This window comes from Azospirillum himalayense, from assembly GCF_042657465.1.
GTDB classification, from domain to species: Bacteria; Pseudomonadota; Alphaproteobacteria; order Azospirillales; family Azospirillaceae; genus Azospirillum; species Azospirillum himalayense.
The window spans coordinates 1-56,167 of record NZ_JBHSLC010000010.1 but is presented as its reverse complement, the minus strand read 5'-3'; the positions used below and the strand labels follow the sequence as shown (position 1 = coordinate 56,167).

The 56,167-nt window shown below is 68.1% G+C and carries 50 protein-coding genes and 3 pseudogenes (1 of these 53 cut by a window edge); 20 read left to right on the top strand and 33 right to left on the bottom strand.

The window, feature by feature from the left end; genetic code table 11:
- From ACFPMG_RS07530 to ACFPMG_RS07515, 4 genes are all read right to left on the bottom strand, one after another.
- Positions 1-695 carry the 5' portion of a sugar phosphate nucleotidyltransferase gene (locus ACFPMG_RS07530; protein WP_376994568.1) on the bottom strand. Its footprint begins 13 nt before the window's first position, so the window shows 695 of its 708 coding nt (coding positions 1-695); its start codon is at positions 693-695; the stop codon falls past the left edge of the window.
- A gap of 164 nt (positions 696-859) precedes the next feature.
- Complete coding sequence (locus ACFPMG_RS07525; protein WP_376994567.1) at positions 860-1,411, bottom strand: GNAT family N-acetyltransferase; 552 nt, start codon at positions 1,409-1,411, stop codon at positions 860-862.
- A gap of 29 nt (positions 1,412-1,440) precedes the next feature.
- A complete protein-coding gene (locus ACFPMG_RS07520) occupies positions 1,441-2,211 on the bottom strand; it encodes an SDR family NAD(P)-dependent oxidoreductase (RefSeq protein WP_376994566.1) in 771 nt (256 codons plus the stop codon).
- Positions 2,212-2,219: 8 nt separating this feature from the next.
- Positions 2,220-3,347 carry an aromatic ring-hydroxylating oxygenase subunit alpha gene (locus ACFPMG_RS07515; protein ID WP_376994565.1) on the bottom strand — a complete coding sequence of 376 codons (1,128 nt, stop codon included), beginning with the start codon at positions 3,345-3,347 and terminating at the stop codon, positions 2,220-2,222.
- A 118-nt stretch (positions 3,348-3,465) separates the two neighbouring features.
- Here ACFPMG_RS07515 and ACFPMG_RS07510 point away from each other — a divergent pair, with 118 nt between their 5' ends.
- Entirely contained in the window at positions 3,466-4,548 is a 1,083-nt protein-coding gene (locus ACFPMG_RS07510; protein ID WP_376994563.1) for a 3-oxoacyl-ACP synthase III family protein, read from the top strand.
- 11 nt (positions 4,549-4,559) lie between these two features.
- Positions 4,560-5,330 (top strand): SDR family NAD(P)-dependent oxidoreductase, encoded by a 771-nt coding sequence (locus ACFPMG_RS07505; protein ID WP_376994562.1) that lies wholly within the window; start codon positions 4,560-4,562, stop codon positions 5,328-5,330.
- 102 nt (positions 5,331-5,432) lie between these two features.
- On the opposite strand, the gene pseG is transcribed toward ACFPMG_RS07505, so the two are convergent.
- The 4 genes from pseG to ACFPMG_RS07485 form a co-directional block, all read right to left on the bottom strand.
- On the bottom strand, positions 5,433-6,536 hold the full coding sequence (pseG, locus tag ACFPMG_RS07500; RefSeq protein WP_376994561.1) for a UDP-2,4-diacetamido-2,4,6-trideoxy-beta-L-altropyranose hydrolase: 1,104 nt from the start codon (positions 6,534-6,536) through the stop codon (positions 5,433-5,435).
- A 17-nt stretch (positions 6,537-6,553) separates the two neighbouring features.
- Positions 6,554-7,228, bottom strand: a complete 675-nt coding sequence (locus ACFPMG_RS07495; RefSeq protein WP_376994560.1) for a hypothetical protein — start codon at positions 7,226-7,228, stop codon at positions 6,554-6,556.
- Between the two features lie 71 nt (positions 7,229-7,299).
- Positions 7,300-8,307 carry a cytochrome d ubiquinol oxidase subunit II gene (cydB, locus tag ACFPMG_RS07490; protein ID WP_376994559.1) on the bottom strand — a complete coding sequence of 336 codons (1,008 nt, stop codon included), beginning with the start codon at positions 8,305-8,307 and terminating at the stop codon, positions 7,300-7,302.
- Positions 8,308-8,312: 5 nt separating this feature from the next.
- The gene (locus ACFPMG_RS07485; RefSeq protein WP_376994558.1) at positions 8,313-9,722 is read right to left on the bottom strand and encodes a cytochrome ubiquinol oxidase subunit I; all 1,410 of its coding nucleotides are present in this window, start codon (positions 9,720-9,722) and stop codon (positions 8,313-8,315) included.
- A gap of 299 nt (positions 9,723-10,021) precedes the next feature.
- Here ACFPMG_RS07485 and rpoH point away from each other — a divergent pair, with 299 nt between their 5' ends.
- A complete protein-coding gene (rpoH, locus tag ACFPMG_RS07480) occupies positions 10,022-10,921 on the top strand; it encodes an RNA polymerase sigma factor RpoH (protein WP_137105302.1) in 900 nt (299 codons plus the stop codon).
- 38 nt (positions 10,922-10,959) lie between these two features.
- Here the strand turns inward: rpoH and ACFPMG_RS07475 are convergent, their stop codons facing one another.
- The 5 genes from ACFPMG_RS07475 to ACFPMG_RS07455 form a co-directional block, all read right to left on the bottom strand.
- On the bottom strand, positions 10,960-11,721 hold the full coding sequence (locus tag ACFPMG_RS07475; protein WP_376994557.1) for a DUF6969 family protein: 762 nt from the start codon (positions 11,719-11,721) through the stop codon (positions 10,960-10,962).
- 81 nt (positions 11,722-11,802) lie between these two features.
- The gene (locus ACFPMG_RS07470) at positions 11,803-12,468 is read right to left on the bottom strand and encodes an ABC-type transport auxiliary lipoprotein family protein (RefSeq protein WP_376994556.1); all 666 of its coding nucleotides are present in this window, start codon (positions 12,466-12,468) and stop codon (positions 11,803-11,805) included.
- On the bottom strand, positions 12,465-13,424 hold the full coding sequence (locus ACFPMG_RS07465; RefSeq protein ID WP_376994555.1) for an MlaD family protein: 960 nt from the start codon (positions 13,422-13,424) through the stop codon (positions 12,465-12,467). The genes ACFPMG_RS07470 and ACFPMG_RS07465 overlap by 4 nt, the downstream gene beginning before the upstream one ends.
- A gap of 9 nt (positions 13,425-13,433) precedes the next feature.
- Positions 13,434-14,228, bottom strand: a complete 795-nt coding sequence (locus tag ACFPMG_RS07460; protein WP_376994554.1) for an ABC transporter ATP-binding protein — start codon at positions 14,226-14,228, stop codon at positions 13,434-13,436.
- 6 nt (positions 14,229-14,234) lie between these two features.
- A complete protein-coding gene (locus ACFPMG_RS07455) occupies positions 14,235-15,371 on the bottom strand; it encodes an ABC transporter permease (RefSeq protein ID WP_376994553.1) in 1,137 nt (378 codons plus the stop codon).
- A 199-nt stretch (positions 15,372-15,570) separates the two neighbouring features.
- On the opposite strand from ACFPMG_RS07455, the gene ACFPMG_RS07450 reads away from it, so the two are divergent.
- Entirely contained in the window at positions 15,571-16,086 is a 516-nt protein-coding gene (locus ACFPMG_RS07450; protein ID WP_035678983.1) for an adenine phosphoribosyltransferase, read from the top strand.
- A 332-nt stretch (positions 16,087-16,418) separates the two neighbouring features.
- Positions 16,419-18,023, top strand: coding sequence for a CocE/NonD family hydrolase (locus ACFPMG_RS07445; RefSeq protein WP_376994552.1), 1,605 nt, complete (start codon positions 16,419-16,421; stop codon positions 18,021-18,023).
- Between the two features lie 13 nt (positions 18,024-18,036).
- Here the strand turns inward: ACFPMG_RS07445 and ACFPMG_RS07440 are convergent, their stop codons facing one another.
- The gene (locus ACFPMG_RS07440; RefSeq protein ID WP_376994551.1) at positions 18,037-18,849 is read right to left on the bottom strand and encodes a Fic family protein; all 813 of its coding nucleotides are present in this window, start codon (positions 18,847-18,849) and stop codon (positions 18,037-18,039) included.
- A gap of 220 nt (positions 18,850-19,069) precedes the next feature.
- Between ACFPMG_RS07440 and ACFPMG_RS07435 the strand changes: the two genes are divergently transcribed.
- Positions 19,070-19,492, top strand: coding sequence for a bacteriohemerythrin (locus ACFPMG_RS07435; RefSeq protein WP_376994550.1), 423 nt, complete (start codon positions 19,070-19,072; stop codon positions 19,490-19,492).
- An 84-nt stretch (positions 19,493-19,576) separates the two neighbouring features.
- Here ACFPMG_RS07435 and ACFPMG_RS07430 read toward each other — a convergent pair whose 3' ends face one another.
- Together ACFPMG_RS07430 and ACFPMG_RS07425 are read right to left on the bottom strand one after the other, a co-directional pair.
- Complete coding sequence (locus ACFPMG_RS07430; protein WP_376994549.1) at positions 19,577-20,206, bottom strand: BON domain-containing protein; 630 nt, start codon at positions 20,204-20,206, stop codon at positions 19,577-19,579.
- Between the two features lie 211 nt (positions 20,207-20,417).
- Positions 20,418-20,894, bottom strand: a complete 477-nt coding sequence (locus ACFPMG_RS07425) for a CYTH domain-containing protein (protein ID WP_376994548.1) — start codon at positions 20,892-20,894, stop codon at positions 20,418-20,420.
- A 199-nt stretch (positions 20,895-21,093) separates the two neighbouring features.
- Here ACFPMG_RS07425 and ACFPMG_RS07420 point away from each other — a divergent pair, with 199 nt between their 5' ends.
- The gene (locus ACFPMG_RS07420; protein WP_014198603.1) at positions 21,094-21,330 is read left to right on the top strand and encodes a hypothetical protein; all 237 of its coding nucleotides are present in this window, start codon (positions 21,094-21,096) and stop codon (positions 21,328-21,330) included.
- A gap of 66 nt (positions 21,331-21,396) precedes the next feature.
- Here the strand turns inward: ACFPMG_RS07420 and ACFPMG_RS07415 are convergent, their stop codons facing one another.
- Together ACFPMG_RS07415 and ACFPMG_RS07410 are read right to left on the bottom strand one after the other, a co-directional pair.
- The gene (locus ACFPMG_RS07415; protein ID WP_014198602.1) at positions 21,397-21,555 is read right to left on the bottom strand and encodes a DUF3309 family protein; all 159 of its coding nucleotides are present in this window, start codon (positions 21,553-21,555) and stop codon (positions 21,397-21,399) included.
- Positions 21,556-21,708: 153 nt separating this feature from the next.
- Entirely contained in the window at positions 21,709-23,370 is a 1,662-nt protein-coding gene (locus tag ACFPMG_RS07410) for a CorA family divalent cation transporter (RefSeq protein WP_376994546.1), read from the bottom strand.
- Positions 23,371-23,559: 189 nt separating this feature from the next.
- Here ACFPMG_RS07410 and ACFPMG_RS07405 point away from each other — a divergent pair, with 189 nt between their 5' ends.
- Both ACFPMG_RS07405 and ACFPMG_RS07400 read left to right on the top strand, forming a co-directional pair.
- A complete protein-coding gene (locus ACFPMG_RS07405; protein WP_376994545.1) occupies positions 23,560-24,249 on the top strand; it encodes a hypothetical protein in 690 nt (229 codons plus the stop codon).
- 186 nt (positions 24,250-24,435) lie between these two features.
- The gene (locus tag ACFPMG_RS07400) at positions 24,436-25,200 is read left to right on the top strand and encodes a metallophosphoesterase family protein (protein ID WP_376994544.1); all 765 of its coding nucleotides are present in this window, start codon (positions 24,436-24,438) and stop codon (positions 25,198-25,200) included.
- A gap of 25 nt (positions 25,201-25,225) precedes the next feature.
- Here ACFPMG_RS07400 and ACFPMG_RS07395 read toward each other — a convergent pair whose 3' ends face one another.
- Positions 25,226-26,134: a LysR family transcriptional regulator gene (locus tag ACFPMG_RS07395; RefSeq protein WP_376994543.1), complete on the bottom strand. Its 909-nt coding sequence runs from the start codon at positions 26,132-26,134 to the stop codon at positions 25,226-25,228.
- 136 nt (positions 26,135-26,270) lie between these two features.
- On the opposite strand from ACFPMG_RS07395, the gene ACFPMG_RS07390 reads away from it, so the two are divergent.
- The gene (locus ACFPMG_RS07390; RefSeq protein ID WP_376994542.1) at positions 26,271-27,272 is read left to right on the top strand and encodes an aldo/keto reductase; all 1,002 of its coding nucleotides are present in this window, start codon (positions 26,271-26,273) and stop codon (positions 27,270-27,272) included.
- A gap of 107 nt (positions 27,273-27,379) precedes the next feature.
- On the opposite strand, the gene pyk is transcribed toward ACFPMG_RS07390, so the two are convergent.
- The 3 genes from pyk to ACFPMG_RS07375 form a co-directional block, all read right to left on the bottom strand.
- Positions 27,380-28,798 (bottom strand): pyruvate kinase, encoded by a 1,419-nt coding sequence (gene pyk / locus ACFPMG_RS07385; RefSeq protein WP_174438207.1) that lies wholly within the window; start codon positions 28,796-28,798, stop codon positions 27,380-27,382.
- A 284-nt stretch (positions 28,799-29,082) separates the two neighbouring features.
- Positions 29,083-29,325 carry an alpha/beta hydrolase fold domain-containing protein gene (locus ACFPMG_RS07380; protein ID WP_376994541.1) on the bottom strand — a complete coding sequence of 81 codons (243 nt, stop codon included), beginning with the start codon at positions 29,323-29,325 and terminating at the stop codon, positions 29,083-29,085.
- Between the two features lie 397 nt (positions 29,326-29,722).
- Complete coding sequence (locus ACFPMG_RS07375) at positions 29,723-31,135, bottom strand: FAD/NAD(P)-binding protein (protein WP_376994540.1); 1,413 nt, start codon at positions 31,133-31,135, stop codon at positions 29,723-29,725.
- Between the two features lie 188 nt (positions 31,136-31,323).
- On the opposite strand from ACFPMG_RS07375, the gene ACFPMG_RS07370 reads away from it, so the two are divergent.
- Positions 31,324-32,334: a C-terminal binding protein gene (locus ACFPMG_RS07370; protein WP_376994539.1), complete on the top strand. Its 1,011-nt coding sequence runs from the start codon at positions 31,324-31,326 to the stop codon at positions 32,332-32,334.
- A 10-nt stretch (positions 32,335-32,344) separates the two neighbouring features.
- Here the strand turns inward: ACFPMG_RS07370 and ACFPMG_RS07365 are convergent, their stop codons facing one another.
- From ACFPMG_RS07365 to ACFPMG_RS07330, 8 genes are all read right to left on the bottom strand, one after another.
- Positions 32,345-33,427: a malate/lactate/ureidoglycolate dehydrogenase gene (locus tag ACFPMG_RS07365; protein WP_376994538.1), complete on the bottom strand. Its 1,083-nt coding sequence runs from the start codon at positions 33,425-33,427 to the stop codon at positions 32,345-32,347.
- A gap of 2 nt (positions 33,428-33,429) precedes the next feature.
- Entirely contained in the window at positions 33,430-34,671 is a 1,242-nt protein-coding gene (locus ACFPMG_RS07360) for a threonine synthase (RefSeq protein WP_376994537.1), read from the bottom strand.
- A 175-nt stretch (positions 34,672-34,846) separates the two neighbouring features.
- Entirely contained in the window at positions 34,847-35,743 is an 897-nt protein-coding gene (locus tag ACFPMG_RS07355) for an ABC transporter permease (RefSeq protein WP_376994536.1), read from the bottom strand.
- Positions 35,740-36,588, bottom strand: coding sequence for an ABC transporter ATP-binding protein (locus ACFPMG_RS07350; RefSeq protein WP_376994535.1), 849 nt, complete (start codon positions 36,586-36,588; stop codon positions 35,740-35,742). Before ACFPMG_RS07350 ends, ACFPMG_RS07355 begins: the two co-directional genes overlap by 4 nt.
- Positions 36,589-36,592: 4 nt before the next feature.
- Positions 36,593-37,615, bottom strand: coding sequence for an ABC transporter substrate-binding protein (locus ACFPMG_RS07345; RefSeq protein WP_376994534.1), 1,023 nt, complete (start codon positions 37,613-37,615; stop codon positions 36,593-36,595).
- 212 nt (positions 37,616-37,827) lie between these two features.
- Entirely contained in the window at positions 37,828-38,730 is a 903-nt protein-coding gene (locus ACFPMG_RS07340; protein ID WP_376994533.1) for a TauD/TfdA dioxygenase family protein, read from the bottom strand.
- A 90-nt stretch (positions 38,731-38,820) separates the two neighbouring features.
- A complete protein-coding gene (locus ACFPMG_RS07335) occupies positions 38,821-39,933 on the bottom strand; it encodes an ABC transporter substrate-binding protein (protein WP_376994532.1) in 1,113 nt (370 codons plus the stop codon).
- A gap of 613 nt (positions 39,934-40,546) precedes the next feature.
- Positions 40,547-42,838: a 2OG-Fe(II) oxygenase gene (locus ACFPMG_RS07330; protein ID WP_376994531.1), complete on the bottom strand. Its 2,292-nt coding sequence runs from the start codon at positions 42,836-42,838 to the stop codon at positions 40,547-40,549.
- 449 nt (positions 42,839-43,287) lie between these two features.
- Here ACFPMG_RS07330 and cas5 point away from each other — a divergent pair, with 449 nt between their 5' ends.
- The 6 genes from cas5 to ACFPMG_RS07300 all read left to right on the top strand — a co-directional run bounded on the left by cas5 (position 43,288) and on the right by ACFPMG_RS07300 (position 51,942).
- Positions 43,288-43,923 carry a CRISPR-associated protein Cas5 gene (gene cas5 / locus ACFPMG_RS07325; RefSeq protein ID WP_376994530.1) on the top strand — a complete coding sequence of 212 codons (636 nt, stop codon included), beginning with the start codon at positions 43,288-43,290 and terminating at the stop codon, positions 43,921-43,923.
- Positions 43,913-46,147: a hypothetical protein gene (locus ACFPMG_RS07320; protein WP_376994529.1), complete on the top strand. Its 2,235-nt coding sequence runs from the start codon at positions 43,913-43,915 to the stop codon at positions 46,145-46,147. Before cas5 ends, ACFPMG_RS07320 begins: the two co-directional genes overlap by 11 nt.
- The gene (locus tag ACFPMG_RS07315) at positions 46,144-47,052 is read left to right on the top strand and encodes a type I CRISPR-associated protein Cas7 (RefSeq protein WP_376994528.1); all 909 of its coding nucleotides are present in this window, start codon (positions 46,144-46,146) and stop codon (positions 47,050-47,052) included. The genes ACFPMG_RS07320 and ACFPMG_RS07315 overlap by 4 nt, the downstream gene beginning before the upstream one ends.
- Before the next feature lie 154 nt (positions 47,053-47,206).
- Positions 47,207-49,327 carry a CRISPR-associated helicase/endonuclease Cas3 gene (locus ACFPMG_RS07310; RefSeq protein WP_376994527.1) on the top strand — a complete coding sequence of 707 codons (2,121 nt, stop codon included), beginning with the start codon at positions 47,207-47,209 and terminating at the stop codon, positions 49,325-49,327.
- 89 nt (positions 49,328-49,416) lie between these two features.
- Positions 49,417-50,337, top strand: coding sequence for an IS701 family transposase (locus tag ACFPMG_RS07305; RefSeq protein WP_376994525.1), 921 nt, complete (start codon positions 49,417-49,419; stop codon positions 50,335-50,337).
- 183 nt (positions 50,338-50,520) lie between these two features.
- Positions 50,521-51,942: an IS4 family transposase gene (locus tag ACFPMG_RS07300; RefSeq protein WP_376994524.1), complete on the top strand. Its 1,422-nt coding sequence runs from the start codon at positions 50,521-50,523 to the stop codon at positions 51,940-51,942.
- Between the two features lie 11 nt (positions 51,943-51,953).
- Here the strand turns inward: ACFPMG_RS07300 and ACFPMG_RS07295 are convergent.
- A pseudogene (locus tag ACFPMG_RS07295) lies at positions 51,954-52,193 on the bottom strand (transposase domain-containing protein); the annotation flags it as partial.
- Positions 52,194-52,254: 61 nt separating this feature from the next.
- On the opposite strand from ACFPMG_RS07295, the pseudogene ACFPMG_RS07290 reads away from it, so the two are divergent.
- Positions 52,255-52,620 (top strand): annotated as a pseudogene (locus ACFPMG_RS07290) (ISL3 family transposase); the annotation flags it as partial.
- 61 nt (positions 52,621-52,681) lie between these two features.
- Complete coding sequence (locus tag ACFPMG_RS07285) at positions 52,682-52,981, top strand: hypothetical protein (protein WP_376994523.1); 300 nt, start codon at positions 52,682-52,684, stop codon at positions 52,979-52,981.
- Positions 52,982-53,599: 618 nt separating this feature from the next.
- On the opposite strand, the gene ACFPMG_RS07280 is transcribed toward ACFPMG_RS07285, so the two are convergent.
- Positions 53,600-53,728: a hypothetical protein gene (locus ACFPMG_RS07280; protein ID WP_376994522.1), complete on the bottom strand. Its 129-nt coding sequence runs from the start codon at positions 53,726-53,728 to the stop codon at positions 53,600-53,602.
- 713 nt (positions 53,729-54,441) lie between these two features.
- Here ACFPMG_RS07280 and ACFPMG_RS07275 point away from each other — a divergent pair.
- A pseudogene (locus tag ACFPMG_RS07275) lies at positions 54,442-55,444 on the top strand (IS481 family transposase); the annotation flags it as partial.
- Between the two features lie 115 nt (positions 55,445-55,559).
- Here the strand turns inward: ACFPMG_RS07275 and ACFPMG_RS07270 are convergent.
- On the bottom strand, positions 55,560-56,006 hold the full coding sequence (locus ACFPMG_RS07270) for a hypothetical protein (protein ID WP_376994807.1): 447 nt from the start codon (positions 56,004-56,006) through the stop codon (positions 55,560-55,562).
- Between the last annotated feature and the right edge of the window lie 161 nt (positions 56,007-56,167).

Genomic DNA, 56,167 nt, shown 5'->3' with positions numbered 1-56,167 from the left:
CCGCCGATCACGCTGGCGGCGACCGCCAGACTCTCCGGCGTGCCCATGTCGATGAAGCGGGCCTTGGCGATGTGGCCGTGCAGCGTTCCCGGCGGCATCTTGTGCAGCACGTCGCGGGTCAGCGAACTGGCCCCGGAGGCCGCGATGCGGTCGAGGAAGGCCGCGGAAAAGAGATAGACCCCGGCGTTGATCACCCCGCGCCCCGGCGCCTTGTCGAGGAACCGGCGGACCCGGCTGTCCGGCCCGACCTCGACCCGGCCGAAGCGGGCGGCGTCCTCGACCTCCACGCACAGGACCGACGCCTCCGCCCCCGACAGGCGGTGCGAGGCGACGAAGGCGCGCAGGTCGGCGTCCAGAAAGGTGTCGCCGCTCATCACCAGGACGGTGCCGGCCTTCAGGTCCTTGCGGATGTAGGCGAGCGCCGCGGCGGAGCCCATCTGGCTCGGCTCGATCTGGCAGACGACGTCCAGCGACCGGTTGGTGTCGCCCTGGGCAAGCCACGCCGTCACCCGATCGGCCAGATGGCCCAGGCACAGCACCACCCGGCGCGCGCCGTAGGCCGCCAGATGATCCAGCAGATGTCCGAGAAAGGCGCGGCCCGCGATGGGCGCAAGCACCTTGGGCGTGTCGCCCGAGACGCCCCGCATGCGCGAGCCGAGACCGCCGGCAAGCAGCGTGACGTCGATATCCGTCAAGGCTTCCTCAGGCCGCACCGTGCTTCCCCTCATGCTCCCGGCGCCGCGGCGCCGCCCCCACCCCCGCCGCATACCGCGTCGGCGGTGGATTGGTCAAACATTCGGTTGGGGTGACGGCGAACTTTCCCGGCCGACCGCCCAACGTAAGCCCCCCGCCGCCCGGCCTATTCCGCGAAGGCGGCCAGCGTGGTTTCGCGCGAGAAGATATGGGGATGCCCTTCCCAATCGCTGCGCAGCGTCTCGAACACATGGACGTCGTGGAAACGGCCATATTTCTGGACATGTTGACGCAGCACCCCGACCTCGCGCGCCTTCACAACCCTCTGGATGCGGATGACCGCGTCGTTGCCCTCCATGAAATAGTTGAAGAGCTTGTTCATCCCCAATCCGTAGAAGCAATAATCCATGATGAAGCAGTGCAGGAAGCCGGCGAGCCGCCGCCTGTCCTTCTCCTCGACGATGTACGAGCCGGAGGAGCAGCGCAGATGCACCCGGTCGATGTCATAGTAGGAAAGATAGCCGACCGGGCGGCCCTCATGCTCGATGATGAAATGGCGGAAGTCCGCGCGGGCGTCCATCGCGGCCAGCCACGCGCGCTGCCGCTCGACGTCCGGGTTCTCCAGATCGGTGAACATGAAGCGGGTGATCGACGGCTCGGTTCGCCAGCGCAGCAGCATCTCGGCATCGTCGGCCGTCGGTCGGCGGAAGCGGAACATGGACCCTTACCCTTCGAACACGTACGGCGTCACGTCGCCAAATAGCCGCCGTCCACCGGCAGCATCACACCGTTGATCCAGCCGCTGGCCGGCGACAGCAGGAAGGCGATGGCCGAGGCCACGTCCTCCGGCTTGCCGAAGCCCATGGGGTGGGCGGCACGGATCGCCTCGAACTGTTCCGCCGTGGTGGTGCGGCGGAAGCGCTCCATCATCTCCGTCTCGACCATCGCCGGGGCGACGCAGTTGACGCGGATGCCGTCGCGCAGGAACTCCATGGCGAGCCCACGGGTGGCCGAGACCAGCCCGCCCTTGGCCGCCGAATAGACCACGTTGCCCGGCTGCCCGATCTCCGCGGCGACGGAGGACACCAGCACCAGCGCCGCCGGTTCGGCGTGGCAGCCCTTCTGCCGCAGGCCGCGGGCCAGCGCCAGAGCGCTCAGCAGGTTGGCGTGCAGGATGCCGTCGAAGAAGGCGCGGTCGACGCCACGCACCGGCTTGCCGACCTGCACCCCGGCACAATGGGCCAGACCGGCGATGGGACCGCCAGTGTCCGCCTGCGCCTTGACCCAGCCGGGAATGGCGTCGCTGTCCGACAGGTCGAAGGCCGCCGTCCGGTGCCCCTCCCCCGGCAGAAGCGCCAGCGTCTCGGCCAACCGCCCGGCGTCGCGCCCGTTGAGCGTGACCCGCGCGCCGAGCCTGGCGGCCAGCAGAGCGGTCGCCCGCCCGATGCCGGCCGACGCGCCGGTGACCAGAACATGCCGTCCGGTGAGATCGACGAGCGGGCTCATGTCCCTGGTCATGTCCCGGCTCATTCGGCGGCCATGCGGGCGAGCCACGCGCGGTGGAAGGCGGCGATCCGCTCCTCGCAGGCGCCGAGGACGGCCGGGGCCTGGACCTGCTTCAGCCCCTTGTGGGTGGACTCGGCCACGCGCTGGTCCTCGCCCAGGATGGTGCGGTTGAAGCCGGCGACGTTGGCCTCCACCGCCTTGCGGGCGGCCCCGCCCTTGGTCTGCGGCTTGGTGGTCTCGCCCAGGAACAGGCGGAAATGCAGCTCGCAGCGGTCCGGCCCGACGGGGTCGTAGGTTTGGACGCTCATCAGCGCGCCGTGGGAGACGCCGATTGCGAGGTTGGGGAAGATTAGATAGTGGTCGTAGCTTTCCAGACGGTCGCTGCGCGGCAGCCCCATCTTCTGGGCCACCCCGTCCCACCAGCGCGCCGAGCCGTCGGACAGCTGGCTGACGCCCCGCGAATGCTCGCCCTCGTAGGAGCAGATCCACACCTTCTTCACGTAGCCCTTGAAGGTCTCCGGGTGGGTGGCGTCGACGTGGTAGACCTCCAGGGCGCTTTCCAGCGCCGCCTTCCAGTTGGCGTTCCAGGGCAGCACGCCCTCGTCGATGCGGTCGGTGAACAGGTCCGACAGATGGTCGAGAACGGCGCCGTAGGCGCCCAGTTGCTCGTCCAGCCCCGGTCCGGCCGGCTCCAGCCGGACGAAGACGAAGCGGCCCCGCACTGCCACCTCGAAGCCCCGCAGGGCGAGGCGTTTCTTCGCGGCGTCGTCCAGGCCGAAATGCTCGCGGTTGCCGGGGATACCGACCGGAACGCCGTCGCGGTTGAAGACCCAGCCGTGATAGGGGCAGACCGGCTTGCCGTTGCCGCAGGGCCGCAGATGGATCAGCGAATAACGGTGCGTGCAGACATTGTGATAGGCCCGCAGCTCCCCGTCGAAGTTCTGGACCAGAACCGAGGTGCCGGCGATCTCGGCGGTGATGAAGTCGTTGTCGTTGCGCAGGTCGTCCGTAAATCCAACGAACATCCAGCAACGGCGGAAGATTCGCACCGCTTCTTCGGCGTGATTGGCCTCGCCGGAATAACGCTGGGGCGGGATCACCATGTCGGGCGGGAACGAAAGCCGGCTTTGCTGAACCCGGTCATCCATGGCTGATTCCATTTATCGGTTCGTTAATCATTCGACCCTAGCGTTCTTTCGGTTAATAGTCTCCGAATTCGCCCAAGTCCAGGACGGACGGAAGGGCGGCGGAGGGAGGGAGCAGCCGGTGAAGGCCATCATCGAGGGCGTGCGCATCGCGGGATTCCGGGCCGCCGTGCCGCCGCACCGCCATTCCTTCCTGGAGGACCACTCCCTCTTCACGGCGGAGGAGGCGGAGAAGCTGTTCGCCACCACCGGCGTCTACGAGCGCCGCATCGCCCCGCCGCACATCTGCGCCTCGGACATGTGCGTGGCGGCGGCGGAAGGGCTGCTCGCCCAGCTCGGCTGGGACCCGGCCAGTGTGGACGTGCTGGTCTTCGTGTCGCAGGACCCCGACTACAACGTGCCCGCGACCTCCTGCGTCATGCAGAAGCGGCTGGGGCTGGGGACGGGGGCGGCCTGCTTCGACGTCAATCTGGGATGCTCCGGCTTCGTCTACGGGCTGTGGATGGCCGGGCGGCTGCTCGGCGGCTCGACGGGCCGGCGGGCCATCGTGCTGTGCGGCGACACCAGTTCGCGCCACCTCGTGCCGGGCGACCGCTCCACCCTGCCGCTGTTCGGTGACGCGGGCGGGGCCGTGGCGCTGGAGGTCAGCCAGGGGGCCGCGCCGATCCACGTCGTCGTCGGCACCGACGGCGGTGGGGCCAGGAACATCTGGGTCAAGGCCGGCGGCCGCCGCAACTCGCTGGTGCCGGGACGCGAGCCCTGGCCGGCGGACAAGCAGGAACAGATGTTCACCGACTCGCGTCTGTCGCTGAACGGGGCGGAGGTCTTCGCCTTCACGCTGCGCGCCGTGCCGCCGCTGATCCGCGAGACGCTGGAGTTCGCCGGCGTGGGGGTGGAGGACATCGACCTGTGCGTGATGCACCAAGCCAACGCCTTCATGCTGGAGCATCTGCGCAAGAAGACCAAGTTCCCGCCGGAAAAATTCCTCGTGGACATGCACGATTTCGGCAACACCAGCTCCGCCTCCATCCCGCTAGCGGTCAGCCATCGGCTGGGCGAGGCGCTGTCCACCGGCACGCGCAAGATGCTGCTGGCCGGCTTCGGCGTCGGCTGGTCCTGGGGCGCCGTGGTTGCCGACGTCGGGCCGATCCCCGCCCCGGCGGTGCAGGAGGTCCCCGACGACTTCCCCCTGCTGACCCCCTGAGCCGCCGGACCATGCGCAACCCGCTCGACCTCACGGGACGGCGCCTGCTGGTGACCGGGGCCTCCGCCGACAGCGACATCGGGCGCGAGATTTGCCGCACGCTGGCCGGGCTGGGCGCTGACCTCACGCTGGTCGGCCGACGCGCCGACGCGGCGGAAGCCACCCGCGCCCTGCTGGACGGGCCGGAGCGGCACAGGGTCGCCCCCTTTGACCTGACCGACCTCGACGCCATCCCCGGCTGGATGAAGGGGCTGGCGGAGGCGCGCGGTCCCTTCGCCGGGCTGGTCCATTCCGCGTCGGAGCAGGGCTACTCCGTGCTGCGGCAGGTCAACCGGGCGCAGTTCGACCGCTATTTCACGCTGAACGTCGGGGCCTCGCTGATGCTGGCGCGCGGCTTCCACCAGAAGGGCGTCTTCGCGCCGGGCGGCGGGTCGATCGTCTATGTCGGGTCGGTCGCCGGGCTGAAGGGCCAGAAGGGCCGCTCGCTCTACGCCGCGAGCAAGGCGGCGCTGGTCTCGGTGGCGCAATCGCTGGCGCTGGAACTGGCCGACAAGCGCATCCGCGTCAATGTGGTGGCCCCGGCGGTGGTGCTGGGCGCCAAGGCGGAGAAGCAGTTCGCCATGCTGCCGGCGGAGCAGAACGCCGCGCTCGCCGCCGCCCACCCGCTGGGCTACGGCGCGCCGCAGGACGTGGCCGACGCGGTGGCCTATCTGCTGGCCGACAGCGGACGCTGGGTGACGGGGACGGTGCTGCCCGTGGACGGCGGCTTCACCGCGGGGTGACGGTGGCTCACTGTCCCTCTCCCGTCTCGGGAGAGGGTGCCCGCGAAAGCGGGTGGGTGAGGGTCGTGCGAGGATCGACGCGCTGGCCCGTTGCAGGCACCCTCACCCTTCCCACGCTTCGCGCGGGCCCCTTCCCTCTCCCGGGGCGGGAGAGGGACAATCAGATGCCCTTGTCCCCGCCTCCGCCAGCGCACGCGCGATGCGCAAGGCGCCCTGGCCATCGACGATCCCCGCCAGCTTGCCCGCCATGGTCCGCCGCCGCACCGGATCGGCCCAAAGCTCCAGCGCCACGTCGGCGATCCGCTCCGGAGCACCTTCGGTCTGTCCGGCCACCAGGGCGCACCAGCCCAGAGCCTCCGACTGGCGGGCGGCCTCCAGCTGGTTGTCGGCGATGGTGACGAGGACGGCGGGCGTGCCGATGGCGGCCAGTTCACCGGTCGTGGTGCCGGCCGCCGAGACGGCCAGCCCGGCCCGCGCCATCAGATGCCCCATGCGCGGCGTGTCGCGGTGCAGCCGCACGCTGTCTTTGAAACGCTCCGCCACGGCCTTCACGGCCGTCGCGTCGCGCACCGCCCCGCCGACCGCCACATCCAGCGAAACACCCGGCGGCAGGCGGGGGGCAAGGCGTTCGATCACCGGAGCCGTCAGCCCCAGCGGGTCGGAGCCGCCGAAGGTGACCAGCAGGCCGCGGCGTTCCTCCAGCGGTGGCTTGGCTGCTGCCGCGGCCTCCCGCACCTCCCGCCGCAACGGAGCGTAGGCCGGGCCGAGCAGCAGCCGGGCGTCCGGGTTGCCCTTGCGGTAGGGCAGCGACGCGGCGTCCGGCGCGGCGTTGACGATCAGTTCGGCGTGGATCGCCTCCCCCGTCCCGGCATCGTCGAAGGCCAGGATGGGCAACCCCGTCCCGGCCAGCCCGGCCCGCCAGCCGTCGGAGAATCCATAACCGTCCAGCACGATGGCCGCGGTACCGGCTTCCACCGCAATGGCGCGCGTCGCGGCGAGATCGGCGGCGCTGCCGGGGGCCGCGTCGATCCGGTGAACGGCCATGCCGGCAGCGCTCAGACGTTCCTCCAAAGCCGATGGCAGGCTCGCCGCGGCGAACAGGGCGTCGCCGCCCAGTTCCTGCACGGCCTCCGCCACGGCGAGGCAGCGCATGACGTGCCCGGCCCCGATGGAGGCCCCGGCGTCGGCGCGGAACAGCACCCTCACGGGCCGTCTCCCGGCCTTCAATGCAGGGTCGGCGCGTTCGGCCCGGTGGGGCGCAACCGCGTGCGGGCCGAGGACAGGCAGAAGGCATGCCAGTAGAGCGCGACCAGGGCGCCCGGCATGCTGTCCAGCTCATGCCCCGGCAAAGCCGTGATGTTCGCCGCGTGGGCCATGGCGGCGTTGGCGGCGTTGAGGCTGTGCTGCGCCGCCGGACCGATCAGCGCCAGCGTCTCCGCCAGCGCGCGGGCGTCGAGGCGCAGGGTCGCCGGGGCGACGGTCACCTGGGCGGTCCCGTCGCGAAGGCGCCCGATGGCGATGTAGGCCTCCAGAAGGTCCGGCCGGTCCTCCGGACGAATCACCGCGGCGATCACGCGGTTGCCGGTCAGCGGGCCGGTGCCGTCGAATTCGAACACCACGGCGCGTTCGTCCTGCCGGGCCTCGGCCAGGGCGGCGGCGCGCTCCCCGGCGGAGACTCCGGCCAGCCGCATCGCCTCCTCGAACATCTCGGGCCGCCCGCCGCCCTCGGCGTGGACGACCAGCGGCGCGTCCATCGTCGCGGCGATGGCGAGACGGCGCGCCATGATGTTCACCGCCTCCTCGGCCGCGTCCTCCGGCACCGTGCTCTGCAGCAGCTCCGCGCCCTTGCGCAGCATCACCTCGGCGAAGCTGATGTCCGGGGCGGTGTCTGGGGTCATGGCGCGGTCTCCGTCGAAAGGGGTCGGCTGTTGTACGCCAGCGTTGGGCGGGTTCTCAATGATCGCCGCCATCAATGATAACCGATAGCACCCGTCACCTTGCCGCGGAAAACCCAGTAGCTGTAGGCGGTGTAGATCAGGATCGTCGGAATCAGGAAGGCCATGCCGATCAGCAGGAAGACCTGCGTCTCCGGCGGGGCGGCCGCCTGCCAGACGGTGATTCCCGGCGGGATCAGCACCGGCCACAGGCTGATCGCCAGCCCCAGATAGGACAGGGCGAACAGCCCCATGGCGAAGGCGAAGGGCAGCACCTCCCGCCCCTCGTCCAGCGCCCGCCACAGGCCGAAGGCGAGGAAGCCGACCATCAGCGGCACCGGCGACAGCAGCAGGATGTTGGGAACCGAGAACCAGCGCGCGGCGATGGAGGCGTCCAGGAAGGGCGTCCACAGGCTGACCGCCGTGACCAGAACCAACACCACGACCAGCAGCCGGCGCGCCACGCGGAAGCACCAGTCCTGCAGAATGCCGATGGTCCGCCAGATCAGCCACGTGCTCCCCAGCAGCGCGTAGCCGGCGATCAGCGCCACGCCGCAGAACAGGCTGAAGGGGGTCAGCCAATCCAGCATGGTCCCGGCGAAGTTGCGCCCCTCCACCTCGATCCCTTGAATAAAGGAACCGAGGACCACCCCCTGCGCGAAGGTGGCGAGCAGCGAGCCCAGGAAGAAGGCCTTGTTCCACAGATGGCGGCTGCTCCGCGCCTTGAAGCGGAATTCGAAGGCGACGCCGCGGAAGACCAGCGCGATCAGCATCAGCAGCAGCGGCAGATACATGGCCGGCAGGACGACGGCGTAGGCGATGGGAAAGGCCGCGAACAGCCCCGCCCCGCCGAGGATCAGCCACGTCTCGTTGAAGTCCCAGACCGGCGCCACCGAGTTCATCATGACGTCCCGCGCCTCCTCGCTGGGGGCGAAGGGGTAGAGGATGCCGATGCCCAGATCGAAGCCGTCCATCAGCACATACATGAAGACGGCGAAACCGACGATGGCGACCCAGGCGAGGGTCAGCAGGCTGCCTTCCATGGATGTCACTCCGCGGGTTCGATGGATTCGCCGGGCACCGACAGGGGCCGCTTCGGCTGGTGGCCCTGCGCCACCGCGGGAATCTCCAGATCCTCGTCGTTCAGCCGCGACGGCCCGATGGTCAGCAAACGGAACAGGTAGTAGGTCCCGGCCCCGTAGATGATCGCGTAGACCACCATGAACACGATCAGCGAGGTCAGCACCGCCCCGCCGGTCAGGGCCGGGGTGACCGCGTCCGCCGTGCGGATCATCCCGTAAACCACCCAGGGCTGGCGCCCGATCTCGGTGGTGAACCAGCCGGCGAGTATGGCGATGAAGCCCAGCGGCATGCAGCCGACCAGCACCTTATGGAACCAGTGCGGGCTGTAGAGTTTCCCGCGCACCCGCTGCACCAGATGGATCAGCGCCACCGCCAGCATGACCATGCCGATCCCCACCATGATGCGGAAGGTCCAGAACAGGATCTCCGGATTGGGCCGGTCCGCCACCGGGAAGTTCTTCAGGCCGGGGACAACCCCGTCCCACTCGTGGGTCAGGATCAGGCTCGACAGCGCGGGAATGGCGATTTCGGCGTGGTTGGTCTCCGCCTCGTTGTCAGGGATGGCGAACAGGATCAGCGGCGCCCGCGCCCCGCCCTCCCAATGGCCTTCCATCGCGGCGATCTTGGCCGGCTGGTGCTCCAGCGTGTTCAGCCCATGCAGGTCGCCGAGGAAAATCTGCAAGGGCGCCAGGATGGTGATGAGCGCCAACGACATGCTGAGGCCGACCCGCGCGTGGTCCAGGAAGCGGTTGCGCAGCAGATAGAAGGCGCTGATGCCGGCCACCACGAATCCGGTGGTCAGGAACATCGCCGTCAGCATGTGGGCCAGCCGGTAGGGGAAGGAAGGGTTGAACACCACCGCCCACCAGTCGGTGACGAAGAACCGCCCGTCGCGCAGTTCCGCCCCCGCCGGGGTGTGCATCCAGCTGTTCGCCGAGAGAATCCAGAAGGAGGACAGCACCGTCCCCGTGGCCACCAGAACCGCCGCCAGGAAATGGATGCCCCGCGGCACGCGGTCCCGTCCGAACAGCAGGATGCCGAGGAAGGCGGCTTCCAGAAAGAAGGCGGTCACCACCTCGTACTGGATCAGCGGCCCCAGAACGTTGCCAACGATGTCCGACCAGCGGCTCCAGTTCGTGCCGAACTGGTAGGTCATCACGATTCCCGACACCACGCCCATGCCGAAGGAAATGGCGAAGATCCGCGTCCAGAATTCCGAAAGGCTGCGGTACAGCGCCTTGCCGGTGATCAGCCACCGCGCCTCCAGAACCGCGATCCAGCAGGCCAGCCCCACCGTAAAAGATGGGAAAAGAATGTGAAAAGAAATCACGAAAGCGAACTGGATTCGTGACAGAAGCAGCGGATCGAGGTCCATGGCCGCGGTCCTCCGTTGGCGCTCACCGGGCCGATTCCAGGCGGCCCAACCCGACCCCAACGCGGCCCATTCCGCGGAGTTCCCATTTTCCGGCTGCGGATACTTTCTTTCCCCCCACCCCTTGAACCGCCGCCGCGACCTCTTATTTCTAAGCTCTTGCCGACATCCACACATTCACGGCCGGCCCTGGGCCACAGCCGATCCCACCCCGCTCCGATGGCCCCGCCGGCCAGCCGGGCCGGGGGCCATCGGTCCATTGCAGGGTGTTTCCCGAGGATGCCGGAATCAGGAGAAGCTCTTTGACGGAACTGGCAGTTTCTGGCGAACCCCTCACCCTCTTTCTAAAAGAAACCCGCAAGTACGACTACCTCACCCCCGAGCAGGAACGCGACCTCGCCATCCGCTGGCGGGAGCGGCAGGACCGCCGCGCCCTCGACAAGCTGATCGGCAGCCACCTCCGGCTCGTTTTCAAAATGGCCCGCGGCTACCAGGGCTACGGGCTGCCGCTGTCCGACCTGATCGCCGAGGGCAACGTCGGCGTCATGCAGGCGGCGCAGAAGTTCGACCCCGACAAGGGATTCCGCTTCGCCACCTACGCGTCCTGGTGGATCCGGGCGGCGATCCAGGAATATGTGCTGCACAACTGGTCGCTGGTGAAGATCGGCACCACGGCGGCCCAGAAGAAGCTGTTCTTCAGCCTGCGCCGGCTGAAGGCGCAGTTGCAGGACGCCGAGAACGGCACCTTCGGCGGCGACCTGTCTCCCGAAGCGGTGGAGAGCATCGCGACGGAGCTGGACGTCTCCAAGGCCGACGTGATCGAGATGAATCGCCGGCTGGGCACCGATCGCTCGCTCAACGCCACCCTGGCCGAGGATGGCGACAGCGAATGGCTGGACCTTCTGGCCGACGAGGGTCCCGACCAGGAGGCGATCCTCGCCGGTGCGCAGGAGCGCAAGCGCCGTCAGCAGTTCCTCAAGCTGGGGCTGGGCGTTCTCGACGACCGCGAGCGGCAGATCCTGGTGGCCCGCCGTCTGCGCGACGAGCCGCTGACGCTGGAGGAGCTGAGCCAGCACTTTCACGTCTCGCGCGAGCGCGTGCGCCAGCTCGAGGTGCGCGCCTTCGAGAAGGTCCAGAAGGCGGTGATGGCCCAGGCCCGGCAGGTTCCGGGCACCACGGGCAAGGCGCTGCTGCCGGTGTGAGGAAAGCCCTCTCCCGGGACGGGAGAGGGTGTTTTTTATCAAGGCGTGACGAAGCGCGGCGGCTCCGGCAGCACGGAGGACCGCCGCCGCACGCCGCGCAGCGCGTGGTCCACCGCGGCGATCTGCTCCTCCACCGAGATCAGGATCTGCGACGTCACCTCCAGCGACCGGTCCTCGTAGACCCAGCCGTCGGTATGGCGGTGGCTCCAGGCGGCGACCGTCCGGTCGCGCTCGTGCAGCAGGCTGATGATCTGCGGCCGAAACAGCCGAAGCATCGCGGTGATCCAGCGGTTCGCCGGCCAGGACGGGCGGGCGTGATCGACGGTAAAGCTGTCGAGCATGCGGATCACGTCCTCGGCTCCGTACCACGTCTCCCCCGTCACCCAACGGTTCGTCGTGAACAGGCGCACCGGCTGCCCCGCCACGTCCATGGCGATCCCCACCAGATGGGACAGGGCGTCGTTCGGGTTGTCCGGTTCCTCGTAATCCTTCAAAGGCACCGGCTCCATGCCCGGCGGCATCCCCAGCGGGCGCAGGAAGGTGTGGAAGTGCCCGTGCTCGCCGTCGGGCCGCTCATCCTCGGGGTGGCAGTGGTAATAATATTGGGCGTGGTATTCGGCGTCGTAGACGTCGCCCGGCGGGTAGTGCCGCCATTCGTAGAGCGTGCCGTGCCCGCGCAGCAGTTCCCCCACCACCGTGTCGCCGGTCTTGGCGAGCACCCGCTGGCACAGCCGGACCTCCCGCGCGGCCTCCGACATCGCCTGCAATTCGTCGCGCGAAAGCTCCGAAAGCTCCATCATCGGATGCTCTGCCCCGTCAGCCCCTGCCCTTTCCAGATCCCTATTACGTATGAGGCTTTGTACGCATAGCAAGCGCTTTCCTCAACGAAGGCCCGCCGAACCCGGACGGCCAGCTTCGGCGCGGAACACCGCCTCGCCCCGCCTCAAGGTCCAATCCACCAGAGCGCCTTCCACCTGCCCCAGGGCCGTGTTGAAGGCGGCGATCACGTCGCTGAAGTCCGACCCGCGCACCGGCACCACGGCGTCGAAGGTCTCGCCCGCCTCGATGGTCCGGTTGGGCATGGCGACCAGCTTGGCCGACAGCCGCACCCGCACCCGGTCCGGCGCCGCGGCGTTGGAATCGGTGAATTCCGCCTGGAAATCGCGCAGTTCGGTCTTCAACACGAAGTCGGAGCGCAGCCCCGCTGAATCCCGCCCGACCGAGACGATCCGCCGGCTGTCCTCGAAGGACTGGACGATCAGCCCCTGCACCATGTTCGGCGCCCGGTCAGCCCAGGACACCCCGGCGAAATAGTCGAGCGCGGTGGCGGAGCGGGTGACCGCGATACGCGGCGTGTCGATCCCGGCGCTGGCCGCCGGCGGCTCCACCAGCAACTGCCAGCGCACCGGTGGGGAACCGGATTCGGCCACAGTCCCCGGCGTCAGCGTGTAGAGGCTGGGCGCGGTCGGGTTCAGCGCGGCGCAGCCGGTCACCAGGCCGACCGCCAGAAGCCCCGCCACCATCCCCTTCATCAAACGGCTCGTCATCGTCCACGCACCTCCACACCCTGGCGGGTACCGCCGAACAGGAAGTTCGACGGGTCATTCTCGATCCGCGTGACGACGCGGGACAGTTGCCCCGACAAGTCGCGCAACTGCGAGATCAGCAAGGTCAGTTCATACAGCCCGCCGCCGGTGAAGTCGCGGATCGCCCCGCGGTTCTCCCCGATCATGGCGTTGAGCTGGTTGGCGGTCTTGTTCAGCGATCCGGCCAGCGTGCTCAGATCGCCGGTCAGCGTCTTGGTGCCGCTCTCCACCGCGGCCAGCGTGCGCTGCGCCTGCTCCATCGTCTGGCCGAGCTGCGGCCCGACCATCTCGAAGCCCTGGAGCGTCCGGTTGGCCTGGACGAGGGTGGTGTCCAGCCCCCGGCTGGCGCGGGCCAGTTCGCCGGTCAGGTCGCGGGTGTTCGCCAGGATCTCGGCGATGGCCGCCTGGTTCTGCGGGGTCAGCAGGTCCGCCACCCGGTTGGTCAGGTCCAGCGCGCGGTTCAGAAGCTGCGGGGCGGCGTCGACGAACACCGTCAGCGACGACGGGCGCGACGGGATCACCGGGATGCCGCCGTCATGCGCGGTGCGCAGAAGCTCGCTCATCTCCGTGCCGCCGGAAATCTGGACGTAAGCGCCGCCGGTGATGCCCTGGACCTCCAGCGAGGCGATGGAGTCGGTCTTGATCGGCGTGCCTTCCTGCACCTCGATCCGCACGCGCACGCGGCTGACGTCGTTGGGGTCCAGACGGATGTCGGTCGCCGTGCCCACGGGGATACCGCGGTAGCGCACCGGGCTCCCCTCCTGAAGGCCGGTCACCGAACCGGTGAAGTAGATGTAATAGGGCTGGCGCGTCTCCTCCAGCTGGATCTTGGCGACCCAGACCGTGAAGACGAAGAGGCCGGCGAGCAAGGCCAACACGAAGCTGCCCACGAGGATGTAGCTGGTGCGGGTTTCCATGGCGTCCGGTCAGCTTTCTGCATGGCGCGCGGCGCGGCCGCGCGGTCCGTGGAAATAATCGTGAATCCAGGGGTGCGGGTCGCGGAGATGCTCCTCCAGCGTGCCCACGCGGATCTTCTTGTCCACCAGGACGGCGATGCGGTCGCAGATCGAGGTCAGGCTGTCCAGGTCGTGGGTGACCATGAAGACGGTCAGGCCCAGGCTGCGCTGCAGGTTGCGGATCAGCTGGTCGAAGGCGGCGGCACCGATGGGGTCCAGCCCGGCCGTCGGCTCGTCCAGGAACAGGATGTCGGGGTCGAGGGCCAGCGCGCGGGCCAGCCCGGCGCGCTTGATCATGCCGCCCGACAGCTCCGACGGGAACTTCGCCCCGGCGTTGGGCGGCAGGCCGGACATGGCGATCTTGACCCGCGCGATTTCCGCCGCCAGCGCGGCCGAGAGGTCGGTGTGCTCGCGCAGAGGCACCATGACGTTCTGCGCCACGGTCATGGAGCTGAACAGCGCGCCGTTCTGGAACAGCACGCCGGTGCGCGCCTGGAGCGCCACCCGCTCTGATTCCGGCAGGCCGGCGGTGTCGCGGCCCAGCAGCTCGATCCGGCCGTCCGCCGGGCGGATCAGGCCGAGGATTTCCTTGAGCAGGACCGACTTGCCGGTGCCGGAGCCGCCGACCACGCCCAGCACCTCGCCCCGCCGCACGTCGAGGTCGAGCCCGTCATGGACCACCTGCGGGCCGAAGCGCGTGACCAGCCCGCGCACGCGGATCACCGCGTCCTGCGCATCCGGTTGTCTGTCGTCAAACGGCGCCACGGTCCCTCACAGCCTGAGGAAGGAGAACAGGACGGAGAAGACCGCGTCCAGCACGATCACCAGGAAGATGGACTCCACCACCGACTTGGTGGTCAGCGTGCCCACGCTCTCGGCGCTGCCGGAGACCTTCAGCCCCTCGTAGCAGCCGACCATGGCGATCACCAGCGCGAAGACCGGCGCCTTCACCAGTCCAACCAGGAAATGCGGCAGGGTGACGGCGCCGTGAAGCTGGCGGATGAACTGCCCGAAGGTGATGTCCAGCGTCGCGTAGCTCATCACCGCCCCGCCGAACAGCCCCATGATGTCGGCGTAGAAGGCGAGCAGCGGCAGGGTGATCATAAGGGCCAGCGCGCGCGGCACCACCAGAAGCTCCACTACGTCCAGCCCAAGCGTGCTTATGGCGTCCACCTCCTGGTTCACCTTCATGGTGCCGATCTGCGCGGTGAAGGCGGAGCCGGAGCGCCCGGCCACGATGATGGCGGTCATCAGGATGCCGATCTCGCGCAGGATCGACACGCCCAGCAGGTTGACCACGAACAGCTCCGCCCCGAAGCGGCGGAGCTGGTCCGCTCCCTGGAAGGCGAGAACCACGCCGATCAGGAAGGACAGCAGCCCGAGGATCGGCAGGGCGTTCAGCCCGGTCTGCTCGATGTGGAACATCACCGAGCGGAAGCGCAGCCGCCGCGGATTCACGATCAGCCGCCCGAAGGTGATGGCGATGAGGCCGAGGAAGGACAGCAGGTCCCGCCCCTCGCGCAGCCCGTCGACGGCGGTGCGGCCGGTGCGCTCCAGCATGTCGAGGATCGGGCGGTGCGTCTGCGCCCGCTCGACCGGCGGGGGACCGACCTCGCGCACGGCGTCGAACAGGGCGGCGTGCTCCGGACGGATGGCGGCCAGATCGACGCCGTGGCCCGCCGCCTTCAGCCGGTCGGACAGGGCGGACAGCAGATAGGCGCCGACCGTGTCCATGGCGTCCAGCCGCGACAGGTCGAGGCTCACCGCCCCGCCGCCGTCCAGCGCGAAGCCGTCGAGCGTGCCCGAGAGCCCACCCGCGGCCCTCAGGTCCCAATGGCCGAGAGCCGTCAACCGCCATTCACCGTCGCCGGCGCGCGACGATTCCAACCACGCCCTTTCGCGCGCCATGCCTCGTCCTGCCCTTCCCTTTCGGTGCCGCCCTGCGGCGATGCTCATGCTTGTGGAGAGGAACTTGGCCGCTTGCCCCCCCGATGGTCAACCTCAAGCCGGGGAAAAACAGCCGCACAGCGGTGGTTTGCACGCGGCGGGCCTCCCCGATAGTATGGCGCCGCCGTTGCACAGGAACCTTTTCACCATGCCGAACCCCATCGACCTGAAGAACCACATCCGCGGCATCGCCGATTTCCCCAAGCCCGGCATCCTCTTCTACGACATCTCCCCGCTGCTGGCTCACGCCGAGGCGTGGAAGGAGGCGGTTGACCAGTTGGCCGAGGCGCTGCGCCCGCACAAGCCGGAGCTGCTGGTGGGCATTGAATCGCGCGGCTTCCTGATCGCCGCCCCGCTGGCCCTGGCGCTCGGCACCGGCTTCATCATGGTGCGCAAGCACGGCAAGCTGCCCGGCGACAAGGTCGCCCATTCCTATGACCTGGAATACGGCACCGACACCATCGAGGTTCAGGCCGACGCCGTGAAACCCGGCCAGCGCGTGGTCGTCCTCGACGATCTGCTGGCGACCGGCGGCACCATGGCCGCGGCGATCAGCCTGCTGCGCCGCGTCGGCGCCGACGTCCGCGCCGCCGCCTTCCTGGTCGAGCTGACCTTCCTCAACGGCCGCGACAAGCTGGACGTGCCCAGCGTCTCGTTGATGAGCTACGATTCGTAAAAAACGCCTTCTGGAAAGGCGTCTGCCCATCCTTTAAGCACCCTCTCCCGCCCCGGGAGAGGGTGGCGCCGAAGGCGCCGGGTGAGGGTGCTGCCGAGGATCGGACACCGCCCCGTTGCCGATACCCTCACCCTTCCCGCGCGTTGCGCGGGCCCCTTCCCTCTCCCGGGGCGGGAGAGGGAACATCGCGACGGCAATCCGCCGGTCATGGCACAGCACTTGCGTGAGTTGCCGGTCACTGTTGCTCGGCACGGCGCTCCATGACCCATATGGCCCCGGTGATTCTCGAACAGCCGCCCCTTCTGGCCGTCCGGCCTCCCGAAACCGTTTCCATGCGGACGCGCGACGGTGCGCGGCTCGACGCCGACCTCTACCGGCCCGACGGGGTCGGCCCCTGGCCGGTCCTGCTGCTGCGCCTGGCCTGCGGGCGGCGCACGGCGATGACCAGCCATTACGCGCACCCGCGCTGGTACGCTGCCCGCGGTTATGTGGTCGTGGTGCAGGACGTGCGCGGGCGCGGCACGTCGGAGGGCCGTTTCCGCCCCTTCGAGGCGGAGCGCGAGGACGGCGCCGACGCGGTGGCCTGGGCGGCCTCCCTGCCCGGTTCCAACGGCACCGTCGGCATGTACGGCAGCGGATACGCCGGGATGGCGCAGCTTCTGGCACTGGCCGAGCGGCCTGCCGCGTTGCGCGCGATGGTGCCGGCGCTGGCCGGCTGGGACGTCTTCACCGATTGGGCGACGGAAGGCGGGGCCTTCCGGCTGGCCGACGCGATGGGCTGGGCGCTGCGCTGTGCTGCGGAATCGGCCCGCCGGCTGGAGGATGGCGCGGCCTACCGCGCGCTTCTTGAGGCGATCCGCAGCCTGCCGCTGGACGACGAGATTCCGTCCCGCCCGCGGGTGCTGCGCGACTACGCCCGCCATTGCCATTACGACGACTGGCTGACCACCCCAGGTCCGGGCGGAAGCTGGGACGAGCTGTCGCCCCGCCACGCCCTTTCCGGCGGCGTCGGTGAGGTTTCCATCCTTCAGATCGGCGGGTGGTACGATCCGCGCCTGACCGGCACGCTGGCAGCGCACGAAGCCCTGTCCGCCGGCAGCGAGGGTACCGTCCGCCTTCTCGTCGGCCCGTGGGACAGCCGTGGCGTGGCGGTCCATGCCGGGCTCGACAGCCTGAAGCCGTCCGACGTGCCGTCCTTCGACGCCCTGCAACTCGGCTGGTTCGAGCGCTTCCTGAAGGGGGAGATGAACGGCGCGGACCGCGGCGGCCCGATCCGCCTGTTCGACGTTCTGGATCACCGCTGGCGCGACCTGCCGGTCTTGCCGCCCGCCGCACAGCCGCTGCATCTGTCGAGCGACGGACTCGCCACGCGACGCGGCGGCGGTGCCCTGCGCGAGGGCACCCCGGACGAAGCGTTCCTCGATGTCATGGTTCACGACCCGCGCGATCCGGTGCCCACCGTGGGCGGTCACGCCGTGCCCGACGCCGGCCCGCGCGACCGCGCGACCGCCGACGACCGCCCCGACGTGGCGGTCTACGACACCGCTCCGCTCACGGCGCCGCTGACATTGTCGGGATTGGCTGCCCTGGAAATCTGGGTGGAGGCCGACGCTCCGTCCTTCGACGTCAGCGCCGTCCTGTCCGCCGTGCTGCCCGACGGGCGCGTCCTGCCGCTCAGCCAGGGCCACGCGCGGGTAGAGCCTGGCGGCGAGCAGCGTCCCATGCCGGTGGCCTTGCGCGCGCTCTGCGCGACCCTGCCCGCTGGAAGCGCACTGCGCCTCAGCCTCGCCGGGTCCTGCTTCCCGGCCTATCCCATCAATCCGGGGACGGGGGCGGAGCCGGGCGAAACCCGGCTGGTGGACGCGCAGCCGATCACCCTGCTCATCCACGGCGGCGGCGCCCGCCCGTCGCGCCTGCTGCTGCCGGCCCGCGGCTGACCGTCAGTTCCCGTCAGGGACGCCGACCGTAACCCTCGTTGTGGTCATGGTCACTGCCGAAGCCGTGCTCATCCTCGTCGGCCGGCTCGAAGTCGCGGAGGGCACGGGCGGCGCTGCGCAGACACAGATTCAGGCTGCGGTCGAGCAGGCGCATCATCAGGTCGCGGAACGGCGTCTTGTCGCCCAGCGACCAGGCGCGCTCGACCATCGCGCCGTACATCTCGCGATCCTCGTCGGTCACCACCACCGGCGGGAAGCCGGCGCGATTCAGGATCAGGTTGCACAGCAGAAGCGCGGTCGCGGCGTTGCCCTGGAAGAAGGGGCGGACGCTCATCAGCCGGTGGTGCGCCTCGAAGGCGGCCTCCGGCCCCGGCTCCGTTCGGCGCAGCCAGCCCGACAACGCCGACATCGACACCCGCACCTTCGCCGGATCGGGGGAGGCGCCGGCATTGTCCTTCAGCGCGCCGTCCCGGTAGCGCCCGGCGTTGGTGTCGATCCCCTGGTACAGCACGCCGTGAAAAGCCGCGATGGTGCGTTCCGTCACCACGCCGCCGCCCTGGAAAGACAGGCGGGCCATCAGTTCCAGCGCGGCGCGGTGGTTGAGCACGAGGCGCTGCGGGTCGGCCGGACGGCTGCGCAGCACCGCGCCGCGGTCCAGCACCATGCGGATGTCGTCGGGGGACAGTTCCACCCCTTCCACGATCAGGCAGGCGGTGGTCAAGCCGCGTTCGAAGCGGTCGGCCAGATCGCGGACCACCGTCAACGGCATCGGCCGGGCGTCGTCCAGAACCCGCTTCTTCTCCAGAATATCGTCCAGCAGCGCCATCGTCCCGAACTCCGCAGATCCCTTGCATTTTCATAATGCCTGGACGGCGCGCGGGGAAGCACATCCTTTGCCGGCCCACAAGCTCAACAGGGTGCGGTGCAACCTCCGGCCTGCGGTTTTTTGCCGCTTGTGCCGCCGCGGTTGCCGGTTTTAACATCGCAATACAAGATTTCCGCCCCTCTATACTCGGCTGACCCGGCCCTCTGAAAGGATTGATCCGATGCAACATGTTGCCTGGGATAAATCGATGAGCGTCGGCGTCGAAGTTCTCGACGACGACCACCGAAAATTGCTCGACATGTTCAACCATCTACTCAAGGCCGGCATCGCGGAGAAAGACCGCGCCAGCCTGTCCGGGCTGCTGGGGGGTTTGCAGGAATACACCTCCGTGCATTTCACGCGGGAGGAGGCGCTGATGGAGCAGCAGGGCTATCCCGGCCTCGAGGCCCACCGGGCCGCGCACCGTTACTTCATCGACGAGGTGCAGAAGCTGACTCTGGACGACGACGACAGCAACGAGATGATGCTGCGCATCGACCTGATCCTGCTCCTGAAGGAATGGTTCATTGAACACATCCAGTCGGTGGACAGGCAGTACAGCCCCTACATGGCCGAAGACGCCGGCAGCACCGCCGCGCATTGACCGGGCACGCCAACGCCCCCGCTCCGACCGGCGCGAGGGCGTTTCTTGAGCGCTTCATTCGTTGGCGCTTCAGGGGCGGCGCGTTCAGAAGGCCATGGTGCCGCCCGGCTCGCGAAGGCGCAGGTTGTTCTGGACGTGCCGAACGCCGGAGATGGCCTCAGCCAGATCCTCGGCGCGGCGCTTCGCCATGCGGTCGTCGACCGTGCCGTCCAGCGTGACCTCGCCCCCCGACACGGACACCGCAATGTCGGTGGCGTCGAGATAGGGGTCCTCGGTCAGCCGGTCGTTCAGATCGTCGCGGATCCGCTCGTCCGACCGGGTGTAGCCGCGTGGGCCTCGGCCGCGGAACTGGGCGCGCCGCTCATCCTCCTCCCGACGGCGTTCGGCGTCGTCATTTCCGAACCACGAGGCGATCTCATCGCCCGCCTGCTGCCAGAAGTCGCGTTCCCGCGCCATGCCGATGGGCTCGTCGCGATAGCGTTCCTCCCGCATCCTTTCGTCGCGATGCCATCCGCGCTCGGCGTGGCCCCAGTCGCTGCCCCAGCGGCGGCTTGGATCGCGCCCGCCGGAACCGCCGCTTTCGTAGTCACTCCGGGGATAACCGCCTGCGCCATAGGCGCCACGCCCAAATTCGTTGCGGTCGCGGACGTCGCGGCGGTCGTCCTCGTCCACGTTGCGGGCCTCGTCCTTCCACCGGTTCTCGTACTGAGCCATCGTGCCAGACTCCCGTTCGCCGTTGCCCGCCGCCCGTCCGGACGGCCCTTTTGCAACAGGACGGCGCCGGGCTGCGTTCCCCTTTCGGCGCTTCGCCGGAGTTTCCGCACTATCTGGCACGCGGATTGCTGCGCTGCACACAGTCATCCACGCAGCCTTGGCCCCGGTCCCCCCTTCGGACCGGGGCTTCTTTTTTTCACCAGGAGAAGAATTAAGCCGCGCTGACCCAGTGGCGGATCGGGCTGCGCGACAGGGCGGAATTGCTGTAGGCCGCCCGATGCGTGACCTCCGCCCCCACCCAGTCGGGAAGCGGAACGACTTGGTCGGCGTGGGACAGCTCGACCTCGGCGATCACAAGACCGGCGTTTTCGCCGCCGAACACGTCGATCTCCCAGCAGAGACCATGGTGATGAATCAGGTAACGGGTTTTCTCGATCAGCCCGCCCCGGCAGCTGTGGCGCAGAAGGCCAAGGGCAAGGTCGAGGGGAAGCGGATGCTCAATCTCTTCGCGGCACAGGCCGCGGCGGGGGCCTTTGACGGTCAGCGTGGCGTCCGGCCCCGCCACCCGCACCCGCACCGTTCGACCGTCGTCGGAAGGCAGATAGCCCTGGACGATGGACAGGCCGTTTCGGCACAGGGAACGGATGTCCCTCCGGACCAGAAAGCGCCGTTCGATCTCAACCGCCATGATATCGGCCTTTCGGCATATCGGACACCGCGGAGGATAATCGTCCGCCACGTTGCGGCGCAACCATGCCTCATACGCATGAAGTCCATTCCTGCGTTGCGGTATTACCATTTGGACACATCATCGAACAAGCGCCCACGACGCAGTCCCTGACGCTCCGTGGTGGGAGCGACCACCCGTTCTGGGGTAGCATGCCGCCATGGCACAAGACTTCGCACCCTGGCTGATCCTGTTCGCCCTTTACGGCGCGCCCCTCCTCCACGTGATGCTGTCACGGCGCGGCGGCCCGTGGCGTCCCCCGCCCGGCACGCGCTGCCCCTTCGGCCCACGGGCCGGCTGGGTGGTGATGGTGCTGATCCTCGGGCCGATCGGCTGGCTGATGTTCGTCATGCGCAACGGGCGCCGTTCCCGTCCCGGCCGCAGCCCCGGAGCGTGACGCCCAGAGGCCGGTGGCGGAACGGGAACGGCGCCCGCGCGTTGGATTGCCCGGACGGGTGGCCCGTCAGATGCGGCCCATCAGCAACAGCACGATCAGGACCAGCAGCAGCACGCCGAGGATGCCGCTCGGGCCATAGCCCCAACCGCGGCTGTGCGGCCAGGCCGGAACCGCGCCGATTAGAACGAGAATCAAAATGATGAGCAGAATGGTGCCGATGCTCATGACGTCCTCCCAAATGTGGAGCTTTCGCTGAGAAGAACGCGAGCTTGGCCGGCTGGTTCCTGCTGCAAGCCTGTTCTTTGGCGCCCGACCTCTCCATTCGGGGCAACAGGGCCCTACCCTTCCGGTCTTCCTGCAAATCCCGTTTCCAACGGTTCACAAGGGCGGTCCGGCGCGGCGACTCGGGCGCTCCCACACCTTGGCCAGCAGCGCCAGCTTGCTCCGCCCCGGCAGCCGTTCGTCCGACAGCGCTTCCAGGAAGTCGGCCAGACGCTTGGAGCGCATCACGCTGAAGGCGATCAGGCCGACCGTCGCCAGCAGGACGAACAGGAAGAACAGAACCCGCGTCGGCAGCGGGTCGTCGGCCATGGCGAGCAGATTCATGCCGAGGAAGCCGGTGACCAGCGTGCCGATGGTGCTGACCACCGTGACCACGGTCAGCCGCAGCACCGTGTTGGCCTGCCGCCGCAGCCCGTCGCTGTCGAGGTAATCGGACATGTCCTGAACCTCGTCCCGCACCTCGGCGTAGAGGCGGTCGGTGCCGAGATGCCCGGCCCACAGGCGGAACAGGTCGCGCAGCGGCCCCTGGATCGACAGCTCATGAAACCAGTAGCGGTGGGTGAAGCGCAGGAAGATCTCGAACACCTGCCGGATGTCGCGCTTGAACCGCTTCACCGACTCCACGGTGCCGATGTCGAGCTGGCTGACCGCCAGCACCAGCCGGTCGGACAGCATCACCAGCGCCGCCCGGTGGAAATGCACGACCAGCCCCAGCAGGAAATACTGGTGCCGGAACTGTCCGAGCAGCCCGGTTTCCGCATCGGTGAAGAAAGCGTCGCCCTCCGGCCCCACCATGACCAGCGAATGGCCGCAGCACAGGATGCGGCTGCGCGTCCAGGCGCCGGGCGCCCGCGGGTCCCAGTAGCGGTCGTAGCAGTAGCGCTGCTCGAACCCCTCCAGGAAAGCGGGGGCGAAGGGCATCACCTCGCGAGGTCCCAACCCGGGCGACGTGGCGAAGCCCAGCCGCACCCAGTCCGCCCGTTCCAGCCGTTCCGGCTCGTCCAGCGACAGATAGGCCATGGCCGGCATCCGCTGATATTCGAGCTGGCGGTAGCGCAGCAGCCCGGTCTCCTCCGAATGGTGGTGGACCAGGGGGCGCAGAAGGAACGACCAGTGGGCGGCGATGCGCGGCGCCCGGTGGCGGCACACGAAGGACAGGTAATCGGCCTTCCGCTCATAGTCGGAGACTGCGAGAACGGCGCCGTCAGCGCCGATCCATTCGACGCGGTGCGGACATTGCGCGGCGGCGCCGTCCGGCTCCCAGGCGGGCGGATAGGTGCGGCCCAACCGGAACAGCGTGTCCTGCACACGGTCCAGCGGCAGGTCCTCGCCGAACAGCTCGACGACGAGGATCGCCACATCGACGTCGTGGAAGAAATGCAGATCGACATGGGCGATGGCGAAGCGCAGCGGCGCCTGCCCCCGCCGCAGGGTGACCGCCAGCGCCGCCACGTCGCGCCGCCGGAAGACGCGGATCGGAGAGCCGCCATAGCCGGGCCGGTGGTCGCGCGATTCCCCCTCGCCATAAAGGAAGCGCTGCACATAGGGCAGGAAGGACACGAACTCGCTGTAATGGCGCTCGCTGAATTCGCCGGGGTCCTGGGTGAACTCGTCCGCCACCTCCTGCCAGGGGCAGCCCGGCCCGCCCAGCCACTCCCAATGGTTCTGGATCTGCGCGCGCGCCTTCAGCGGCATCAACTGCACCGGCCACAGCAGGATCTCGCGAAACCGGCGCACGCGGATCGGGCTCTCGTCCATGGCGCCCCTCCCCCTTGTCCTTCTTTTCCCACATCCTAGCAGAGTCCGGACCGGCGAAAACGCCGCACCAAGGTGGGATTGCCGGGCGTTTGCGCCACCCCATCGAACCGGACCATTAACCAGGACGAAAGCCCGGCCCTGGTAGCGTCCCCCGTTCAGATCATGCGCCGGAGGAGGATTCATTTGCCGATGACGCGCCGGATCGGGCTGTTCCTGTTGATGGCCGCGCTGGGAACGGCCACGTCCGCCCTGGCCGTGGAGGCCCCGGCCTCCAACACTGTCTCCGATGCCGTCTGCGCCGGAGAAGGCGCCGGGCGGCGCTGCACCGTGTCAGCCGTCCAGCCCTTCCCCGACAACCGCGGCGGTCTCGGCGAGCTGAGCATCAGCGCGGTGCGCGACGCGGCCTGCACCTCCCTCTACATCGTGTTCGACGAGCCCATCGCGCTCGCCCGCTCCATCACGTTGACGGTGGACGGCGCTCCGCCGCAGCGTTTCTACACACCGCGGCAGCTCTCCGACCTCGCCGATGCACTCGACGAAGCAGGCCAGCCGGACACGGCGCAAGAAGGGGCGCCACCCGAATTCACGCGCTTCCTGATTCAGGTGGCCGAGGGCGCTATCGCTGACGAGGACGCCGGAACGGAGATGCTGAGGCGCTTCGCCGCCATCAAGGAGCCGCGGCGCATCGGCCTGACCTGCGGCCCGATGGAGCGCCTGATGCCGCTGATCCGCTCGGACCGCCCGCTGCGGCTGGAGTTCCAAAAGCAGGCCGGCGGCGCGACGCAGGTCTATCACTGGCCGCGGCTCGACCGGCGGACCGTGGAGTTCCGACTGGGCGGCCTGCTGGAGACGCTGGACCGCGCCATGCCTGGTTCCTGACCGCACCACTTGGATTAACCATTCAGGCCGCTTGACCGCACCCACTCTTTGCCGTCCGACTCGCCCCATGAGGATGAATTCGGTAAAGGCGGTCCGGGCAAGCGGGTGTCCGACTTGAGTGCGCGCACCGTCATCCCCATCCTGTGAAGGCAGGATCCACTCATCGAGGACGGAGGAGAGCGGAGCGTGTTCGGCTTTGCGCGCAAACTGTGGTCGGACCCGGAACCCACCGCGAGCCATGTGCCGCGGGGCGTGCGCGTCTACGCGGTGGGCGACATCCACGGCCGCCTGGATCTGCTGGACCAGTTGCTGGCGCAGATCGACCGCGACGCGGTGAGCGGCGCCGACCTTGTCAAATATCTGGTTTTTCTCGGCGACTATGTGGACCGCGGTCCGGATTCCGCGATGGTCATCGAACGGCTGTGCCGGGAGCCCCTGCCCGGCTTCGGCGCCATCCACCTGCGCGGCAACCACGAGGCCGCGATGATGGACTTCATCGAGAAGCCGGAGGCCGGGCCGGACTGGCTGGAGTATGGCGGGCGGGCGACGCTGGCCAGCTACGGCGTGCCGGCCCCCGCCGAGGACGCGCCGCCGGAGCATGTGGACGAAGCCCGCCAGCGCTTCGCCGCGGCCCTGCCGCCCCATCACCGGGCCTTCCTGGCCGGGCTGCGCTCCAGCGTCGCCATCGGCGATTATCTGTTCGTCCATGCCGGCATCCGCCCCGGCCTGCCGTTGCACCGCCAGCGGGACGAGGATCTGCTGTGGATCCGGCGGGAATTCCTGACCTCCCACCTCGACCATGGCAAGCTCGTCGTGCACGGCCACACCATCGTCGAGCAGCCGGACATCCGCTCCAACCGCATCGGCATCGACACCGGGGCCTATGCTTCCAACCGGCTGACCGCGCTGGTTCTGGAGGGCGGGGAGCGCCGCTTCCTCTGCACCGTCTGACGCCTCACGTGCACCATCTGACGCCTCACGGCGCGGCGGCCTGACGGCGCCAGTCCTTGAGGAAGTCGAGGAAGGCGCGCAGCGACGCCGGGGGCTGGCGCCGCGAGGGGTAGTAGAGGAAAGGGCCGGGGAAGCTCTGGCTCCAGTCCTCCAGAACGGCGACGAGGCGACCGGCGGCGATGTGTTCCCGCACATACTCGTCGAAGGTCATCAGAAACCCCAACCCGTCCAGCGCCGCCCGCAACTGGATGCCGGTGTGGCCGGCGTGGAAGGGTCCGCCGGGCTGGATGCGCACGATGCGGCCGTCCTTCTCGAACTCCCAGGGCGGGTGGGCGCCGCTGGCATAGACGGTTGAGACGCTCGGCTTGCCCAGCAGGTCCTCGGGCCGCTCCGGCACCCCGAAACGGTTCAGCACGGGCGGCGCCGCGCACAGCACGAAGCGCTGCGGCGGGCCGAGCGGCACCGCGATCATGTCCTGCGCCAGATGTTCCTCGTAGCGCACGCCCGCGTCGTAGCCCTGCGCCACGATGTCGATCAGGGCGATGTCGACGGTGATTTCCAGTTCCACATCCGGAAAGCGGGTCAGGAAAGGCGTGACCATCGGGGCCAGCACGAGATCGACCGCCGGGGCCGGCGCGTTGATGCGCAGCCGCCCCGCCGGCCGCCCCTGGCGCTCCCGCAGGTCGGACAGGGCGCCGGCCACCTCGCCCAGGGCCGGTTCCAGCCGGCGGAGAAGCTGCTCCCCGGCTTCGGTCGGAGCGACGCTGCGGGTGGTGCGGTTCAGCAGGCGGACGCCGAGGTGCTCTTCCAGCTCCCGCATCCGCTGGCTGAGGCTGGAGACGGACACGCGCTGCTCCAGCGCCGCGCGGCGGAAGCTGCGGTGGCGGGCGACGGCGGCGAAGGCTTGCAGGTCGCGCAGGTCGGTGTCGTCCATTCCCTGGCTCCGATTGTTCGATGCAGTGAACAGCCTATTCGGCATTGTCCATCTTATCGGATCAATGGAGGCGGGTCATCATCCAGGGCAAGGCGGCGCTGCAATGGCGCCGCGACGGACGGAGAGGATCAGGACCATGGAACAGCGCACGCTCGGGGCTGCCGGCCCCGTCAGCTCGGTCATCGGTCTCGGCTGCATGGGCATGTCGGACTTTTACGGCCCCGCCGACCAGGAGGAGAGCATCGCCACCATCCACGCGGCGCTCGACGCCGGGATCACCCTGCTCGACACCGGCGACTTCTACGGCATGGGGCACAATGAACTGCTCATCCGCGACGCCCTGCGCGGGCGCGACCGCGACGGGCTGCTCATCAGCGTCAAGTTCGGCGCCCTGCGCGACCCGCAGATGGGCTGGAACGGCTACGACTCCCGCCCGGCGGCGGTGAAGAACTTCCTGACCTACTCGCTGCGCCGGCTGGGGGTGGACCACATCGACATCTACCGCCCGGCGCGGCTCGACCCGAGTGTTCCCATCGAGGACACGGTCGGCGCCATGGCCGACATGGTCAAGGCCGGCTACATCCGCCACATCGGCCTGTCGGAGGTCGGTCCGGAGACCATCCGCCGCGCCGCCGCGGTGCACCCGATCAGCGACCTGCAGATCGAATACTCCCTGATCTCCCGCGGCATTGAGGAGGCCATCCTGCCCACCTGCCGGGAGCTTGGCATCGGCGTCACCGCCTACGGCGTGCTGTCGCGCGGCCTGATCAGCGGCCATTGGAGCAAGGACCGCACGGGACAGGATTTCCGCAGCCGCAGCCCGCGCTTCCAGGGCGAAAACCTGGACCGGAACTTGGCGCTGGTGGAGCGTTTGCGGGACATCGCCCAGCGCATCGGCGGTTCGGTCGCCCAGGTCGCCATCGCCTGGGTGGCGGCTCAGGGCCGCGACATCGTCCCGCTGGTCGGCGCCCGCCGCCGTGACCGTCTGTCCGAGGCGCTGGGCGCCCCGGACCTCACCCTGTCGGCGGAGGATCTGGCGCAGCTGGCCGAAGCCCTGCCGCCCGGCGCCGCAGCGGGCGAGCGCTACCCGGCGGCGCAGCTCGCCCATATGGACAGCGAGACGTACAAGAAGCCGTAAGGTTTGCCCCCACCCCGGCCCTCCCCCCGCTTTCGCGGGAGAGGGAGATTTGTCCCCTCCCCTGCGAAGCGGGGGAGGGTTAGGGAGGGGGCACCGTTGCCGGCGCCTTACCCCTCGACCTGCACCACGCGCAGGTTGTTGGTGGTCCCGGCCTGCGCGAAGGGAATGCCGGCCACCACGACCATCTGGTCGTTGGGCTTGGCAAAGCCCTCCTCCTTGGCGAAGCCCAGCGCCCGCTCGACCATCTCCTCGTAGGTGTGGATGTCGGCGGACAGGACGCTGTGCGCCCCCCACAGCAGGGACAGGCGGCGCGACACCGCGGCGTGCGGCGTGATCGCCAGGATCGGCACCGCCGGACGCCGGCGGGCGATGCGCGCCGCCGTGGTGCCGCTGGAGGTGTAGGCGACGATGGTCGATGCGTGGATCACCTCGGCCAGATCGGCGGCGGCGGCGGCCACCGCGTGCGGCGCCGTCTGCTCCTCGCCGGGGTCGGAGGCGTCGATGATCGAGCGGTAGAGCTTGTGCTGCTCGGTGCTGCGGATGATGCGGTCCATCATCTCCACGGCCTCCACCGGGAAGGCGCCGCTGGCCGATTCCGCCGACAGCATCACCGCGTCGGCGCCGTCATAAATGGCGGTCGCCACGTCGGACGCCTCGGCCCGCGTCGGGGTCGGCGCGTTGACCATGGAATCGAGCATCTGCGTCGCCACGATCACCGGCTTCACGGCGAGGCGGCAGGCGCGCACCAGCTCCTTCTGGCGGCCCGGCACCTCCTCATGCGGGATCTCGACGCCCAGGTCGCCGCGGGCGACCATGACCGAATCCGACAGGCGGATGATGTCGTCGATGCGGTCGAGCGCCGCCGGTTTCTCGATCTTCGACATCAGCCCGGCGCGGTCGCCGATCAGCCCGCGGGCCTCCAGCAGGTCCGCCGGCTTCTGCACGAAGGACATCGCCACCCAGTCGACGCCCAGTTCCAGCCCGAAGGCGAGGTCGACGCGGTCCTTGGCGGTCAGCGGCGACAGTTCCAGCACCGTGTCGGGCAGATTGACGCCCTTGCGGTTGGAGATGGTTCCACCGATCACCACCTTGGCGTCGATGTAATCGTCGCCCAGCCCGGTCACGGCGACGCGCACGCGCCCGTCGTCGATCAGCAGATTGTGGCCCGGCATCACCGCGGCGAAGATTTCCGGATGGGGCAGCGGGATCGCGGTCTTGTCGCCGTCGGCGCCGGACAGGACGAAGCGGATTGATTCACCGGCGGCGACGGTGATCTTGCCGTCACGGATGGTGCCGACGCGGATCTTCGGGCCCTGCAGGTCCTGAAGGATGCCGATGGGACGGCCCATCTCGGCCTCAAGGGCGCGGATGGCGGCGTGGACCTTAGCGTGATCCTCGTGCGTCCCATGGCTGAAATTCAGGCGGAAGGTATCGACGCCGGCCAGGAACAGCCGCTTCAGCATCTCGGGGGTGTTGCTGGCGGGACCGACCGTGGCAACGATCTTCGCGCGGCGGTGACGACGCATATAATTTCGGCCTCTTCGGGCCGCCTCCTTGATGGAGTGTCGAACGGCGGGCATGCCGGGTGGGAAGCGGGCGGTCATGGATCCGCCCGGCTGCCGTTCACATTGGTGGATGAACGCCCGCTGACAACCACCAGGGCCGCAATAATGCCCGGCTGTGGCCTCGCCGCCGCCGGGCTCCGCTTCATGTGGCCGCGCGCTGCGCGCACCCTTGCTGATGAATGCCTCCCACATGGCAACCGATCCGACGCCGGACAGACGGGGCATTAGGCGGGGCATTCGGAAGGTCAGGCGGTCAGGTGGCGTCGCACCGCAAGGGCGGCCTGCAGAAGGCGAGACCGAGGGCAAGATTGGACCCGGCGGAGTCGCCGCCCACCGCGATCCGGTCCGGGTCGATGCCATGCGCGCCCTCCGGCGGCAACCCAGCGCAGGGCGGCCAGAGCCTCCTCATGCTGATGCGGAAAGCGGCGCTCCGGCGCCAGGCTGTAGCGCACCGCGCAGACCACCGCGCCGCTGTGCCGGGCGAGCATCCGCAACAGCCGGTCACGATCACCTCCGTCACGTCCGTGCGAAGCGGCGTGGGGCCGTTCAGAAAGGCGTGGTAACGCTCCGCCGCCGCGCGGGCTTCGGCGAGCGGGAGGCTCAAGGGATCGGCGGGGGCGGCACCGAGACGGGCCGCCGCCTCGTTCATCGCGATCACCTGCGGGTCCGGGCGTTCCACCGCGGGCCGCAAAATCGGGTCCGGCATGACGTCCTCCCTCACAACCGAAGCGACGGCCAGCGGCCGCGCGAACCGGGAGCGATGCCGGCCCACCGGAAACGCCTCCGGCTGCCGGGTCGGAATCAACACTGGACTTCATGATAGACCCATTTAATCTATCATTGGAATATGTTTTATGGTTCTATATTGACTTACTAGTATTGTATTTATGCGGAGAGGCATTCCCTCGCGCTCCGGCGCAGGAGAGCCAGCGCGGCGTCCGCGCATTGGCTGCGCAGTTCGGGCACCGCGGTCATCTCCCAGAACGGTGCCCGGCTGACCGGGCCGAGCGCGAAGAGGCGATCGGACACCGCTCCGCCCTCCCCGATCAACGCTCCCTCCTCCGTGACGTCGAGGCCGAGGCGCAGCGGATCGGGACGGGCCAGACCCTGCTGGAGCAAGGCGCGCATCAGCGGATGGCGGATGCGCCCGAAGTCGCATTCGGTGCCGGTCGCGTTGACGATGGCGCCCACGGTCCGCGTCCATAGCGCGTCTTCGGCACCCCGCGCGCGGACCGTCGCCTCCACCCCGTCGGAGGTCGGTGCCAGCGACTGGAGGCGGCCGGCACGGACGGTCAGCTGTCCGCTCGCGCGCAGGGCCTCGACGCGGGCGGCCACCTCCGGCGCCATGCGGTGGCGGTGGACTTCCCAATAGGGCCGGGCGTGGCGCAGGAAGCGTTGCCGCTCCTCCATCGGCAGATGCTTCCAGATCAGCGGATGGAAGGGCCGCAGCGAATCGAAGGCGGCGCGCCAGTCCAGTCCTTCCTCCCGCGCGCGGCGGACGTCGGCCTTCAGGGCGATCAGCACGTCCAGCACCGTGCCGGGCATCGTCTGGGGATGGACGAAGCTCTTGAAGGGACGCGTCTCCAGATGGGTGGTGGGCAGCAGCCCGCGGCGCGACAGCGCCAGGATCGGCCCGCGGTGGCCCTGGTTCTCCAGGGACAGCACCACGTCGACCATCGTCAGCCCGGTGCCCAGGATCAGCACCGGCGCGTCCGGGTCGATGGCGGCGACGGCCTCGCGGTTCCAGGGATCGCCGACGAAGCGCTCCGACGCGAAGACCTCCGGCGCCGCGATGCGCGGCGGCGACGGCGGAAAATGCCCGACGCAGAGCACCGCCCGACCCACCGCAAGGCTCGTCCCGTCGGCGAGGCTCAATCGGACGCCGCCCTCCACCGCCGCATCGACGGCCTCCGCCCGCACCGTGTCGAGCGTCACATGGGCGGGGGCCTCCGCCAGCGCCTCGCGCAGGACGTCCTGGATGTACTCGCCATAGAGGCGGCGCGACACGAAGGCGTGGCCGCTGGGCGGCACGTCGCCACCGAGGTCCTTCGCCCACAGCCAGCGCAGGAAATGGCGCGGGTCGTCGGGATAGGCACTCATGTTGTAGGCGCGCACGTTCAGCAGATGCGCCGCGCTGCCGGTGGAATAGGCCAGCCCGGTGCCGAGCGTGCCGGCGCGTTCGATCAGATGGATGCGCGTCGGCTCCTCCGCCTTGCGCAGAAGGTGGGCCGCCAGGATACTGCCGGTGAAGCCGGCGCCGACGATGGCGATGCTGTGCGCGGTGTCATGGGACGGCATGCTCGTCGTTCCTCTCCCTGTGTCCAGCACCCCGCGGGGCGCCCCCGAATTGACATCATTAGAGCACCATGAATTCCTATTTAACAAGTTGGCATTTGCCGCATCGCATGTGCTTTCATATGCTGTGCGCCAAAAACAACTTGTAGAATTTGTTGATTCCCCTCGACCATCAGGACCCGGACCGCAGAATGACCATGGGCAAGCGTGCACCCTTCGTCGTCGGAATCACCGACCACATGATCCCCCCGCCGGACCTGGAGGCGGCGGTTCTTGACGGCTGTGCCGAGGTGGATTTCCTCGACACCCGCCGGGAGGAGGATCTGGACCCGGAGCGTCTGGCCCGGCTCGACGCGCTGCTGGTGTGGAGCACCCGCATCGGCCCGGCGACGGTGGCCAAACTGCCGCGCTGCCACATCGTCGTGCGGTTCGGGGTCGGCTACGACAAGGTCGACGTGGCGGCGCTGGAGGCCGCGGGCATTCCTTTCTGCAACAACCCGGATTACGGGACGGAGGAGGTGGCCGACCATGCCGTCTCCCTGCTGCTCTCCCTACAGCGCCGCCTGTGGGAGCATGACGCCCGCGCCCGCGGCTACAGCACGACGTGGCAGGCCAACACCCTGTCCCCGCTGCGGCGGTCGAGCGCGGCGACGGTCGGCGTCGTCGGCGTGGGGCGGATCGGCACGGCGGTGGTGAACCGGCTGAAGCCCTTCGGCTACCGCATCCTCGGCTACGATCCGCAGCAGCCCGCCGGGCACGAGAAGGCGGTCGGCTACCGCCGCGTCCGCCGGCTGGACGAGTTGCTGGCCGAATCCGACATCGTGACCTTCCATTGTCCGCTGACGCCGGAGACCCGCGGCCTGATCGACGCGGACTTCCTGGCGAAGCTGAAGCCCGGCGCCCTGCTGGTCAACACGGCGCGCGGTGAGATGTTCGCCGGCCTCGACCCGCTGGAGGCGGCGCTGCGCAGCGGCCAGGTCGCCGCGGTGGGGACGGACGTGCTGCCGACCGAACCGCCCGCCCCTCACCCGCTGTTGGACGCGTGGCGCCGGCGGGAGTCCTGGCTGGAAGGCCGTCTCGTGATCACGCCGCACAACGCCTTCCATTCCGACGAAGCGGCGATCGAGATGCGCCGCAACGCCGCCGAGACCGCCCGCCTGTTCCTGGAGGACGGGGTTCTGCGCAACCGCATCCTGCCCTGACCCCATCCGGTCAGGTCTCCAGGAAAGCCGGAACGTCGAGGCCGAGCGCGCTCCCGATGTCGTGCAAGGCGCGCACGGTATCGGGGTCGAGCGTGATGCCGTGCTCCGCGGCCAGCGCCCGGCTCCGCCGCTCCGGCCCGCCGGGCACCAGCACGCCGTCACCGCCCGGCACCGGCGGGGTGTCCTGGATGTGGTCCAGCACCGCGTCGGTCAACGCCTGCCAGCCGCCGTTCCCCGCGTTGGCCCCCGCCTCGGCCACCCGCGCCGGGTCGATCAGGAAGGCCAGCGCGTTGTTCACCACCCGGCCTGGACGCAGATTCTCCGGCAGGGCCGGAAGTCCGCCGGCCAAGGCCCCGGCGAGGATCTCGCAGGCCAGCGCCAGCCCGTAACCCTTATGCCCGCCAAAGGGCAGGATGGCGCCGGTCGGGTCGCGGAACATCACGCCGGGGTCGCGCGTCGGCGCGCCCCGCTCGTCGATCAGCAGGCCATCGGCGACCTCCTTGCCGGACGCGGCGGCGACGCGGCACTTGTTGGCCGCCACCGCGCTGGTCGCGAAATCCAGCAGGAAGGGCGGATGGCCCGGTGTGGCGGGAACGGCGATGCAGATCGGGTTGGTGCCCAGCCGCGGCCGCCCGCCGCCATGGGGTGCGGCCAGCGGGCGGCTGACCACGTTGACGAAGAAGACGCCGATCACGCCGGCCGCGATGCACTGCTCGCCATAGGCGCCGACGCGCCCGATGTGGTGAGCGTTGCGCAGGGCGAGCACACAGGCCCCGCCGGCCTTGGCCCGCTTGATGGCGAGGTCCGTCGCCTCCCGCGCGATCACCTGCCCATAGCCGACATCGCCTTCGACCACCAGGAACGGCACCTCGTCGCGGACGACGCGGGCGTGCCGGTTGGGTTGCAGGTGGCCCAGCTCCAGGCTCTTCGCGTAGACGGCGATCTGGCACACGCCGTGGCTGGCGTGACCGGTGGCGTCGGAGTCCACGAGGTTGGCGGCGACGATGGCCGCCTCCTCCGGGCTGCTGCCGGATCGTTGCAGGATGGCGTCGAGAAGAGCCACCAGACGGTCCGCCGCGTAAGGACCACTCATCCTCAGAACACCGAATAGTCGATGGGCTGGTGGCGGTCGAGCGTCCGGTGAACGGGCGGCAGCGGGTATTTCAGCCCGGTCGCGCAGTTGAACAGCACGGCGCGCTCGTCGCGGCCCACCCGCCCATCGGCCAGCGCCTGCTTGTAGGCGGCGTAGGTGGCGGCGCCCTCCGGGCAGAGCAGGAATCCCTCCTCCCGCGCCGCCTCGTCCAGGGCCGCCTGGATGGCCTCGTCGGGCACGGCGACGGCGAAGCCGCCGCTCTCCCGCACCGCGCGCAGGATCAGGAAATCGCCCACCGCCTGCGGCACGCGGATGCCGGACGCGATGGTGTGAGCGTCCTGCCACCGCGGCGCGTGCTCCTCGCCGGCCTCGTACGCACGGACCATCGGGGCGCAGCCGGCGGCCTGAACGGCGACCATGCGCGGGCGCTTGGACCCGATGAAGCCGATGGCCTCCAGCTCCGCGAAGGCCTTCCACATGCCGATCAGGCCGGTGCCGCCGCCGGTCGGGTAGAAGATGACGTCCGGCACCTCCCAGCCGAGCTGCTCGGCCAGCTCAAGCCCCATGGTCTTCTTGCCCTCGATCCGGTAGGGCTCCTTCAGTGTGGAGACGTCGAACCAGCCGGCCTTGGCCTTGCCCTCCCCCACGATCTTGCCGCAGTCGTCGATCAGCCCGTTGACCCGGTAGACGGTGGCGCCCTGGAGTTCGATCTCGGAGACGTTGACCTCCGGCGTGTCCTCCGGGCAGAAGATCGTCGTCTTGATGCCCGCCCGCGTCGCGTAGGCGGCCAGCGCTGCGCCGGCGTTGCCGTTGGTCGGCATGGCCATGTGCGCGATGCCGAAGGCCTTCGCCATGGACACCGCCATGACCAGCCCGCGCGCCTTGAAGGAACCGGTGGGCAGACGCCCCTCGTCCTTCACCAGCAGTTCCGCCGCTCCCAGCTTGGCGGCGAGCTTGGGCAGCGCGACCAGCGGGGTCACCGCCTCGCCCAGGCTGACGATGTCCTCCACATGGCGCACCGGCAGCAGTTCACGATAGCGCCACAGATCCTGCGGGCGTTCGGCCAGCGCGTCCTTGGTCAGCGCGCCGCGCACCCCCTCCAGATCGTAGCGGACCAGCAGCGGCTTGCCGGCCTTGGACAGGTTGTGGACGGTGTCGGCCTCGTACCGCTCGCCGGTGTAGGCGCATTCCAGATGCGTGACGAAGGTCGGGCGCTCGGTGGTCAGGTTGCTGTCGAAAGGCACGGATGGATTTCCTTGCTGAAGAATCCCCTCTCCCGCCCCGGGAGAGGGTGCCCGCGAAGCGGGCGGGTGAGGGTCGCGCAAGGATCGAACCACTGATCCGCGCCGGCACCCTCACCCTCCCGCCGCGGAGCGGCAGGCCCCTCCCTCTCCCGGGGCGGGAGAGGGGTTTTGGTTGCTAGCGGACCATGCCCCACTTGCGGACGGTGTGGGTCTCGATCCAGCGGAAGACGACGTTCTCGACGACGAGGCCGATCAGGATCACGGTGACGAGCCCGGCGAACACCTTGTCGATGTACAGCTCGTTGCGGTTCTGGAAGATGAACCAGCCCAGCCCGCCCTTGCCCGACGAGACGCCGAACACCAGCTCCGCCGCGATCAGCGTCCGCCAGGCGAAGGCCCAGCCGACCTTCAGCCCGGTCAGGATCGCCGGAAAGGCCGCTGGAATCAGCATCGTGACGACGTAGCGGATGCCGCTCAGTCCGTAATTCCGCCCGGCCATGCGCAGCGTCTCCGACACCGAGGTGAAGCCGGCGTGGGTGTTCAGCGCCAGCGGCCACAGCACGGCGTGGACCAGAACGAAGGTCAGGCTGACCGCGCCCAGCCCGAACCACAGCATGGCGATGGGCAGCAGCGCGATGGCCGGCAGCGGGTTGAACATCGAGGTCAGGGTGGACAGCACGTCGTTGCCGATGCGCGTGGACACCGCGAAGCTGGTCAGCAGCACGGCCAGCACCACGGCGATGGCGTAGCCCTTCAGCAGGACCGACAGCGACACCCAGGCCATCGACAACAGGTTCTCCCGCCAGATCGCCTCCCACAGCGCGGTGACGGTGGCGGTGAAGGTCGGGAACATCAGCGGGTTGTTCTGCCACGTCGCGGCGATCTGCCAGAGCAGCGCCACCGCGGCCAGAACGGCGAAGCGGCGGAGCGCGGTGACGTTGCCGACCCGCTCCCACGGGGACAATGGGCGGGCCACGTCGCCGATGGGGCCGGTGGTGGCGACCGTCCGTTCATACTCCGGACGGACGGGGGGCACGCGGCGGCCTTGCGAAGCCAGGGACAGGCCGGTCATGAGCGCAGCCCCTTCACCGTTTCCACCTCGTCGGCGAACAGCATGGTGTGGATGCGCTGGGCGGTGTCCTGGAACGCCGGGCTGCCCACCGCAAAATGGTCGTAGCCGTCGCAGTTCAGCTCCGCCTTCACCTGCCCGGGGTGCGGCGACAGCACCAGGATGCGCGAACCGACGACCAGCGCCTCCTCGATGGAGTGGGTGACGAACAGCACGGTGAAGCGCAGATCGTCCCAGAGCTGGAGCAGCTCCTCCTGCATCTTGCGGCGGGTCAGCGCGTCCAGCGCCGCGAAGGGCTCGTCCATCAGCAGGATGTCCGGCTCCATCGCCATGGCGCGGGCTATGGCGACGCGCTGCTTCATCCCGCCCGACAGCATGTGCGGATGCACGTCGGCGAACTTGGACAGGTTCACCCGCGCGATGCAGTCCAGCGCCTTCTCCTCGGCCTCCCGGCGCGACGCCTTGCCGCTGGCGAGCAGCGGGAACATGACGTTCTGCTTGACCGTCTTCCAGGGCGGAAGCTGGTCGAACTCCTGGAACACCATCATGCGGTCCGGCCCCGGCCCGGTCACTGTGCGACCGTTCAGGCGAATGGCGCCCTCAACCGGCGCCAGGAAGCCGCCCACCGCCTTCAACAGCGAAGACTTGCCGCAACCGGACGGCCCCAGCAGGACGTAGCGTTCCGCCTGGAACACCTGGAAATCGACCCGGTAGGTCGCGGTCACCAGATGGCGGCGCGTCTTGTACTGGAGCGTCACGCCGGACACGTCCAGCAGCGGGCGTTCGGACACGCTGGCGGTGCCCACACTGTCGGTGTCCACGCTGGCGGGATAGGTGAAGGCGTTCATCGGCTCAGCTCCCGGTTTCGCCGTGCAGGTCTTCGAAGAACAGATCCTTCCAGGAGGCCGGCTTGTTCTTCATGGCGCCGACCTTGTGCATGAAGTCGGCGAAGGCGCCGACGCGGGCGGGGGCGACGGTGAACTGGTTGTCCGGGTCGTCGAGGATGCTGATGACGAAGGCCTTGTCGAGGTCGCCCCGGTTCTGCGCCAGATAAATGTCCGCCGCCACGGAATGGTCGGCGTTGATGACGTCCATCGCCTCCTTCAGCGCGCCCAGAAAGGCCTGATAGGTCTTGGGATTCTTGGTCCGGAAGGCTTCCTTCGCCCAGATCAGGTTGAAGGTGTGCAGCCCGCCCAGCACGTCGTAGGAGCTGAAGACCTTGTGGATCTTCGGATCGCGGAGCTGCTGGTACTGGAACGGCGGACCGGAGATGTGGCCGGTGATCTCCGACGAGCCGGACAGCAGGGCGGCGGTGGCGTCCGGGTGCGGCAGCGAGACGGTCAGCTTGTCGAGCGCGTCGAACTTGCCCTCACCGAACTCCTTCTCCACGGCCATCTGGAGCACGCGGGCCTGGACGCCGACCTTCACCGCCGGCAGGGCGATCTTGTCCTTGTCGGTGAAGTCCTTGAGCGTCTTGACGGTCTGGTTGGTGGTGGTCAGGAACAGCGGCATGCTGTTCAGGGCGGCGATGGCCTTGACGTTGGCGTTGCCCTTGGTGCGGTCCCAGATGGTCAGCAGCGGACCGACGCCCGCCGACCCCAGATCGATGCTGTCCGACAGCAGCGCGTCGTTCATCGCCGCGCCGCCGGAGAGCTGCACCCACTCCACGGTGACGTCGAGACCCAGCTCCTTGCCGTGCTTCTCGATCAGCTTCTGGTGGCGCAGCACATGGAGCGGCAGATAGCCCAGCCCATATTGTTCGGCGATCCGTATCCGGCCTTCCGCCGCCGCCGGACCGGCCAGCGCTGCGGCGGCAAGCCCCAGCCCGGCCAAGGCGCAGAGCGCATGGCGGATGACACGTCCAGGGTGGAACATACGAACCTCCGAAAATTTTACCTAATCTCTAGTAGGAAAATGACATCATGATTCCACGAATGATTCAACAGCGAAAATAGTCAATAAATACATATATATCATGTTATTTATGCACGAAAGAGAGTCGCGGAACCCGCGCGCCAGCCCGCCGGTTCCGCGACTCTCCGGTCCGGCACGGAGGGCGTGGCCCCTATGCCGGACCCGGCAGGATGTCAGGCGGCGAGGCTCGGCTTGCGGCCGAGCACGCGGGTCACGCTGGGACGGCCATCGACGCCGACCACCACATCACCGGCCACCGTCGTGCGGCGGACGACGCGGGGGCGGTCGCCATAATCGTCCACGGCGCGGTGGATGGTGGCGCGGTTGTCCCAGATCGCCACGTCGCCCGGCGACCAGTGCCAGCGCACCGTGTTTTCCGGGCGGGTGGCGTGGTCGGTGAAGATGCCGATCAGCCGGTTGGAATCGGAGGTGCCGAAGCCGATCAGCCGTTGCAGGAAATGCCCGACCAGCAGCGTGCGCTCGCCGGTGATCGGGTGCACGGAGACCAGCGGATGCTCCGTCTCGTAGACGGTGGAGGTGAAGACCTCGTTGAAGCGCTTCAGCCCGTCCTCATGGACGTTCCCGCGGTCGCCCACGTAATCGTACTGGTTGGTGTGGATCGCCCGCAGCTTGTCGGCCAGTTCGCGCAACGGCTCCGGCAGTTCGGCGTAGGCCGCCGCCGTGTTGCCCCACAGCGTGTCGCCGCCGCGGTCCGGCAGTTCATGCGGGCGCAGGATGGTGATGCTGGGATAATCGCCGAGGAAGGTGATGTCGGCGTGCCAGGAACTGGCGCGTTCCCCGCGGGAGCCGTCCACATCCAGGATGCCTTCGGTCCCGCCGAGCGACGGAACGGTCGGATGGCCGACCAGCTTGCCCCACAGCCGCCCGAACGCTTCCTGCTGGGCATCGTCGATGTGGTGCTGGTCGCGGATGAAGATCACCTTATGTTCATAAACGGCGTCCTGGATCGCCTTCAGCACCGCCGGATGCAGATCGCCGGACAAGGTGATGCCGCGCAGTTCGGCGCCGATGTTGCCGTTGATGGGCTTGATGTCGAAACCGTTGGAAAGGCTCATTGGAATGGCTCCATTATCAAGTATGGAATGACGTGAAGGCGGTGAACGGGCAGAGAGAGAACAGTCAGCAAGAAAAATACCGGCGCCAAGTCAGCTCCCTGTTTCGCCGTGCAGGAGCGGGAAGGTGTAGTCCTTCCATGATACCGGCTTGTTCTTGATCGAGCCGACGCGGTGCATGAAATCGGCGATCACACCGGTGTTGTGCGGAACCTGGGAGTAACTGATGTCCGGGTTGTTGAGCAGCGCCACGACCTCGTCCTGGGTCAGCTTGCTGCGCTCCTCCGCCAGATAGATACGGGCGGCCTCGGCCTTATCGTGCTTGATCAACGCAAAGCCGTCGCCCAGCGCCTTCACCACGGCGGCGGTGAGTTTCGGGTTCTCGTCGTAAAATGTCTGCGTGGCGTAGGACAGCACCAGAGTCGCTTCGCCGATCACGTCGCGCGAGTTCAGAATGCGGTGGACATTCGAATAGGCGAGTTGCTGCGACCCGTAGGTCGGGCTGGTGATATGGCCGGTGATTTCCGTCTTGCCGGAGACGAGCGCCGCGGTAGCGTCCGGGGGGCTCAGCGTCGTGGTCAGCGACTCGAAATCATATTGGTGACCTGGCCCGAATTCCTTCTCCGCCGCGATCTGAAGAATGACCGAATTGATGGAAACCTTCACCGCCGGCACCGCGATGCGGTCCTTGTCGCTCAGGTCACGGATGCTGCGGACGTTCGGGTTGTTGCTGTTGATCCAATAGGCCGAGGAATCCAACCCGGAGATGGCCTTCACGCCGATGCCGCCGCGCGTCTTGTCCCAGACGGTCAGCAGCGGCGCGATACCGGCGGAGACGATGTGGGCATTGCCGCTCAGAAGCGCGTCGTTGGCGGCCACGCCGCCGTTCAACACCAACCAGTTGACCTTGACCGGCCCGATCCCCTGCGCCTCCGCGTACTTTTCGATCAGCCCCTGATTCTTCGCGATCATCAGCGGCAGGTAGCCGAGCCCGTACTGGATGGCGATGGTCAGATCCGCCACCTCGGCCCGCCCGCTGCCGGCAGAGGCAAGGGCGACGCCCGTCACCAGGGTCAGACCGAGAAAAGCCCGCCTTGCGGTGGACCCGATCCGTTTCACCCGTGCTGTCATTGAAGCCCCCGAGATTGCGCGCCAGGATTGATTCACCCCTCGATCAGACCAATCCCGCGATGCTTCGTCAATCAAAATCTACTATTTTTATAGATTTATTCCTCCGTGAATAACTTTTAATTTTTGTCTTTTACGGAAACTGCTGCATCCCCCTTGGTGGGATGGTCACCGGTTTGCGCCGCTGTTGGACTGGCCGGCGGCATGGGGCACGACCGATACGGTCTGTATCGTGACATTCGGAGGAGAGAGATTGTCGGCTACGATGCTTGGATGGGCTGCACAGCCAGCCGGGGGCCGTCGTGGTGCAACTTGATGCGTCTTGTGCATCACAGCAGATCGATGCGCGCAGCGGCGCCCGATTGCCGGACGCTCGGTGATCGACATGGCGGGAGAGCCGGCCGCTCCGAGGCGTGGAATGCGCCACGGTCCGATTATCGCCTTCTATCCACCACCCTTCCCCTTTTCTTTCGGCACCGCCGCGGTCTGAGTCATGAATTCCGCGGTCTGAAGGCCGTAGACCTGCGGGGTGGACTCCGGCTCAGAGCGGAGGAGTTTCAAGGGCGCAGGTCAACATCGTTTTGCGACGGACACGGGCTAAAAACAAGAACGCCAGCAACCCTCTTGGATTGCTGGCTAATTTGGTTGCGGGGGGGACGCAATGGCCGAGAAAGACATTCCCTACGCTTATCTATCTGAATACCGAAGGGGAGCGCAGCCGCTCGAGATCGGTCACATCCTGCCGGCGCTGCTCCACACGACGGTCGTAACCGGCTTGGTTCTTGGTTCCGATCAGGGTGTAAGGCCGGCCCCGCCGCTCCGTAGCCACGTCCAGATCGGCCTGGGCGTTCAGGATCACCGTCTCGGCATGGGAACGGGCCTGCTCGGCGGCCTTCAGCGCCCAGCGTTCGCGCGAGGGATCGGCAAGGAAGGCGGCAAGCTCGCGGCACTGGGGGCAGTGGCAGGGCAGGCCGCTGGCTCGCCGCCAGTCCTTCGGCGGCTCCAAGGGTTCGACGATACGGGCGAGCAGGTGGTCCACCACGGCGTTCCGCAACCTTTCGACCACCGCGAGGTTCCGCGCCTCCGGCCGATCCATGAGATCGAAGACGGCGGGCTTGACCACCGCATCCAGCCCGTAATCCTTCGGTGCGGCCAGCATCCGCCCGGCCAACCGTTCGGCCAGCGGCGGCGCGATCAGTTCCAGCGCAGCCAGCGCGTCGGCGACCAGATGCGGCGTCACCGGCAAGGACCGCTCCCACCGGACAACGGGCCAGGCATCGCGCCGGGCATCGGGCGGTGCCGCCGGCCGGCCGTTCGCCTCGGGAAAGGCGTCGAGCAGCCGCTCCGCCGCGCCGGCAAGAGCGCCGCGCGCGGCCGGCGTGAAAGCCCGCGCCACGCCCAGCAGCAGGGCGCAGCAGGCTTCCCGCGCGCGGCCGGACGCTCCGGCGACGATGGCCGCGATCCGGGCGTCGGCACGCTCCGGCTCCAGCAGGCCGCAGGCCGTGGCGATGGCGGGGGCGTCCTCGACGGTCAGTGAATCGCCGTCGGCGATGCGGCCGAGCAGCGTCTTGATTCCCTCGGCATCGCCCAGCCGGGTCAGCAGGACCAGCAGCCGGCCATGACCGTTCCAGCCGCTGCCGGGCCAATCGGCCAGGATGGCCCCGGCCAGGGCCCCCGCCTCCGCGCGCAGAGGGGAGGCGGGATCGCCGCCCTCCCCCTCCCAGCGCGCGGCGAGGTCGTCCAGATACGGCAGGGCGACGGCCGGGCCGCCCTGGCTCAGCACCGCGAAGAACCGACCGCGCGGCCAAAGCACCAGCGCCGCCCCGCGGTAGCTGCGTTCAAAGGACGCCCCGGCGTTGCCGGTGGCTTCCTGGAAATGCTCCTCGTCCGGGACCAGATCGTCCAGCGCGCCGGGCGGAGACACCTCGGAGTCCTCCTCCACCGGCAGCGGCCCGAGCGCCCCCGGCGTACCGTCCGGACGGCGCCAGCCGGTCAGGCTGGCGAGGCGGTCGATGACCTCGACGACCTCGAACTCGCCCTCCTCCTCCTCCTCCCAGCGCCGCCGGTAGGAATAGGAGCCGCTGTGTTCGGCGGACCCGTTCTCCTCGATCGACAACAGCGCCAGATGCAGGTCGCAGCCGGCCGGTGGGGCGGCGGCGGCGAGAACCCCGGCCACGGCCGCGTCCGCCCCCTTCAGCGTCGCGAAATCCAGCTCCGCCAGGGTGTAGGCGTGCTCCAGCGGGTAGACCAGCTTGCGCGGTCCGGCGGCGGCGCCCCAACTCTTCAGGAAGACGGTCACCCGCTCCGCGTCCCGCCTGTAGTCCGGCGGCTGCGGCGGACGCTCCGTTCCGGGACGGACGAGGTTGTAGATCAGGGCGAGGCGATGGCCGGCGGTCACCGGCAGCACCTCGTGAACGCAATCGGCGTAGAAGGCGGCGAAGGCAAGCTCGGAGGGATCGCCGCCGCGCAGGTCGAGCCGCTTCTCCCGCCCCTTGTGCCGCACCACCAGCTCGCCGCCGGCCGACAGGGAGGGCAGCACGATCACCAGCGTGGCGAACATGCCAGGTTCCTTCTCGGTGTCGCGGTGCTCCAGGAAGAAGTCGCCCGGACCATAGACCAGCATCTTGTACAGTTCGGCGAACACCGGACCGGACACGCCCAGCCCAGCCGCCACGCGCCCGACAATGTCTTCCAGCATTGGCGGCCAGTGTCGGCCACCGATCCGCACGCGCACGGCGTCGACCTGCCACGTCCGCCGCACCGATTCGTCGCGCAGCGTCTGCGGCCCGCGTCCGTAGGGCGCACGCTCGGCGGCAGCGGTCAGTTGCTCGGCCTGGATAGGCAGCAGCGGCAGGGCGATGGGGCCGACCCCGTCCACCTCGATCAGTGGCGTCATCAGCGCGGCCGTGCCGGCGGTGACGAAATCTCCAGGCCGCTGAACGCCGGACAGGAGCGCGGCGAAGGTGGCTGGGATCGTGGTCATGGGATTGGCACCGTGAGTCGGTTGGCAGCCAAGCCGCCATTGCGGCACCAAACCATCGTAGAGTAAAGCACTTTGCTCATCTCAAGAAATTACGCTCATCTCAAGAAATTACCATACATAGAAGAATCAAACTGCCATACATGGAAATTCGGATCATCATCGCACCCAGCGAACAGGGAGTGCGCGCAACATCCCACGCCCTCACCTGACAGAAACAGGTGGCTCAAGCGTAGCGTTTACAATAAGACGCCAGCCCCCAAGAATACAGTTTCCGTACAAACGACAATGATTGTCGATCGTACGGAAACCCGCCTCTTCGGAGGCGTCGATTGAAATTATGTTTGGTATTTTCTCTGAGTGGAGCCCTCTCCGAATTCAAAATTCGGAGAGGTTTCTTCCTACCGCCACGAAAAGGATATTCGCCCCACCACGAAGACACAGGATGCCCCATGAAGCCCTATGTCGTTGAACTCGAAGTGTCCGGCCCGCTCGCGATGTTCGCGCGGCCCGACACGGGCGCCACCCCGACCAGCTATCCGGCCCCCACATGGTCCGCCGCCAAGGGCCTGCTGGAATCCATCGCCCGCCTGTCCGACGGCCGGGCGTGGCTGCACCCGACCCGCGTGGAGATCTGCCGGCACCGCGACGCCCAAGGCGGCGCCGTGACCTACCAGCGCTACGCGACCAACTATGGCGGCCCCCTGCGCAAGGAGCAGAACGTCCGCAGCGGCACCGGCATGCAGGTCTTCGCCAACGTCCTGTCGAACGTCTGCTACCGCATCCACGCCGATATCCGGGGGGTGAGGAGCGATGGGCGTGAAAACCCGCGCCATCATCTCCAGGACCTGTTCCTGCGCCGCCTGCGCCAGGGCCATTGTTACCGCACCCCGGCGCTCGGCCTGTCCGAATTCACCTGCGACTATTGGGGGCCGCCCCGCCCCGACTGGGGGATCGACGACGCGCTCGACCTGGAGGTGCCGTCGATGCTGTCGAGCGTCTGGGACCGGCCGCAGGACGGCGGCTACGCCCCGCGCTTCGTCCAGAACGTCCGCATCGAGAAGGGCGTGCTGAGCTATGCTGAATGATCTCTCACTGGTCGAACGTGGGCTGGCGGCGCATGGCGTCCCTCTCGCCGACCGCCATCCCGACGTCAAGGAGATGGCCAAGGGGCAGACGCTCCGCATCCGACTGGCCGCCGACGGCACGATCGACGACGTCGAGCGCATCGGCGAGACGGGAAACGGCGCCGTCTGGACGCTGCGGGACGGCCAGCACAACGGCTTTCCCGGCCTGAAGACCGACGCCGGCCTGCTGCCGCTCGACGAAGCGGCGCACGAGGCGCATCAGCGGGCCTGGAGCGCCGACAAGTCGCCCGCCGCCCGCCGGGGCGAACTCGAACGCCTGGTCGCCGCCAGCGGGCCGCCGCGTCTCCAGAATGACGCTTGGCCGAAGCCCGGTCATCGCAAGCGCATCGCCGAACGGCTCGACCAGCTCCGGCCGCTGGCCGACGACCCGCGGGCCGCGTCGGTGCCGGCCTGCATGGAGCGCTTCCTGCAAGGGCTGCCGGCCTTCCTGCCGAATCTGGCCGAGGCTCTATTCAAGAAACTGGCCGATGGCGACGACGGCTGGCTCGACATCGTGCAGGCCGCCCTCACCGGGCCGGTCCCGCTGGTTATCGACGTCGCAATGGACGATTTCACCCTCGATGCCAGCGATCCCCGGCAGATCGCCGCCGTCAGCGCCGCGCTGAGCCGCCCGGCCGCAATGAGCGGCGACGATGCCGCGCCGTCCGGCTTCTGCGCGCTGAGCGGCCGGACGACCGCGCTGCACAGAGGCAACTTCCCGCAGCCCAACCTGCCGGCCCTCGGCCAGAGCTATATCTTCGCGCGCAACGGCGACATCCCGTCGCTCGCCCGCTACGGCCGGGCGGGGTCGGCGTCCTTTCCCCTTGCCGCCGACCTCGCGCCGCGCTTCAACGCCGTTTGCGACGTCCTGACCGCCCCGGACGCCAAGGGCCGGACATGGCGCCTGATCCCGCCTGAGACCGGCGACAAACCCGACCTGCTCATCGTCAGCCTGCCGGCCGTCGCCGGGGAGCCGGTGGCCGACGCGCTGGCCGAGGACAGCCGGGAGGATGATGTCGACGGGGAAACGGACGGCGCCGCCCCCGTCGGCGGCATGGACCTCCTGCGCGAACTCGCGTCGCGGGTCATCGCGCACAGCCATGGCGAGGACCGCCACGGCCACGCGGAACGCGCCATGACCGTCCTGATCCTGCGGGCGGTGGATCCCGCCAACCGCAAGGCCATCTATCACCGCCGGACCGACGCGCAGGCGCTCTTCGACGCCGCCGAGCGGTGGCAAGCGGCGACCGCCAACGTCCCGGACGGAATCGTCTTTCCCGTTCCGGTCAAGGGACGGCGGGTGCCGGTCCCGCGCGGCCCCTTCCCCGTCGCGCCGCTGTCGATCACGCGCCTGTCGCGCATGCAGTTCGTCAACGGCGGACGCCGCCGCCTCAGCGTGGCCGGCACCCCGGCGGGGGACGCCTTCGAGCTGTTCCTCGGCAACGGCGCGGTGGAGCGGCGCGCGCGCACCCTGCTGCGCCTGCTGCTCCGGCGGCATTCCGCCCTGCTCGGCGGGCTGGCGGCGGCCCGCAGCAGGGGTCCCGACCATCTCAAGGACTTCGACCCGAAGGCCGACCTGCGCCGCGACGCCCTGCGGTCGGTCACCTGGATCGGCGTCCTTCTCCACCTGCTCGGCCGCCCAAAGGAGGATTACATGGCAGGCACCGCCGCAAGCGCCGCCTTTCGCCTCGGTCAGTTGCTTGCCGGGGCCGACACGCTCCACATCGGCTATTGCGCGGACCTGAGGAACGGGGACGTGCCGCCGAGCCTGATCGGCAACGCCGTGCTCACCATCGCCGGAAACCGGCCGCAACGCGCCCTGGCCATCCTCCAGAGCCGCCTCAAGCCCTATCTCGCCTGGGCGAGGCGCGAGGAATATCTGGAAAAGAGAACCCGTGAGCTGTGGGTCGAGAAACCGGCGGACAGGACCCGGACAATGAGCGAGGCCCAGAAGAAGAGCCTGCGGCTGTACTGGGCGATCAGGAAAGGCGCCGCCTCCGCCCCCCGGCTGACCGGACTCGTGGGCGACCTCCTGAAGGAGGATCTGGGCAAACGTCCGGACGACGAATTCAAGGCCGAACTGCTGCTGGGCTATCTGGCCGGGCTTCCGCGACCGGCCGGCGAGAAGTCCGGCACCTCGAACGACAACACCGAAACCGATCCGAACGGGGAGACCGCGTCATGAGCACGACCTTCAACCGGGGCACCGGACTTCTCGTCATCAACGTCGTCAACTCCAACCCCAACGGCGACCCGGATGCCGAGAGCGAGCCGCGCACCTTCGAGAGCGACGGGCGCGGCCTGATCTCGCCGGTGTCGTTCAAGCGCAAGCTCCGCGACCTGATGGAGGACGAGGAGGGCGAGGTCCGCGCGGCGGCTCTCGCCGCCGCCGCCGTGGCGGGCGCGGGCGCGGGCGGGCCACAGTCCTCCGCGCAGTCCTTCGGCATCCTCGAAAGCCGTGGCCGCAGCCGCGAGGCCATCGGCGCCATGCCGCTGGAGGCGTTCCGCGCCGCCTATTGGGACGGGCGGGTGTTCGGCAACACCTTCGTCGAGAAGAAGGACAAGGGGAAGTTCATCACCACCGGCGTCGTGCAGGTCGGCCCCGGCGTCAGCGTGTCCCCGGTGCAGATCGAGCGGCTGACACTGACCAACAAGGCCGGGGTGGAGGGCGACAAGGATCGCGGCATGGCCCCGCTGGCCTTCCGCGTCGTGCGCCACGGCCTGTACGTGATGCCTTTCTTCGTGAATCCCAGCGCCGCGCGCAAGAGCGGCTGCGACGCGCGCGACATCGACGTCCTGAAGTTCCTCATCCCGCACGCCTACGCCCACACCGCCTCGGGCATCCGGCCGCAGGTGGAGGTCGTCCACGCCTGGTACGCCGAGCACAAGAGCGCACTCGGCTCCTGCCCGGATCCCCTGTTGCTGGCCGCCCTGAAGCCCAGACGGCGGAACGGGGCGGACGGCGAGGAGCCCTCGCACGCCATCGACGACTACGACATCCCGACCACGCTGCCGGACGAACTGCGCGCACGCCTCGCCTCGTTCGAGGATCTGACGCTCAAGGACTGGTCGCTCCGCGCGGCGGCGTGATCCCATGCCGGACGCGCCGCTCGCCCATTCCGCGCCCGGTCCCGGCAGGGCCCCGCACCCCTACCCTGACCATATCGGCGGGACCAGGGCCGGCGCGTTGCGCTGCGCCGACGCGATGCTCCTCCATCAACCGGACGCGGTCTTGAAGGCGGCGATGCGGGCAGCGGTCGGCGACGCCGTCCTGTTCCACGACCTCGGCAAGCTCGACCCGCAGACGCAGGCCGCGCTCCGCCGGGGCCGCGACGCCAAGCTGCCCTGGGACCACATCGACGCCGGCGTCGCCCATCTCAGTTCCTGCAAGGCCATGACCGCGGCGTGGGTGGTGCGGGGCCACCACGCGCCGGGCCTGCCGTCACGGCCGCATCATTTCACCGGCCCGAACGACCGGAAGCTGCGCGGCCGCCGGCACGACGACGCCCGGCCGGACACGCACCGCGCGCAGATCGACCGCACCGATGGAGAGTTGCCGGCGTTGCTGGCACTCCACGAGGCGCTGCTCGGCCCGCACCGGCCGACCCCCGGCAAGGCGCTGCACGGCTTGCGCCTGAGGCTGGCGCTGTCCTGCGTGGTGGATGGCGACCACGGCGACAGCGCCGGATTCACCAGGGGATGGGCACCACCCCAACCGCCGAAGCCACGCTGGGAGGAACGGCGCGACGCGCTCGACGCTTATGTGAAAACGCTGAGCGAGAGCGGGCAACGCAACGCGTTGCGGCGCGCCTTCTACGACGCGTGCATCAACAGCACCCTCAATGCACCGCTGGTCGCCTGTGAGGGACCGGTCGGAATCGGCAAGACCACGGCGGTGACCGCCTGGCTGCTGCGGCGGGCGATCGCGACCGGAGCCCGGCGGCTCTTCGTCGTCGCCCCGCAGACGACCATCCTGACGCAAACGGCGGAAACGCTGCGCAAGGCCCTGGTTCTGGACGGGGAGCGGCCCGACGCGGTCGTCGCCGAGCATCACCACCGCGCCGATTTCGACCACATCTCCGCGCGCGACCTCGCCACGCTGTGGAGCGCGCCCATCATCCTCACCACTTCGGTGCAGTTCTTCGAGACGCTGTCGTCGAACCGGCCGTCGGTCCTGAGGAAGCTGCACGCCCTGCCGGGATCGGTGGTGTTCCTCGACGAAGCGCACGCCATGCTTCCCGTGTCCGGCACGCGGACGCGGGCGTCGGGCAGTGGGACCGAGCGCGTCGCGACGGCCATTCTGCCGCAGAACTGGCGATGGATTGGCGAGCTTGCGCGGGAGTGGTCCTGCAGTTTCGTTCTCGCCAGCGGCTCCCTCGCACGATTCTGGGAGTTCGACGGCATCACCGATGGAACGTGCCCGCCGCTTCCAGATCTCGTTCCCGCGACCCTGACAAAGCCGCTCCGGCAGGCCGAGGCGGAGCGGGTCCGCTATGTCCACGCCGGGCGCTTTTTCGGCCCCGCCGCGCTGGCGGATGCCGTGGCAGCGCAACCGGGACCGCGCCTGCTCATCATGAACACGGTCCAGAGCGCCGCCGTCATGGCATGGCGCATGAGAAAGGCCGGCGATGATGTCCTGCATCTCTCCACCGCGCTCTGCCCACGCGACCGAACCGCCATCCTCGCGGAAATCCAGCGGCGGCTCTCTCCGGAATCGGCCTATCCGACCAAGTGGACGCTAGTCGGAACCAGCCTTCTGGAGGCGGGTCTCGACCTGTCCTTCCGCACAGCCTTTCGTGAACGCTTCGGTACGGCTTCGCTGATCCAGGTCGGCGGCCGTGTGAACCGCGACGGCGAATGGTCCGACGGCGGAACCGTCCATGATTTTCTCGTCTCGCCCACAGACGGCTTGACCGCGCACCCGGAAGCCCGCACCTCATCGGAGGTGTTGGGGCGCTTGTTCGAGAGCGGCGCCTTGGACGGCTCGCTCGCCCCCGCCGATCTGGTGACCCGCGCCATGCGCCGCGAACTCCGGTCGGGCGGAGGTCCCCTCCCCGATCATCTCGGCCAAGCGGAAAAGAGCATGAACTATCCGGACGTCACGAGTCTCGGGCGGGTGATCGACACCGAAACGGAACTGGTCGTGGTCGATCCCGTTCTGGCGGAGCGGATTGCAGCCGGAGCCTCGCCACCAGCCACGGATATTCTTGCCGGCAGCGTGCAGATCCGTTCGGCCAGGATCGACCGCCTCGGCTTGTTGGAAATATCGGGACGGCGCGGGATCTACCATTGGACCCATGGTTACGACCCGGCGTTCCTGGGTTACATGCACGGCCTTTTGTCGATCAGCGATGATGATCCATAAGCCTTAGCACTACTTTGGCAATTTCTGGGTAATGGAGTGAACTGAAACCTGTTGTACGGCTGAGGAGGCGATCTTGGCCGGAGGCGCTCATGCTGGACGTGCGGGAGTGGGAAGCCGAGTTGGCGGAGTGGCTGGAGTCGTTTCCAAGTGCCTTGGGCCACAAGACACGGCAGCGGTGGGCCGGGGTGTACATCCGGGGGCTGCTCGGGCGCACGGAGCGCAAGAGCGTGCAACCGATGGCGGCGGATCTGACGCCGGACGACTACGACCAATGGCACAACTTCATCGCCAGCCGGTCGTGGGATGGTGCCCGGCTGGAGACGATCCTTGCCGACAAGGCCGATGCCCTGGTTGGCGGCAAAGGCGCCATCTTGGTCATCGACGACGTTGCCCTGCCCAAGAAGGGCCGCCACTCGGTCGGCGTTGCCCACCAGTACTGCGGCGCACTCGGCAAGCAGACCACCTGTCAGGTGGTGGTCTCCCTGACCCTGGCCCGCGACAACGTTCCCGTGCCGGTGGCTCTGCGCCTGTTCCTGCCGGACGACTGGGCCACGAACGCTGAGCGCTGCCGTCGAGCCGGTGTGCCTGCGGATCGCTTGGGCGAGCGTACCAAGTCGCAGATTGCGCTGGACGAACTGGACCGCGTACGGGCGGGGGGCGTGCGTTTCGACATGGTCGTCGCCGATGCCGGGTACGGCGACGGCGCCGCCTTCCGCAAGGGGCTGAGCGCGCGCGGCCTGACCTGGGCGATCGGCATCCAGTGCACGCAGTCGGTCTACAACACCGCTGTGACGGTAACGTGGCCGGTCGCCCCGGTCGGTCGGCCGCGCAAACACGCCGTCGCCAGCGAAAAGCCGGTCGCCGCGGCAGCGATGCTGGAGACGGCGACGTGGCAGCGCCTGACGTGGCGAACCGGCACCAAGGGGCCGCATCAGCGCGGAATTCGCCGCGGTGCGGGTGCGCGTCGCCGAAGGCCCGCCGCAGAGCAATCGCACGCCCCTGCCCGGTGACGAGACTTGGCTGATCGGCGAGCGCCGAAACACCGGCGAGCGCAAATACTACCTGAGTGACCTGCCCCCCGACCTGCTAATTACCCACATCGTCATTCAGGCCGGGCGGGTTGGGCGGCACACCGGTCTCTGACACTTCGAGCAGCGGGCTGTTGGCATCGGAAAGAGGTCTGGGAGGGACCGATGACCGATGCTTCAAGGAACTGGATCGACATTGAAGTCGCCGGCTCCCATCTGGTCGACCGGCGCCTGGATCGGCGGCTGCGTCGGGTGCTGGAGCACTTGGCAGGCGCCCTGGGCAAGAGCCTTCCTCTGGCGTGCCAGGACTGGGCCAACACCAAGGCGGCCTACCGGTTTTTCTCCAACGACCGGGTCGGCGAGGGGGACATTCTGGCGGGCCAATTCGAAGCGACGCGCCGCCGCGTCGCTGCCGCGCTCGGCATCATCCTCGTTCTCCAGGACACGACTGAATTCTCCTTCGAGCGCGAGCGTCCCGACCGGGTCGGCTCGACCTACACAGGCAACGGCAACAATCATCGGCAGGGCGGCGTGCGCCCCTACACCGCCTGTGGGCTGCTGATGCACTCCAGCTTGACGATCACGACGGACGGCCTGCCGCTCGGCCTGGGCGCGGTCAAATTCTGGACCCGCAAGACGTTCAATGGAACCGGCGCCCTGAAGAGGCACATCAATCCGACGCGGGTTCCGATTGAGGGGAAGGAAAGTATCCGCTGGCTGGACAACATGCGGCGGACCGCAGAGTTGTTCGGGGACCCGGCCCGCTGTGTCCATATTGGCGACCGCGAGAACGACATCTACGAGTTCTTCTGCCTTGCACGCGATCTCGGCACCCACTTCCTGGTCCGGACGTGTGTCGACCGGTTCGCAGGGGACGGCACCACCACGGTCGCCCGCCTGATGGGCGAGGTGGCCGTGGGGGGCCGACACCGCATCGCCGTCCGGGACGCCGCCGGGCGTATCGAAACCGCGGAACTCGAACTCACCTACGCCACCTTGCACGTCCGACCGCCGATCGGGAAAGAGAAAGGATACCTGGCGCTCGACCTGACGATCCTGCACGCCCGGGAGTTGGAGCAGCCGGAGAACCGCCCGCGCATCGACTGGAAGCTCGCCACCGACTTGGCGGTCGCCGACACCGCAGCCGCCGTGGAGAAACTGCGCTGGTACGCCCTGCGCTGGCGCGTGGAGGAATTCCACAAGATTTTGAAATCGGGGTGCAAGGTGGAGGCGGCGCGGCTCCGGACGGCCGAGCGCTTGGTGAAGCTGATCGCCATCCTGTGCATCGTGGGCTGGCGCGTCTTCTGGCTGCGGATGATGAACCGGATCGTGCCGGATGTTGAGCCCGGCATCGCCTTGACCGGCATTGAAACCGCGGTCCTCAACCGCGTGGTCCCCGACCCAACCCCCAACCCGTCGGGAATCCGCGATTTGGCCCGCTACGTCCGGAAGATCGCAAGACTGGGCGGCTGGCTTGCCCGAGCCGGGGACTCACCGCCCGGCGACCAAGTCCTGTGGCGCGGCATGGCACGCTTGGCCGACATCGTGCTCGGCGCGACCCTCGCTCTCGACGATGTGGGTAATTAGCAGCCGCCGAGCTACGCGGCTTCGGCGTTTCCGGTGCCTTCAGCGACCGTGGTCCAGTTCCAGGGCAGCAGTTCGTCGATGCGGGTGATCTTGTGATCGGCGATGCGGGCGCTCAGGTCGCGCAGGTATGCCTCGGGATCGAGCCCGTTGAGCTTGGCCGTCTCGATGAGCGTGTACATGGCCGCGACCCGTTCACCCCCGACATCGGCGCCGGCGAACAGCCAGTTCTTGCGCCCCAGTGCGATGGTGCGTTCATTCTGCCCCTCTTCTTCAAGTGTCTGGAAACATTGAAAGTTGATCCTTGGAACCGAGGCGACACGGCTCGCCTTTGCGTCCAACCGCGGCAAGGACACGCTGATCCTGAAGGTCCGAGGCACGGATCCCCTGCCGGTGACGCCGGCACCGCGTGTCATCGGCATCGACGATTGGGCATGGCGGCGTGGTCAGCGCTACGGGACGATCATCGTCGATCTGGAGCGCAATCGTCCCATCGAGCTGCTGCCCGACCGCCACGCCGAGACGGTGGCCGCCTGGCTGAAGGCCGATCCCGGTATTGAAGTCGTCGCCCGGGATCGGGGCGGCGCCTACGCCGAAGGCGTCCGGACGGGTGCGCCGAACGCCGTTCAGGTGGTCGATCGGTGGCATCTGCTGCGCAATCTCGGCGACGCTCTGGCCGGGAGCCGCCGAACCGCATTGGACATTTCATCGTGGTCGAGGATGAAGGTCGGGGTTGCCCGTCATGCACCAGACCGTTGCAGATGTGGATCAGGGTGACCGGGAGCATTTCCTGACCATCGCGGCGTGCGAGATCGAGACGTGCCGCACCGTCAACGAGTCGGCTGGTCCGCTCGTTGAAAATCAGCGGCTTCACCAAGCCGACATGATCCAAGGCCGCCCGGAGCGCGTTGCGCTGTTTCTCCGGATGCTTGCGCCAAGCCTTTGGATTGTCGAGAATTTCCGATACCGGCATGAGCCGGTATGCAACGATGCGGATGCGCCAGGGGCCGCTACCGCTATTTGTGGTACTACTTTCGTGTGACATTCGTACACAGCTCTGCGACTATACCCCGTCGCTCTGCAGGCGATGACGGGATGGCCGGGTCAACCGGCTCTGGTCTGGCTGTGCGTGCTTACCTCACGCGGCGAAACGGGGCGGCTACCCCGCAGTCTCCTAACCTTCGAGGAGGCGACGGGAACTGAAGGCCGGGCCGCCATGCTGCGACCCGGCACGAATTCCATAGCTGCTGGTCAGGATTGAAGCCGGGGCCACCCGAGCCGCACCACACAGCTTCCAGCGCCTGTGCACCGGCTCTGCGGCTGTGGCTGTTGGCGGGACTGCCGCCCCTGCTTCGTGAACCTTCCGGCTTTGCTCTTTCCCCGCTGGTGCCGACACGGATGCGACGCTCCGGCGGGGCGCTTTCGGTGATGATCGCAGCGGACACAACGCGCATGCCTGCTGACCTGGGTCTGGGATCGGTGGTGCGGGCGCTACCCGCTTGGACTACAGCACGGCACACCTCCTGTTGGAGTGAGGGAACCGGCCGGACGCCCCCTGCCCTGCCCTACTGGCGGGCCGGCGGCAGGCCGTTGACCAGATTGCTCCGGATTGCCCAGACCACGGGGCGGCTATAGGGATCGACGGGCTCGGCCCAGACCTTCACCGTGGCGTGGCCGAGGCGGTGCCAGTGGCCTTCGATGCGGTGGCCAACGCCTTGGCCTCGCCCTCGGTCATGAGGTCGCGCGACGCGGCTGCGGCACCGGTTTCGGCGCCGTGGATATCGGGCATTCGTGTTGTCCCTGGCGGAAGTGGTCCGGCGCGGACAGCGCTGTTTCAGCCGGCGGACAAAGACGGCCAGCGGGGCGAAACCGAGTTGGAATCTGGAGGAGATGAATTTTGGGCGGGCACACTACGCCCGTCAGGAGTTGGATATGTCATTTCGCGGCGCGCGGTCAACACGTCATACGAGTCCAATATGAATTTTGTACGACTCAAAGTGAGTTGTGGAAAATTCAGAAAAGCCGCGTCATTGAACACCCACCTCGACGGGACGGGGGGAGGGCTTCAGGATGCTGGGGTCCGAGTAGCAGCAGAACAGAAAGTCCGATTGGACCGGGATGCCGTACGGAAAACCTCTCTGCGACGGTTTCCGTACGGCCGTTCAATCCGACAGGGTTTCTCGGTTACGCTTCTGAGGCTCTGGGGCGGTTAATTGTGTGATGGCGGAACGTTGTTGGGATCCGGTGTGTTGGGGCATCCAGGAATATGGCTGGATGTTCGCGGGGCTTGCCCGGGCGCGCCATGTCAAACGGAGCAAGGGCGCACAGCGGTCCGTCGCCGCCATGACGAGCCCCAAACCCCCGGCCGCGCTGATCCCGGTCAACCCCACCGCCGCCCTTTGGGCGGTGGCCCGCCAGGGCCAGGGTTGACGGGGAGCACGGGCCGGGGATCATGACCAAGGCGGCGATCGCAGGCTCCGTGGCTTCCATGGAGGGGCCGCCATGTACCAGATCCATCCCAACGCCCGAACCACGCCGGCCGTGCGTGCCGCCATCGCGGCGTCCACCGAGTCCTCGGGCGTGCTGGCCAAGCGCTATGGGGTCAGCACCGAGACCATTCGCAAATGGCGCACGCGCGGTGCTGCCGACGTTCAGGACCACTCCTCGCGGCCGCAGCACCTGCGCTGGCGGGCGACCGAGGAAGAGCGCGCCATCGTCTGCGAGCTGCGCCGGAGCACCGGCTTCCCGCTCGACGACCTCACCTTCACGGTGCGCCACTTCCTGCCCCACCTGAACCGGGATTCGATCTACCGCATCCTCAAGGCGGAAGGGCTGAACCGCTTGCCACCGCGGCCGTCCACCATGCCGGCCAAGCCGACCAAAAAGTTCAAGACCTACGACCTTGGCTTCCTCCACGTCGACATCAAGCACCTGCCCAAGCTGCAAACCGCCGATGGCGAGCGGCGCAAACGTTACCTCTACGTCGCCATCGATCGCGCCTCCCGCATGGTCCACCTGGCCGTCAAAGACGAAGAGAACGAAGCCTGCGCGAGCGCGTTTCTGAAGGAGGCCGTAGCCGCTTTTCCCTTCACGATCACTCACGGGCTCACCGATAACGGCAACTGCTTCACCGCCGACGCCTTCGAGCGACGCCTTCGAGAAGACCTGTCGCGACCTCGGCATCGCACACCGCCGCACCAAGCCCTACACGCCCAAGACGAATGGCATGGTGGAGCGCTTCAACGGCCGCATCGGCCGCGACGTGCTCGTCATCACCGTCGGCACCCACCGCTCACTGGAGCGCCTGCTGCAGGGCTACAACGTCGCTTACAACGCCCGTCGGCAGCGCGTGCTCGAGGGCAAAGCGCCCAACGACATCGTCAAGGCGCGCCTGCGCCGCAAGCCCGAACTGGCCAATCCTCATTACCGACCGCCTGACGATCCCTGTCGCCTCCCCAAAGCGATGGTGGTGGTCGAACGCGCCAAGGAGGTGTCGCATCCGGACAACTTAAGATACCCACCGCCCGCACATGTCGGAAAACACATGTTTTCCAACGGCTATACCAGCGGTCGGGGCTATACCAGCGGTCGGGCACTGAATTTGATTACCTGCTCTATTGCTACTTTGCCTCCAACTTCAACCGCTCCTTCACTGCCTGGGACAAATCCATTAGGGCGCCTGGAATTGCGGGGACAGACATGAAAAGAACAAGAACACCGACCACCACTACTAACGCAGTTATAGTGGCAGGCGCAAGCGCACCCCCTATAAAAGTTGACATGGCAACGCCCAATGGTTTTGAAAACGCTACCCCCACGCCAGCCATAGCTCCTGAAGTCATAGTCACCAAGGCTTTAGATGCCTTTCCTTCTGTATCCCACTTCTCTAACACATCACTTTTCAGATTTTCTAGAATTTGTTTTCTGTCAAGAAGAAAAGACTTTACTTGGCAAAACAATCTTATTGCTTCATCTTTGGCGCACCCGAGGAAGTCAGAAGCCCAATGCACTCTACTGCTTTCTGCATCCGTGAGTATAGCCTTTGGGAACTCGCACGTGCTTTCCATCGATTTGCTCCGCAGATTGGGCTTGTAACCAAAAGCCTCCCCGCCGCGACTCTTCGTGCAGTGTAAGCGTCGCGAGCGCACCCTTCGGTTTGGGTTGGGCAATCACCGCATCGCTCTGTGGCGGCGGCCCTTGAAGTGTTCGCGGAGGTCGAGGATGGCCT

Excerpts from the sequence above, each read along its gene's own strand:
- ACFPMG_RS07305 (WP_376994525.1), top strand. The coding sequence starts at position 49,417 with ATGCTGGACGTGCGGGAGTGGGAAGCCGAGTTGGCGGAGTGGCTGGAG.
- ACFPMG_RS07445 (WP_376994552.1), top strand. The coding sequence starts at position 16,419 with ATGCGGACGCGCGACGGTGCGCGGCTCGACGCCGACCTCTACCGGCCC.
- ACFPMG_RS07410 (WP_376994546.1), bottom strand. The coding sequence starts at position 23,370 with ATGGACGAGAGCCCGATCCGCGTGCGCCGGTTTCGCGAGATCCTGCTG.
- ACFPMG_RS07465 (WP_376994555.1), bottom strand. The coding sequence starts at position 13,424 with ATGGAAACCCGCACCAGCTACATCCTCGTGGGCAGCTTCGTGTTGGCC.
- ACFPMG_RS07505 (WP_376994562.1), top strand. The coding sequence starts at position 4,560 with ATGCGCAACCCGCTCGACCTCACGGGACGGCGCCTGCTGGTGACCGGG.
- ACFPMG_RS07315 (WP_376994528.1), top strand. The coding sequence starts at position 46,144 with ATGAGCACGACCTTCAACCGGGGCACCGGACTTCTCGTCATCAACGTC.
- ACFPMG_RS07515 (WP_376994565.1), bottom strand. The coding sequence starts at position 3,347 with ATGGATGACCGGGTTCAGCAAAGCCGGCTTTCGTTCCCGCCCGACATG.
- pyk (WP_174438207.1), bottom strand. The coding sequence starts at position 28,798 with ATGCGTCGTCACCGCCGCGCGAAGATCGTTGCCACGGTCGGTCCCGCC.
- ACFPMG_RS07280 (WP_376994522.1), bottom strand. The coding sequence starts at position 53,728 with ATGCCCGATATCCACGGCGCCGAAACCGGTGCCGCAGCCGCGTCGCGC.
- ACFPMG_RS07430 (WP_376994549.1), bottom strand. The coding sequence starts at position 20,206 with ATGGCTCAGTACGAGAACCGGTGGAAGGACGAGGCCCGCAACGTGGAC.
- ACFPMG_RS07355 (WP_376994536.1), bottom strand. The coding sequence starts at position 35,743 with ATGACCGGCCTGTCCCTGGCTTCGCAAGGCCGCCGCGTGCCCCCCGTC.
- ACFPMG_RS07345 (WP_376994534.1), bottom strand. The coding sequence starts at position 37,615 with ATGTTCCACCCTGGACGTGTCATCCGCCATGCGCTCTGCGCCTTGGCC.
- ACFPMG_RS07435 (WP_376994550.1), top strand. The coding sequence starts at position 19,070 with ATGCAACATGTTGCCTGGGATAAATCGATGAGCGTCGGCGTCGAAGTT.
- ACFPMG_RS07420 (WP_014198603.1), top strand. The coding sequence starts at position 21,094 with ATGGCACAAGACTTCGCACCCTGGCTGATCCTGTTCGCCCTTTACGGC.
- ACFPMG_RS07455 (WP_376994553.1), bottom strand. The coding sequence starts at position 15,371 with ATGGCGCGCGAAAGGGCGTGGTTGGAATCGTCGCGCGCCGGCGACGGT.
- ACFPMG_RS07380 (WP_376994541.1), bottom strand. The coding sequence starts at position 29,325 with ATGCTCGCCCGGCACAGCGGCGCGGTGGTCTGCGCGGTGCGCTACAGC.
- ACFPMG_RS07310 (WP_376994527.1), top strand. The coding sequence starts at position 47,207 with ATGCGGGCAGCGGTCGGCGACGCCGTCCTGTTCCACGACCTCGGCAAG.
- ACFPMG_RS07375 (WP_376994540.1), bottom strand. The coding sequence starts at position 31,135 with ATGCCGTCCCATGACACCGCGCACAGCATCGCCATCGTCGGCGCCGGC.
- cydB (WP_376994559.1), bottom strand. The coding sequence starts at position 8,307 with ATGGAAGGCAGCCTGCTGACCCTCGCCTGGGTCGCCATCGTCGGTTTC.
- ACFPMG_RS07475 (WP_376994557.1), bottom strand. The coding sequence starts at position 11,721 with ATGATGGAGCTTTCGGAGCTTTCGCGCGACGAATTGCAGGCGATGTCG.
- ACFPMG_RS07495 (WP_376994560.1), bottom strand. The coding sequence starts at position 7,228 with ATGACCCCAGACACCGCCCCGGACATCAGCTTCGCCGAGGTGATGCTG.
- ACFPMG_RS07365 (WP_376994538.1), bottom strand. The coding sequence starts at position 33,427 with ATGAGTGGTCCTTACGCGGCGGACCGTCTGGTGGCTCTTCTCGACGCC.
- cas5 (WP_376994530.1), top strand. The coding sequence starts at position 43,288 with ATGAAGCCCTATGTCGTTGAACTCGAAGTGTCCGGCCCGCTCGCGATG.
- ACFPMG_RS07440 (WP_376994551.1), bottom strand. The coding sequence starts at position 18,849 with ATGGCGCTGCTGGACGATATTCTGGAGAAGAAGCGGGTTCTGGACGAC.
- ACFPMG_RS07300 (WP_376994524.1), top strand. The coding sequence starts at position 50,521 with ATGACCGATGCTTCAAGGAACTGGATCGACATTGAAGTCGCCGGCTCC.
- ACFPMG_RS07415 (WP_014198602.1), bottom strand. The coding sequence starts at position 21,555 with ATGAGCATCGGCACCATTCTGCTCATCATTTTGATTCTCGTTCTAATC.
- ACFPMG_RS07285 (WP_376994523.1), top strand. The coding sequence starts at position 52,682 with ATGCACCAGACCGTTGCAGATGTGGATCAGGGTGACCGGGAGCATTTC.
- ACFPMG_RS07485 (WP_376994558.1), bottom strand. The coding sequence starts at position 9,722 with ATGGACCTCGATCCGCTGCTTCTGTCACGAATCCAGTTCGCTTTCGTG.
- ACFPMG_RS07525 (WP_376994567.1), bottom strand. The coding sequence starts at position 1,411 with ATGTTCCGCTTCCGCCGACCGACGGCCGACGATGCCGAGATGCTGCTG.
- ACFPMG_RS07395 (WP_376994543.1), bottom strand. The coding sequence starts at position 26,134 with ATGGACGACACCGACCTGCGCGACCTGCAAGCCTTCGCCGCCGTCGCC.
- ACFPMG_RS07350 (WP_376994535.1), bottom strand. The coding sequence starts at position 36,588 with ATGAACGCCTTCACCTATCCCGCCAGCGTGGACACCGACAGTGTGGGC.
- ACFPMG_RS07370 (WP_376994539.1), top strand. The coding sequence starts at position 31,324 with ATGACCATGGGCAAGCGTGCACCCTTCGTCGTCGGAATCACCGACCAC.
- ACFPMG_RS07425 (WP_376994548.1), bottom strand. The coding sequence starts at position 20,894 with ATGGCGGTTGAGATCGAACGGCGCTTTCTGGTCCGGAGGGACATCCGT.
- ACFPMG_RS07270 (WP_376994807.1), bottom strand. The coding sequence starts at position 56,006 with ATGGAAAGCACGTGCGAGTTCCCAAAGGCTATACTCACGGATGCAGAA.
- ACFPMG_RS07470 (WP_376994556.1), bottom strand. The coding sequence starts at position 12,468 with ATGACGAGCCGTTTGATGAAGGGGATGGTGGCGGGGCTTCTGGCGGTC.
- ACFPMG_RS07340 (WP_376994533.1), bottom strand. The coding sequence starts at position 38,730 with ATGAGCCTTTCCAACGGTTTCGACATCAAGCCCATCAACGGCAACATC.
- ACFPMG_RS07320 (WP_376994529.1), top strand. The coding sequence starts at position 43,913 with ATGCTGAATGATCTCTCACTGGTCGAACGTGGGCTGGCGGCGCATGGC.
- ACFPMG_RS07330 (WP_376994531.1), bottom strand. The coding sequence starts at position 42,838 with ATGACCACGATCCCAGCCACCTTCGCCGCGCTCCTGTCCGGCGTTCAG.
- ACFPMG_RS07390 (WP_376994542.1), top strand. The coding sequence starts at position 26,271 with ATGGAACAGCGCACGCTCGGGGCTGCCGGCCCCGTCAGCTCGGTCATC.
- ACFPMG_RS07520 (WP_376994566.1), bottom strand. The coding sequence starts at position 2,211 with ATGACCAGGGACATGAGCCCGCTCGTCGATCTCACCGGACGGCATGTT.
- ACFPMG_RS07405 (WP_376994545.1), top strand. The coding sequence starts at position 23,560 with ATGACGCGCCGGATCGGGCTGTTCCTGTTGATGGCCGCGCTGGGAACG.